The organism is Lyngbya sp. CCAP 1446/10, assembly GCF_026130175.1.
GTDB lineage: Bacteria > Cyanobacteriota > Cyanobacteriia > Cyanobacteriales > Microcoleaceae > Microcoleus.
In genome coordinates, this window is sequence record NZ_JAIGNI010000005.1 from 115,343 (window position 1) to 162,678 (window position 47,336).

At 44.7% G+C, this 47,336-nt stretch carries 42 protein-coding genes and 2 tRNA genes (1 of these 44 cut by a window edge); 28 read left to right on the forward strand and 16 right to left on the reverse strand.

What is annotated here, in order from left to right; translation table 11 throughout:
- Positions 1–193 carry the final stretch of a 7,8-didemethyl-8-hydroxy-5-deazariboflavin synthase subunit CofH gene (cofH, locus tag K4039_RS04030; protein ID WP_265233847.1) on the forward strand. Its footprint begins 953 nt before the window's first position, so 193 of the gene's 1,146 nt are visible here — the last part of the coding sequence; its start codon lies off the left edge, out of view; it ends in the stop codon at positions 191–193.
- 171 nt (positions 194–364) lie between these two features.
- Here the strand turns inward: cofH and K4039_RS04035 are convergent, their stop codons facing one another.
- The gene (locus K4039_RS04035) at positions 365–631 is read right to left on the reverse strand and encodes a hypothetical protein (RefSeq protein WP_106149473.1); all 267 of its coding nucleotides are present in this window, start codon (positions 629–631) and stop codon (positions 365–367) included.
- A 215-nt stretch (positions 632–846) separates the two neighbouring features.
- Here K4039_RS04035 and K4039_RS04040 point away from each other — a divergent pair, with 215 nt between their 5' ends.
- Positions 847–1,089, forward strand: coding sequence for a helix-turn-helix transcriptional regulator (locus K4039_RS04040; protein ID WP_265233848.1), 243 nt, complete (start codon positions 847–849; stop codon positions 1,087–1,089).
- 28 nt (positions 1,090–1,117) lie between these two features.
- Here K4039_RS04040 and K4039_RS04045 read toward each other — a convergent pair whose 3' ends face one another.
- From K4039_RS04045 to K4039_RS04055, 3 genes are all read right to left on the reverse strand, one after another.
- Positions 1,118–1,918 (reverse strand): hypothetical protein, encoded by an 801-nt coding sequence (locus K4039_RS04045; RefSeq protein ID WP_265233849.1) that lies wholly within the window; start codon positions 1,916–1,918, stop codon positions 1,118–1,120.
- A 149-nt stretch (positions 1,919–2,067) separates the two neighbouring features.
- A complete protein-coding gene (locus tag K4039_RS04050) occupies positions 2,068–3,405 on the reverse strand; it encodes an ATP-binding protein (RefSeq protein ID WP_265233850.1) in 1,338 nt (445 codons plus the stop codon).
- 292 nt (positions 3,406–3,697) lie between these two features.
- Positions 3,698–4,936 carry an LL-diaminopimelate aminotransferase gene (locus tag K4039_RS04055; RefSeq protein ID WP_265233851.1) on the reverse strand — a complete coding sequence of 413 codons (1,239 nt, stop codon included), beginning with the start codon at positions 4,934–4,936 and terminating at the stop codon, positions 3,698–3,700.
- A gap of 183 nt (positions 4,937–5,119) precedes the next feature.
- Here K4039_RS04055 and K4039_RS04060 point away from each other — a divergent pair, with 183 nt between their 5' ends.
- Both K4039_RS04060 and K4039_RS04065 read left to right on the forward strand, forming a co-directional pair.
- Complete coding sequence (locus tag K4039_RS04060) at positions 5,120–6,211, forward strand: hypothetical protein (RefSeq protein WP_265233852.1); 1,092 nt, start codon at positions 5,120–5,122, stop codon at positions 6,209–6,211.
- A gap of 299 nt (positions 6,212–6,510) precedes the next feature.
- Positions 6,511–8,265 carry a DUF3352 domain-containing protein gene (locus tag K4039_RS04065; RefSeq protein ID WP_265233853.1) on the forward strand — a complete coding sequence of 585 codons (1,755 nt, stop codon included), beginning with the start codon at positions 6,511–6,513 and terminating at the stop codon, positions 8,263–8,265.
- Positions 8,266–8,600: 335 nt separating this feature from the next.
- Here the strand turns inward: K4039_RS04065 and K4039_RS04070 are convergent, their stop codons facing one another.
- Positions 8,601–9,035, reverse strand: coding sequence for a hypothetical protein (locus tag K4039_RS04070; protein WP_265233854.1), 435 nt, complete (start codon positions 9,033–9,035; stop codon positions 8,601–8,603).
- Positions 9,036–9,202: 167 nt separating this feature from the next.
- Complete coding sequence (locus K4039_RS04075) at positions 9,203–10,021, reverse strand: helix-turn-helix transcriptional regulator (protein ID WP_265233855.1); 819 nt, start codon at positions 10,019–10,021, stop codon at positions 9,203–9,205.
- A gap of 587 nt (positions 10,022–10,608) precedes the next feature.
- On the opposite strand from K4039_RS04075, the gene K4039_RS04080 reads away from it, so the two are divergent.
- The 5 genes from K4039_RS04080 to K4039_RS04100 all read left to right on the forward strand — a co-directional run bounded on the left by K4039_RS04080 (position 10,609) and on the right by K4039_RS04100 (position 15,370).
- Positions 10,609–11,931 (forward strand): 3-isopropylmalate dehydratase large subunit, encoded by a 1,323-nt coding sequence (locus K4039_RS04080; protein ID WP_321161519.1) that lies wholly within the window; start codon positions 10,609–10,611, stop codon positions 11,929–11,931.
- A gap of 34 nt (positions 11,932–11,965) precedes the next feature.
- Positions 11,966–12,874: a hypothetical protein gene (locus K4039_RS04085; RefSeq protein WP_265233857.1), complete on the forward strand. Its 909-nt coding sequence runs from the start codon at positions 11,966–11,968 to the stop codon at positions 12,872–12,874.
- Positions 12,871–13,650: an HIRAN domain-containing protein gene (locus tag K4039_RS04090; RefSeq protein WP_265233858.1), complete on the forward strand. Its 780-nt coding sequence runs from the start codon at positions 12,871–12,873 to the stop codon at positions 13,648–13,650. The genes K4039_RS04085 and K4039_RS04090 overlap by 4 nt, the downstream gene beginning before the upstream one ends.
- 405 nt (positions 13,651–14,055) lie before the next feature.
- Complete coding sequence (gene aqpZ, locus K4039_RS04095) at positions 14,056–14,754, forward strand: aquaporin Z (protein ID WP_265233859.1); 699 nt, start codon at positions 14,056–14,058, stop codon at positions 14,752–14,754.
- 127 nt (positions 14,755–14,881) lie between these two features.
- On the forward strand, positions 14,882–15,370 hold the full coding sequence (locus K4039_RS04100) for a gluconokinase (protein ID WP_265233860.1): 489 nt from the start codon (positions 14,882–14,884) through the stop codon (positions 15,368–15,370).
- Between the two features lie 74 nt (positions 15,371–15,444).
- On the opposite strand, the gene K4039_RS04105 is transcribed toward K4039_RS04100, so the two are convergent.
- Positions 15,445–16,440 (reverse strand): carbohydrate kinase, encoded by a 996-nt coding sequence (locus K4039_RS04105; protein WP_265233861.1) that lies wholly within the window; start codon positions 16,438–16,440, stop codon positions 15,445–15,447.
- Between the two features lie 481 nt (positions 16,441–16,921).
- On the opposite strand from K4039_RS04105, the gene K4039_RS04110 reads away from it, so the two are divergent.
- From K4039_RS04110 to K4039_RS04135, 6 genes are all read left to right on the forward strand, one after another.
- Positions 16,922–17,197: a helix-turn-helix transcriptional regulator gene (locus K4039_RS04110; protein WP_265233862.1), complete on the forward strand. Its 276-nt coding sequence runs from the start codon at positions 16,922–16,924 to the stop codon at positions 17,195–17,197.
- 34 nt (positions 17,198–17,231) lie between these two features.
- Entirely contained in the window at positions 17,232–17,525 is a 294-nt protein-coding gene (locus K4039_RS04115; protein ID WP_265233891.1) for a hypothetical protein, read from the forward strand.
- Between the two features lie 146 nt (positions 17,526–17,671).
- Entirely contained in the window at positions 17,672–18,946 is a 1,275-nt protein-coding gene (gene hisS / locus K4039_RS04120) for a histidine--tRNA ligase (protein WP_265233863.1), read from the forward strand.
- 398 nt (positions 18,947–19,344) lie between these two features.
- Positions 19,345–20,001 (forward strand): Uma2 family endonuclease, encoded by a 657-nt coding sequence (locus K4039_RS04125; RefSeq protein ID WP_265233864.1) that lies wholly within the window; start codon positions 19,345–19,347, stop codon positions 19,999–20,001.
- 118 nt (positions 20,002–20,119) lie between these two features.
- Positions 20,120–21,229, forward strand: a complete 1,110-nt coding sequence (locus K4039_RS04130) for a DNA cytosine methyltransferase (protein ID WP_265233865.1) — start codon at positions 20,120–20,122, stop codon at positions 21,227–21,229.
- 260 nt (positions 21,230–21,489) lie between these two features.
- A complete protein-coding gene (locus K4039_RS04135; RefSeq protein WP_265233866.1) occupies positions 21,490–22,137 on the forward strand; it encodes a hypothetical protein in 648 nt (215 codons plus the stop codon).
- Positions 22,138–22,163: 26 nt separating this feature from the next.
- Here K4039_RS04135 and K4039_RS04140 read toward each other — a convergent pair whose 3' ends face one another.
- The 4 genes from K4039_RS04140 to K4039_RS04155 all read right to left on the reverse strand — a co-directional run bounded on the left by K4039_RS04140 (position 22,164) and on the right by K4039_RS04155 (position 25,457).
- Positions 22,164–23,378 carry a class I SAM-dependent methyltransferase gene (locus K4039_RS04140; protein WP_265233868.1) on the reverse strand — a complete coding sequence of 405 codons (1,215 nt, stop codon included), beginning with the start codon at positions 23,376–23,378 and terminating at the stop codon, positions 22,164–22,166.
- 122 nt (positions 23,379–23,500) lie between these two features.
- Positions 23,501–23,854: a DNA-binding protein gene (locus K4039_RS04145; RefSeq protein WP_265233869.1), complete on the reverse strand. Its 354-nt coding sequence runs from the start codon at positions 23,852–23,854 to the stop codon at positions 23,501–23,503.
- Positions 23,847–24,185: a type II toxin-antitoxin system RelE/ParE family toxin gene (locus K4039_RS04150; protein WP_265233870.1), complete on the reverse strand. Its 339-nt coding sequence runs from the start codon at positions 24,183–24,185 to the stop codon at positions 23,847–23,849. Before K4039_RS04150 ends, K4039_RS04145 begins: the two co-directional genes overlap by 8 nt.
- Positions 24,186–24,272: 87 nt before the next feature.
- Entirely contained in the window at positions 24,273–25,457 is a 1,185-nt protein-coding gene (locus K4039_RS04155; protein WP_265233871.1) for an NAD(P)H-quinone oxidoreductase subunit H, read from the reverse strand.
- A gap of 65 nt (positions 25,458–25,522) precedes the next feature.
- Between K4039_RS04155 and rsmH the strand changes: the two genes are divergently transcribed.
- From rsmH to K4039_RS04170, 3 genes are all read left to right on the forward strand, one after another.
- The gene (gene rsmH / locus K4039_RS04160; RefSeq protein WP_265233872.1) at positions 25,523–26,425 is read left to right on the forward strand and encodes a 16S rRNA (cytosine(1402)-N(4))-methyltransferase RsmH; all 903 of its coding nucleotides are present in this window, start codon (positions 25,523–25,525) and stop codon (positions 26,423–26,425) included.
- A 220-nt stretch (positions 26,426–26,645) separates the two neighbouring features.
- Entirely contained in the window at positions 26,646–28,319 is a 1,674-nt protein-coding gene (locus K4039_RS04165; protein ID WP_265233873.1) for a SpoIIE family protein phosphatase, read from the forward strand.
- Between the two features lie 346 nt (positions 28,320–28,665).
- Positions 28,666–29,091 (forward strand): anti-sigma regulatory factor, encoded by a 426-nt coding sequence (locus tag K4039_RS04170; protein WP_265233874.1) that lies wholly within the window; start codon positions 28,666–28,668, stop codon positions 29,089–29,091.
- A gap of 392 nt (positions 29,092–29,483) precedes the next feature.
- Here K4039_RS04170 and K4039_RS04175 read toward each other — a convergent pair whose 3' ends face one another.
- Together K4039_RS04175 and K4039_RS04180 are read right to left on the reverse strand one after the other, a co-directional pair.
- Positions 29,484–29,915, reverse strand: coding sequence for a nuclear transport factor 2 family protein (locus tag K4039_RS04175; RefSeq protein WP_265233875.1), 432 nt, complete (start codon positions 29,913–29,915; stop codon positions 29,484–29,486).
- A gap of 329 nt (positions 29,916–30,244) precedes the next feature.
- Positions 30,245–31,207, reverse strand: coding sequence for an orange carotenoid-binding protein (locus tag K4039_RS04180; RefSeq protein ID WP_265233876.1), 963 nt, complete (start codon positions 31,205–31,207; stop codon positions 30,245–30,247).
- A gap of 210 nt (positions 31,208–31,417) precedes the next feature.
- On the opposite strand from K4039_RS04180, the gene queG reads away from it, so the two are divergent.
- The 7 genes from queG to K4039_RS04215 all read left to right on the forward strand — a co-directional run bounded on the left by queG (position 31,418) and on the right by K4039_RS04215 (position 35,988).
- Positions 31,418–32,386: a tRNA epoxyqueuosine(34) reductase QueG gene (gene queG, locus K4039_RS04185; RefSeq protein ID WP_265233877.1), complete on the forward strand. Its 969-nt coding sequence runs from the start codon at positions 31,418–31,420 to the stop codon at positions 32,384–32,386.
- Positions 32,387–32,516: 130 nt separating this feature from the next.
- The gene (locus K4039_RS04190) at positions 32,517–33,644 is read left to right on the forward strand and encodes a pentapeptide repeat-containing protein (RefSeq protein WP_265233878.1); all 1,128 of its coding nucleotides are present in this window, start codon (positions 32,517–32,519) and stop codon (positions 33,642–33,644) included.
- Between the two features lie 36 nt (positions 33,645–33,680).
- Positions 33,681–34,856, forward strand: a complete 1,176-nt coding sequence (locus K4039_RS04195; protein WP_265233879.1) for an SDR family NAD(P)-dependent oxidoreductase — start codon at positions 33,681–33,683, stop codon at positions 34,854–34,856.
- Positions 34,816–35,040, forward strand: a complete 225-nt coding sequence (locus tag K4039_RS04200) for a hypothetical protein (protein WP_265233880.1) — start codon at positions 34,816–34,818, stop codon at positions 35,038–35,040. The genes K4039_RS04195 and K4039_RS04200 overlap by 41 nt, the downstream gene beginning before the upstream one ends.
- Before the next feature lie 87 nt (positions 35,041–35,127).
- Positions 35,128–35,203 (forward strand) — tRNA-Val (locus K4039_RS04205).
- A tRNA-OTHER gene (locus K4039_RS04210) sits at positions 35,203–35,274 on the forward strand. The genes K4039_RS04205 and K4039_RS04210 overlap by 1 nt, the downstream gene beginning before the upstream one ends.
- A gap of 75 nt (positions 35,275–35,349) precedes the next feature.
- Entirely contained in the window at positions 35,350–35,988 is a 639-nt protein-coding gene (locus K4039_RS04215) for an HAD-IA family hydrolase (RefSeq protein WP_265233881.1), read from the forward strand.
- Between the two features lie 385 nt (positions 35,989–36,373).
- Here K4039_RS04215 and K4039_RS04220 read toward each other — a convergent pair whose 3' ends face one another.
- Positions 36,374–37,201, reverse strand: coding sequence for an SWIM zinc finger family protein (locus tag K4039_RS04220; RefSeq protein ID WP_265233882.1), 828 nt, complete (start codon positions 37,199–37,201; stop codon positions 36,374–36,376).
- Here K4039_RS04220 and K4039_RS04225 point away from each other — a divergent pair.
- Positions 37,175–37,309, forward strand: a complete 135-nt coding sequence (locus K4039_RS04225; protein ID WP_265233883.1) for a hypothetical protein — start codon at positions 37,175–37,177, stop codon at positions 37,307–37,309. The genes K4039_RS04220 and K4039_RS04225 overlap by 27 nt on opposite strands.
- 87 nt (positions 37,310–37,396) lie before the next feature.
- Here the strand turns inward: K4039_RS04225 and K4039_RS04230 are convergent, their stop codons facing one another.
- Entirely contained in the window at positions 37,397–42,193 is a 4,797-nt protein-coding gene (locus K4039_RS04230) for an SNF2-related protein (RefSeq protein WP_265233884.1), read from the reverse strand.
- A gap of 400 nt (positions 42,194–42,593) precedes the next feature.
- Between K4039_RS04230 and K4039_RS04235 the strand changes: the two genes are divergently transcribed.
- Positions 42,594–44,747, forward strand: coding sequence for a polyribonucleotide nucleotidyltransferase (locus tag K4039_RS04235; RefSeq protein WP_265233885.1), 2,154 nt, complete (start codon positions 42,594–42,596; stop codon positions 44,745–44,747).
- 396 nt (positions 44,748–45,143) lie between these two features.
- Complete coding sequence (locus K4039_RS04240; RefSeq protein ID WP_265233886.1) at positions 45,144–45,521, forward strand: hypothetical protein; 378 nt, start codon at positions 45,144–45,146, stop codon at positions 45,519–45,521.
- 108 nt (positions 45,522–45,629) lie between these two features.
- On the opposite strand, the gene K4039_RS29745 is transcribed toward K4039_RS04240, so the two are convergent.
- The gene (locus K4039_RS29745) at positions 45,630–46,880 is read right to left on the reverse strand and encodes a Rid family detoxifying hydrolase (protein ID WP_321161521.1); all 1,251 of its coding nucleotides are present in this window, start codon (positions 46,878–46,880) and stop codon (positions 45,630–45,632) included.
- Positions 46,881–47,336 lie beyond the last annotated feature (456 nt).

Consider the following 47,336-nt stretch of genomic DNA (forward strand, 5'->3'; position numbering starts at 1 on the left):
AAAATGGGGCTGCAACGACATCGGCGGCACTTTGATGGAAGAGCACATTACCACGATGGCCGGTGCGGTTGGCGGCAGTTGTCAGTCTGTGGAAGATTTGCAGAATGCGATTCGTTCTTTGGGGCGGGATTATCAGCAAAGAGATACAATTTATCGACCTTTGGGGGTTGACAATTTGGCTGTAATAAGTTGAAAATTTGGCAATAAATCGGCGGTTGAAACCGCTGCTATACAAACAATGTCCGCCTGCGCGGACTAAGAAATAATTAAGTAAAAATCCCGGATTTAGTACGGGTGAGGAGCAGAGATTTGCGATCGCACTTTCGACTACAATGCTCGAAAGGGCGATCGCACATTTGACACTTCAATCTAACCGAATTAACTTAACCAACAAACTCATGATTTCTCCCTGTTCCGGCGTAATAATGATGCGATTGTCGGGAATGGCGATGGGATGCGTCCAACGAGCAACTTCCGCGTAGCGCAAGGCGTGGAGTTGGTGGATAGTGCGCCGTACTCCCAGCGGCGAACCGATGATGACGTGACGGATGGATTCGCGATTATCAGCCTCAAAGCTTTGGTTGGTTAAAACTTGGGGCGATACTTGGTTCGATGCGGAATCTTGCAGCATAGTTTTGACAAACAATTTGGGATAGGTTTGATGCTTTGTAACGGTAAAACCGCGTACAATAGCAAGTTGAAGAAAAGACAGCAATTCCCCTACAGCACAAGTTGCGGTTCTGGTGCTGTCTGATCTTGATTGTCTAATCGTAAATCAATTAACGGTTATCGTCAATAAATTTAAGTATATAGTAAATAAATTTAATATAAGTTAACAAATAGCCTATGGGAATCTCAGAAAGAGCCGATCGATCGCCCTTAATGCGATTGAGAACTCAGCGGTTTATGACTCAAAAGCAGCTAGCAGAAGCACTTGGCGTTACGGAAGCGACGGTAAGAAACTGGGAATCGGGGCGATCTGTACCGAAGCTAACGCCTGTTCAATACAAGAAGTTGCTAGAGATTCTGCAAATTACCTCTGCTGAATTACCAGACCAATTTGGTTATCCCAGCGATGCTGATGGATAGAAAATGGAATATAATTGAGGCGTTTTATTTAAACAAACTCATGCAATGTGTTGAAAAAAAAAGGAAGATGAGACTTAACATCGCTACTTTGCTCTGAATAAAATCTGCCAATCTCTAACGATAGTTGCTCTCTAAATACGCGATCATTACCGCTCCAGTCAACGGGTGGCTTAATTTTTACCCAAGAATCCTTAGCTTTTTCAATTGTGAGCAAAGCCATAATTAATTGCTGCTTGCACATTTCATCGGACGTATTTTTAAACTCAGTTTTCCATAAATCTTGTAATTTATCTAAATCTGTACAATTTAAACAATGATTTATGCGATCGAGCGCTCTCTGTATGTTAAGGTTATTTTTCAAGTCTGGATCGCTACTAATTTTATCAGCAATATCCATATAAATACTATTCAGTTCAACAGGATTATCCTGATACATCGGAGGATGAGGATAATCATCAAATATTGATTGAAGTTCAGGTGTGATAAAATATGCTTCTTTATGAATCAAACCTGTAATCCATATCCGGTGTAGTGCTGCATTTTGCGATCGCACCTCCGATTTTTCGTAAAGATTGCAAAAAATTGCTTCTGTATCTGGAAAAATGTAATCATCAATCTTTTGCAGGTGCAAGTCCAAATCTATCATTGCAAAAAGTCGATCGGGATCTAAATACGAATTAGTGGTATCATGATTGTGTAATCTTAAAAGATTAAAATAAGTATTTATTACACTTGCGCGATCGCCACAGTTGAAAAATTCCGGTCGCTTCTGTCTCCACCATGTAGGAACGCAAGCCTTATAAAAGTTGGCATCCGGCATTTTATCCATGTTTTTATAAGCTTGAGGCGATCGTCTACCCTCGATATCGGGAATAGGGCCTTCGCATAACACTACAATTTTGTTCTTAATTCTGGGAGATTGAAGAATCATCTCGCAGTGTTGTTTTAGCTGTTCTGGATTCAGACTCATTTCTAGTATTAGGATTTTTGTTTGATCAGTTTTGGCTCAATTTCTTTAACGTGAGCTGGTGTCAGAGCTTCACACAATGCGTAGGAGTGAGTTGCCAGTATATATTGATTGCTGGGAGCCCACTCTTGAAGGTCTGATATAATTTGATATTGCCAATCTGGATGAAAAGCAATTTCAACTTCATCCATCAAAACGATAGCATCTTTTATGTTGCGGGACTTGAGCCATATATAAATGCTAAGTCTTTTGAGTTCGCCGTGACTTAAATCTTCTGGATATAGTTCTATAGTTTCACCATTATTATACAGTTGAAAGTTGACACCCGAAAAATCTTCATTTAAGTTTATCCTTTTATTGCCCAATAGCAGATTTAAGTCATTAATTAGAGATTGATAGCTGTTCCCGTAGCTACCTGTTTTTATTGCTTCCCTGAAATCGCGATCGCGAGCATCTTTAAATGATTTAATAAGTAGCTTTACAGCAAGGAAATCATAGGTGAATAAACCTTTTAATTCAAATCTTGCAGATGCGAGTATCCCGTAATAATTCTTATCTGCCTTACTTGAATTGCTAAATAATAGTCTTCTAGAATCCGGCGGAAGAAACAGAAAAACTTGTGTTGAAGGAGCTGCCAAAAATATTTTATTTGACAGTTTAGTTAAAAAATCTCCTACTTCTTTGCCATTTATATTATTGATATGACAGAGTAAAGCTTCATCTTGATGATAATCTGAATTTCTGTCACTTGAATAATTACAGATATATTTCATATTTTGGGATTTTAAATATTCAATACTTCCCCTATAAATTACCTCAAGATCTTCAAATTTCTGACAAGCTTTTATTATTTCATCGTAACTGTCCATATCTTGAGATTCAAGATAATCAATATTATTTCGAAGTATTTCTAATTGTTTTAACCCCGAAAAACAGAGAGTATCAATAGTTTCATTTTTAATATCTAAGGGCAATAATTCTTTTATAAAAAAATCTTTGTGAGAGATAAATTGAAGTTTGACATTTTTTTGTCCATCCCAAATATCAATGATCGCTAAGACTCTTTTGTCTTCCTCATCAGAAATTTTAAATCCATGAAGCAGGTTTTCTAAAAATATTTTTTTATTATAATCGCCGGAACAGTGCAGCAACACAAAAATCAACTGCAACAGCGTACTTTTCCCACCACCATTTTGACTCCCAAGCGGAAAAATCTTAGGAACAAAATCCTTTTCAAAAGTGATGTCTATATTTTTCAAACCGCGAAAATCAGGAACTTGAACTCGTAGCAAGTGCATAAAAAACTCCTGGTGTTGGGTTGCATTTTTTATTGAAACGCTGAGCCACAATCATTTTAGATTATAACTCACATTTTTTACTATTTTCATGAACAGGCTTTCCGGCCTGTTCCACAACATATTAAATTAATGCTTTTTCGCGCTGAGTCCAGCAGTCCGCCAGGGGTTGAAACCCCTGTCTCAAAGCTAAAGTCCTCTGAAGAGGACTAATGAGTTTTTCAGTCCTCTTCAGAGGACTTTCGCTATTAGCCAGGGAATTCATTCCCTGGCGGACTTTCGCTATTAGCCAGGGAATTCATTCCCTGGCGGACTGGCGGCCTTTCGGTTTAAGCGGGAGATGAGATTAAACCTTAAACTCTTCCCCAATCCGTCGCATCGCTTCCTCGACATTTTCCCGACTGTTAAATGCCGAAATGCGGAAATAACCCTCACCCGCAGCGCCGAAACCAGAACCCGGTGTTCCCACCACATTTACAGTTTGCAGCAACTTATCAAAAAACTCCCAACTCGTCAAACCTTGAGGCGTTTTCACCCATACATAAGGCGCATTCTCGCCACCGTAAACCTCGATTCCCGCCGCTGTCAATTTCTCGCGAATTATCTTCGCATTTTCCATGTAAAAATTGACTAATGCCTTAATTTGTGCTTTGCCTTCCTCAGAATAAACGGCTTCTGCACCGCGCTGCACGATGTAAGAAACGCCATTAAATTTAGTAGATTGGCGGCGGTTCCACAACTTCCAAATTTCGACATCGGAACCGTCGGCGGCTTTTCCGGTTAAAGTCTTCGGTACTACTGTAAAGGCGCAGCGAGTACCGGTGAAACCAGCATTCTTTGAGAACGAACGAAATTCGATCGCACAATCGCGCGCACCTTCAATTTCGTAGATAGAATGCGGTAAACTCGGATCGGTAATATACGCTTCGTAGGCCGCATCGAAGAAAATAATCGAACCGTTCGCCTTAGCATAATTTACCCAAGCTTGCAAGTGCTCCTTCGTTGCAGTTGCGCCCGTCGGATTGTTGGGGAAACACAGGTAAATTAAATCAACTTTTTTGTCTGTGGGAATTTGGGCGGTAAAGTTGTTTTCTGCTGTAATTGGCAGGTAAACAAAGCCTTCGTACTCGCCTTTGTCGTTAGCATCTCCCGTATGTCCCGCCATTACGTTAGTGTCTACATAGACGGGGTAGACTGGATCTGTAACTGCGATCGTGTTATTGTTGCCAAAGATATCGAGAATGTTGCCGCAGTCGCACTTAGAACCGTCAGAAATAAAGATTTCCGAAGCATCAATATCGCATCCCCGCGATTGGAAATCGTGCTGGGCAATTTTCTCGCGCAGCCATTCATAACCTTGTTCCGGGCCGTATCCTTTGAAGGTATCCCGCGAACCCATGTCTGCTACCGCCGCCACCATCGCCTCGCGACAAGCAGCAGGTAGCGGTTCCGTCACGTCGCCAATCCCCAGCCGGATGATGGGCGCTTGGGGATTCGCATCTGCGTATGCTTTGACTCTGCGGCCAATTTCGGGAAACAGGTAGCCGGCTTTGAGTTTGAGGTAGTTGTCGTTGATAGTTGCCATTTTTGCGATCGCGTGTTTGTTGTAAAATAGCTTACTGCTAATTGGCAGCTAGCTGTTGACTGTTGACTAAAAAATCCCTGGATTCATCGGTTATAGTAATTCTAAAATCTAAAATTGGTAGAAGATTGACAAAAAAATCAACCAGCTTGTATAATCAGAATAGTGTGCAGCGCAGAAACTATTATGGACGAGATCGAATATGCCAAACTCTATCAAGAACTGGCCGCAATTCTGAATGAGTTTAACTTGGGTTGGGTAGTTCAACAAGTTGCGGATACTGTAGAGATAGGTAAAGTAATTCAAGAGCGATCGCTCAAAAGAAAAACACCTCTGCTCAAGATAGAAGATTATACCGCAAAAGAACAACTTTTGCTGTTAATTGCTGCTGTCGAACAAGTGACGGTGAACACTTCCGAAATGGAAGACGAAATTGCTTATTTCTTGAAAGTAGAATCGGAAACCTCTCCTCTGGGCACAAAAATTATCTTTGCCAATTCAGGTGCAGAAACAGCCAAAACAATCGAGTTCACCTCCAGCGTGACAGCCCCACGCCACAAACAGGCGATCGCTCTCCAGCAATTACTCGAAAAACTGCCATCCGCGCCGAGCAACTGCGCCGTCAATTCCGAAATTAAGAGCAAATTAAAAAGCTCGATCGATCCAGATTTCAACGGAGTGCTAGAACAAGCAAGAATTTTTGATGCTTACCTTTTTACCATCCTGCTCAAAGCAGTTGCCAATGAAAGTGGCAATATCTATTATAACAATGTTTTAGACGACGAAACACCGAAAAATTTAACATTTAGAAAAACAGCGGGAACAATCCACGGAACCGCACATCCATACACTCATGCTGTGGTGGAATTTCCCGACAAACCAGCCCTAGAAATTCACCTCGGAGTCAAAGTCCAAGGTAGAGCCGGAGTTCTGCACAATTGCAACGTTTTAATCTTGTACCAAAAAGAAGCAAATATTTGTCGCTTGCTCAACCGCGAGCCTCGACACTCCCAGGTGATTTTAGCAGTAAAAGCTGAACATAGTACCTCGGAACTTCAACTAGAAATGGCTGGTGCTTTTATTGGATTAGCGTCAGATATTCGCTACGAAGGCGGCAGCTATTTCATTTCTAATAGTTACTCACAACCCGTGGCAAAACTGCTAACTACGGCTCGCAAAAAATGGGAACTCAATATTTTTCCTAGAGCCACAAATGATGTCCATCGGTTGATGTACTCGTTTCAAACTATCTTTAAAGACTTTAAGGCTAGAAACTAACATTAGGGCATTGGGCATTGGGCATTGGGCATTGGGAATAGTTAGTGTAGGAATTCGCGTAAATACGAAATAAACCGGGTTTTTCACCAGTATTAAAGGCGAAAATGCACTATTGAGTAAAAAAACGGTTTCCGTATCTAGGACTATAGTGATTAGTGGTTAGTGGTTACTTGTTAGTAGTTTTTCTAATAAAAAATAAAAAATAACAAATTACCAATGCCCGATGCCCGATGCCCGATGCCCGATGCCCGATGCCCGATATAATTTATGATGTTGCGAGCACTCGAACCTTACGAATAATGTTTAAGAAAGATAAATCTTCCCTGCTGTTTACGATCGGAGCCGCCACACTTCTGATCGGTTTAGGTATCCTCGCTTACTCGATCGTCATTTCCCGTGGCCCCGCCAAAGATTTGCCAGCGGGAGCAACGGTTGTTCCACAAGATGCGATGATGGCTCTATCCATCACTACCGATGAATCGCAGTGGAATAGACTGCGAGAATTTGGCACGCCGGAGTCCAAAGCTTCGTTTGAAAGGTTTTTAAGCGAATTGCGCGATCGCCTCCTGACAAGCAACGGTTACGCCTATCAGCAAGACATTCAGCCTTGGGTGGGTAACACCGCAATGGTAGCCTTTCTGCGCAACAAAACAGCCATACCAGTCCCCCCGCGCGCACCCAACGCGCCCCCGCCTCAGCCAATTCAGCAGTCAGTAGCAATTATCCTGCCCATCTCTAACCCGATCAAAGCCAAAGAATTATTAGCAAAACCCAGACCCCTCAACCAAGGAAAAATGGTGGAGCGCAATTATAAAGGGGTGCAAGTTACAGAAACTCAAGGTATACCCGATCGCAATTTCTCAGTCGCGGTACTCGGCACAAACTATCTAGTAGTCACCACAGATCCCACCGCCACAGACAGAATAATTGACACCTACAAAGGCGAACCATCCCTCGCCAAAACCCCCGGCTATGCAGACGCCATCCAACAAATCAAAGATGCCGGTGCCTTCGGTCAAATCTACGTGAATATGCCCGTTGCAGCAGCCTTTACAGCCGCCAACTCATCCCGCGAAATTTCGGCGGAAAACCTCGAAAAACTGCAACAAAATCAAGGATTTGCCACCACAGCGACGCTGGATACAGACGGAATTGGATTCAAATCAATCTCTTGGCTAAAACCTGATTCTACCATTCGTATAGCAGTAGAAAACAATGCTCTCAAAATGGCTAACCGCCTGCCAAACAATACAATCATGATGGTATCCGGCGGGAACTTGCAGCGTTTGTGGCAAGACTACGTATTGGGAGCCGATGCTAACCCGCTGGCCCCGATTAATCCCCAAGTTTTACGCACAGGTTTAAAATCGACTACCGGCCAGGATTTAGATAAAGACTTCATCAACTGGATGGCGGGAGAATTTTCTCTATCATTAATACCAGCCCCCACGCAGAATCCGAAAGACAAATTTGCTGCGGGATTTGTATTTATGGTGGAAACAAACAACCGCAGCGCCGCGAATAAATCCCTGAAACAGCTTGATGAAACGATGAAAACTAAAGGGTTTAGAGTTGAAGAAATTCAAGTGGGCGGGCAACCTGCGACTAAATGGACATCGGCGTTTGGAGGGATTACTGTAACTCGCGGCTGGATGAATGATGTGGCATTTATTACAGTAGGAGCTCCCGTGGTTGACGCGATTGTTCCGGCGCCGAAAAGTCCGCTTTTAAGTAGCGAATTGTTCCAAAAAACTGTACGATCGCAACTTAAGCCTCACAACGGCAATTTTTTCATCGACACCGAGAGTGCGTTTAACCCGAAAAACCTAGCTTTGCCGGAGTTTCCTCCCAGCCAAAAAATGTGGATAGATGCCACGCGGTCGATCGGCGTTACAGCGGCCGTCGTTGGCGATCGTACCACCCGCTACGACGCTTTTGTCGGACTCAAAAAATCCGACCCATCCACTCCTTCACCAAAGCTCTCACCGAGTGCATCTTCACCGAGTTCATCTTCACCGAGTCCCTCGCCCACCGTCCAAACTTCACCCAATTAACTCTTAAATCCTGCCAAAAATCCGCCATCACAATCCCTTAAACAGCAACGCCGTGCGATCGATTAAAACCGAAAAGCAGCAGGATGTCGCACGTCTGGGAATCTGCGATTAAAAAAGTCTTCTAGTCATCTAGAAGACTTCGATTACTTATTCTAACGATGAGTTTTAAGGTAGAGATCAGGGGGTAGCTTTTATCATTCTGGCTCAGTCTTAGGACAAAATAGCAGCTAGCATTTATAGCGCGCGATTTTTGTCCTCGGACTCAAACACAAAATAGTTTTTTTTAGCAGTTTCTCCTGACAATCCACGCCCAGAATTTACGTCAAAAAAGCTAGCTACACGCAGATAATCGTGCCGCTCTTAGAAACACACTTCCACGACGAAAAAGGAGTCGTCCGATAACAAGCATTTGCCTCATACTTCAGACACGTACCTTGCAAACATACTTTAATTGATGCCTTCGCTAAAAGTATATTGCCTTGAAGTGTCTGGCACTTATTGAGACCTATATTGGCGCAGGCAACTTCGAGTCCTGCTAGTTTCAAGCAGACTTTAAAGCCAGCGCCAACTTTGGTATAGCAAATTGCGATCGGCCCAACTATACTAAAGCAACCAGCCAGGGCTTCATGAAGCTCTAAAGTTGATGCCATCTGCTCATCTGCTGTCGCTACTTCCGCTCCACCTTCTGAACTAACCACGGTGGCTAGTTTTTCCCCATCTAGAAATTCCAATGGATCGTAGTCTAGTTCAATCATTTCATGGTTTGCCATAATCTTGTCTCCTGAATTTAAGTTTGAGTTTTTGTCAATTAAACACTTCACCAAAACAGCAACTACATTGAGGCTGTTTGCTTTGTGTATGCTCTAATTCTCTTCAACCTAAACTTGGGAAACAATACGACGATCCGCGTATATAATTGTAAAGAAAATGCAACAAATTACTCGGGTAGCAGCCCCAATTTTTCCAGAGCAACCATCACAGCAGCCGTTCTGGTTTGTACACCGAGTTTGCAGTGAATGTGCTCCAAATGTTTTCGCACTGTTCCTTCACTGCAACCGAGAACTTTAGCAATTTGGGCATTACTTTTATCTTTGGCAATCCAGAACAGAACCTCTGATTCGCGTTTGGTGAGTCCTAGCAATTCCAGACCAGAAATAGAGAATCTTTGCACTTCTTGTTCCTCCAACAACAAGAGATATTGCTCGCCAATCGGATCGGGAATCAGCCGGATGTTCAACTGTCTTCCTGCTTGCTGAATGTGCAAGGGTAAACAGCTAGATGGAACATTGCCGTTGAATGTGAGTCTCGAAATCTGTTGTTTGAACCAATGTTGTAAGAGTTCTGGCAATGAGTCTGGGGGGTGGGATAAAAAATACTGGCTCAACAGTTGTTCGGCGCGTTCAGCGATGAACTGGACCTGTCCGTCTACAGCCAAAACGATCGCCCCTAAGCGATCGAACATTTGCTGGAATTGTGCCAGTATTTCCTGAATTTTGCTGAATCCTGGGTGATTTACCTCTGCCTGAATCTGGTGCAGCATCCTCGGATTCAGGACACAATCATCGATCCAATCCTTGGACACCGCCGTTTTTAAAGTATCTGGATCTGAGTTTGTGCGATCGCCCCAGACTTCGATAGTATAATGTGTGTCAATATGTTCATAATTTTGAGATTCAGCTTTTGCTGCTGGGAGTTGATCAAGATTTTGAGATGTCAAAATAACGTCGCGCTGGCGACTTTGTTTCTGTGAATTCACTGGAAAATCTCCATTTGCATAAACGGTGAGAATGGCGAAACTAGATAGCCGTCACCTCCGGCTATCTCGCTCATTTCACTATCATTAATTTCTACAGCCGTAGAAATGCACTCTGAGATTTTTTTGACTGTGAACGATTTAAGTTTCTTTTTTAATTGATAACACTGGCTAGCTGTGAGTTACCAGTCACTCGATCGAGTGACTTGCAGTTTTTTGGTGTTTGTGTTAAGAGCATTCTCTAATTTGAGCAAGACTAACGCTCGACCTCAAAGGATTTACAATCAGGACAAAAATTGAATTTTATATAGATCGGGCTGCTTAAATTAATTGTTTTAATTTATGCTTTAAAAAATAATTTTCAAGTTGGTTGCTTGGTCGGCAAACTCGCGATTGAGTGGGTTGAATCGTTGGAAAAATTCAAAATAATTCACTTGAATTGATTTTAATTTAATCATTCTGCGATATGGCACGGACACCGACACTCAAACCGAAATTTTTCTATTTCTTTAACTTGTATCTTCGGTAACAGGGAATGTTTCGCTTACAATACAGTTATGTAGCATCTAAATTAAAAGAGCGATCGCACTATGGGAATGACCCTGACCGAAAAAATCTTAGCCAAAGCATCAGGCCGCACTAAAGTCGAGCCCGGAGAAAACATTTGGGTAGAAACAGACGTGTTGATGACCCACGATGTCTGCGGGCCCGGCACTATCGGCGTTTTCAAACGCGAATTCGGCGAAAATGCTAAAGTCTGGAATCCCGACAGCATCGTCTTAATTCCTGACCACTATATTTTCACCAACGATGAACGCGCTAACCGCAACGTCGATATTCTCCGCGATTTTGCCAAGGAACAAGGGATAAAATACTTTTACGACATCACAGATCGATCGGACTTTAAAGCAAATCCCGACTATAAAGGAGTTTGCCACATCGCCCTAGCACAAGAAGGCCACACGCGGCCCGGCGAAGTGCTTTTCGGCACAGATTCCCACACCTGCAATGCCGGCGCTTTCGGACAATTTGCCACCGGTATCGGCAATACGGACGCTGCTTTTATTATGGGAACCGGCAAACTGTTAATCAAAGTGCCGGCAACTATGCGCTTTGTGCTCAACGGGGAACTGCCGGATTATTTGTTAGCAAAAGACTTGATTTTGCAAATTATTGGCGATATCAGCGTGGCCGGTGCTAACTACCGCACAATGGAATTTGCGGGCGATACAGTCGATCGTTTGACGATGGAAGAACGGATGACGCTGTGCAATATGGTGATTGAAGCTGGCGGCAAAAACGGCACGGTGGCTGCGGACAAAACCACCTTTGATTACGTTAATCCTCGTACTAATGTGCCCTTTGAGGCATTTTACACCGATGCTGATGCTACGTTTTATAGCGATCGCACCTACGATGTCAGTAAATTAGAACCAGTCGTCGCCAAACCGCACTCCCCCGACAACCGCGAATTGGCCCGCAACTGTCGCGATGTCAAGATCGATCGAGTTTACATCGGTTCCTGCACCGGCGGCAAAACCTCCGACTTTTTGAATGCAGCCCGCATTCTCAAAGGAAATCAAGTCAAAGTTCCCACATATTTAGTACCAGCAACTCAGAAAGTTTACGAAGATTTGTTTGTGACAAAATATGACGGTCAAACGCTGTCGGAAATCTTCTTAGCCGCCGGCTGCATCGAACCCGCAGCGCCTTCTTGTGCCGCTTGTTTGGGCGGCCCGAAAGATACTTTTGGGCGGATGAATGAACCCGAAATTTGCGTATCTACAACTAATCGGAATTTCCCCGGCCGGATGGGTAACAAAGAAGCGCAAGTTTATCTAGCTTCGCCTTACACGGCGGCGGCTTCGGCGCTAACTGGGTATGTCACCGATCCGCGCGAATTCCTGCGTTAGAAAGTAGCTTTTAGCATTCTTTAAGGTTGACAAAATGGCTGAAAAGTTCCCTATTATTGTTGTTCCAGAATCTGATTACGATCTGTCTGAAGAAGAACAAATGGGAACTAAGAATAAATTCTGGTTCCATCACTCAGAATTTGGCCGCTGCTTGTACAAACAGTCTCGACCGAATACAGGTGAAGATTGGGCGGAAAAAATTGCAGCCGAGTTGTGCAAATTGCTCGGACTGCCCCATGCTCAATATGAACTGGCAACTTGGAGAAGTCAACGCGGAACTGTCTCACCATCATTTTTGCCCGATGGTGGCAGTTTCATTCCTGGGAATCAAGTTTTGTCTGCGAACGCACGGCACACAGTTAATATTGTGTTGAATGTGATCGCAGACAATTCTGTTAATTTGCCCCTCGATTGGCTTGGGCCAGTCGGGATAGAAACAGCAGTAGAAACTTTTATCGGATATTTGCTATTAGATGCCTGGATTGGCAATACAGACCGTCACTCAGAGAATTGGGGTGTATTAGATAAACCCGAAAGCGATCCTACTTTAAATATCGCCAGATATCTAGCACCAACTCACGACCATGCCTCTAGTTTGGGAGTGCGGATATTAGATAAAGAACGGCAAGATAGACTGATTACAAAAGATACTGGCTTTTCTGTCCAAGCTTATGCTAAAAGATGCTCTTCTCAGTTATATGCTAGCGATAATGAACGAAAGCCTCTCAAGACTTTTGAGGCATTCCGCTCCGCAGCGCTAGACTATCCCCAAGCAGCCAAAATTTGGCTCAATTGCCTTGCGAAGATTTCCCCTAATGAGCCTCTAGCCATTTTTAACCGGATACCGCGCGATCGCATTTCACAAATTACCATTGACTTTTCTCAACAAATACTTAAATATAATAGAGAAAGGCTACTTGAATTGACAGGAGATTTGCTTTGAAAACACTATTTTTGGCTTGGCAAGACCCGGGCAGCCGTTCTTGGTTTCCGATCGCAAAATTGACATTTAACGGTAAAGAATACCAGTTCAATTATACAAATGGTGTTCTAGAAGCTCAACATAAGTGCAGGTTTGAACCCTTGCCATCTTTCCCTGATTTTAATAAGGTTTACACTTCACAAAAACTGTTTCCCTTGTTTTCTAATCGAGTGCGGCCGCGATCGCGCCCTGACTACCCTGAATTTGTACAGTGGTTGAATATCCCTCAACACGAAGATGACCCAATTGCTTTATTGGCCCGCAGCGGAGGTAAACGGGTAACTGATAAATTTGAGGTATTCCCCTGTCCCGAACCGGATGAAAATGGACGTTACCGCATCCATTTTTTTGCACATGGACTGCGACACCTTCCCAAGCCGGCAATTGAACGGATTAATGAGCTTCAAGTGGGCGAACTTTTGTATTTAGCCCACGAATTTCAAAATCCGCACGATTCCTCTGCTTTGCTTCTGTGTACTAAAGATCGCTGGATTGTAGGCTATTGTCCGCGCTATCTTTTGGATGATATTTTTAATATTATCTCGCAGCATCGAGAATTGGTTCGCGTAGAAGTCGATCGCCTCAACCAACCCCCAACGCCGCTACAGTTCCGCTTGCTGTGCAAGATGACCGCCGATTGGCGAGACTTTCGCCCCTTCCAAGGTTGGAGGTACCAGCCGTTTGGCAGTGATGTTTTAGCTGCAAGTGCGATCGCCCTTACAGCCAACAATCAGTAAAATTGCGATCGTCAAGTTAGCCAAACACCCAAGTGAATTATTCTGAAATAAATTACTACTAGCTTGCCCAATTTCTACAAAAGATAGGCTAATTATTGACAATTTAATTCCACAATTATATAAAAATCAGTTAATTATTTGTGATTGATTCGCACAATTTATATTAAAAAATCGCTAATGCTTGACATTGTTTTCATATAAGAGTAAGCTTTTGGCTAATTGATTGATGCTAAATTCCGCAATTTCAGTTGAGAGAATACAATTTCTATAAATTAGAGTTACACATCTTTATAAAGTTTCCTTGAGTATTGTACTGGTGGCGAAAAAAAAAGGTAGCTCCAATTTTGAGAAGTTCAGATTTTTTCAGGGTGCATAGTTGACCTATCAAAAATAGAGAGTGTAAACATGAACAAAAAAATAAAAATAGGAGTTGCTGAAGCCTTCGGTACTTTTCTACTGGTATTAGGTGGATGCGGCAGTGCGGTTTTAGCAGGAGACAAAATCGGCTTTTTGGGAGTGGCGATCGCCTTTGGCTTATCCCTCTTAGTTATGGCTTATACGATCGGGCCGATCTCTGGATGCCACATCAATCCAGCGGTAAGCATCGGTTTAGTAGTTGCTAAACTGATCGATGCTGTTTTGCTTCCTTATTATATAGGAGGTCAGATTTTAGGCGGAATTTTAGGCGGTCTTGTTTTTTATCTGATAGCATCAGGAAAACCGGGTTTTGATGCGGCTGCTTCGGGATTTGCTTCCAACGGTTTTGGAGAACATTCTCCCACAGGTTACGGGCTTTTAGCAGCAGCTTTGACGGAAATTGTACTGACGGCTTTTCTGTTATTTACCATCATGGGTACTACCGATCCCCATTATCCCGTGGGTTTGGGCGGAATTCCCATCGGCTTGGTGCTGGTGTTGATTCACTTAGTCGGAATTCCCGTAACTAATACATCAGTTAACCCCGCTAGAAGTATCGGTGTGGCTATTTTTCAAGGCACCTGGGCAATCCAACAGTTGTGGGCGTTTATTATAGTCCCCATCATTGGTGGAATTATCGGGGTATTCGCTTATAATTTAATTAGAAACACGATGGAAGAAGTTTGATCGATAATTAGAAATAGACTGAGTTTCTTAACTTTTTTCTGGTGCAGGATTTATCATAAAATTTAAGAAACTCGGTTTGTCGATCGCCCAACTCGATCGAATTACAAATATTTGGTAAATAAGCCCAATGATTGTTATCGTGATGGGAGTCTCCGGTTCAGGAAAAACTACCGTTGGCAAGTTGCTGGCGCAATCTCTCAATTGGGATTTCAGCGATGCCGACGATTTTCACCCGCCAGCCAACATCGAGAAAATGAGTCGAGGAATTGCTTTAGAAGATGCCGATCGCCTGCCTTGGCTGTTGCACTTGCAAGCTACAATCGACAGGTGGCTGTTGGAAAATAAAAATGTCGTCTTAGCTTGTTCTGCCTTAAAAGCATCTTACCGCGAAATGCTCTGCCGAGACCAGCAGGAAATGAAAATAGTTTATCTCAAAGCTTCTTTTCAGCTATTAGCATCCAGGTTGAAAAATCGCGAAAATCACTACATGAAAGTAGACTTGCTATCAAGTCAGTGCACTACTCTCGAAGAACCAGAAAAGGCAATTATTATAGATGCTTCGCAACCGCTAGAGGTAATGGTACGTCAGATTGAAAATCATCTAATTTGCGGTTAATCTCCCACAAAAAAACAGGTTCGTAGTGAGGACTTTAGTCCGCATAAAGAAGGACTAAAGTCCTCACTACGAACCTATGGATGTTTGGCGGGATGATTTTTGTACAAATACAAGAAAGCTTCTACTTCAGTGGCGGTTGGTTGAGCTGCAATTGCCCCAGGCTTCATCGCTGTCATCGCACCCACCGCGCTTGCATAGGTAACAATTTTTTTTGCTATTTCTGAATCAGCTAAATTCTTAATTCCCTGCTTGCACAACTGTTGCACAAAACCAGCGACAAATCCGTCGCCCGCACCTGTTGTATCCTCAACATCTACTGCAAAGACGGGGATTTTTCCTTCATTTTCCGACAGACAGTAGGAGCAACCTTTATCGCCCGCTGTCACCAAAACGCCTTCTACAGAATCGAGGCGGTAGGTAATAGCTCCAGCATCGGTAGTTGCAAACAACCATTCGGCTTCTTCGTCAGATACTTTGAGAAAATCTACTTTTTTTAAGAGTTTTATGATGTGCGCTTTTGCTTCGTCGGGATTTGGCCAAAACATCGGACGCCAATTGATATCAACTATAATTTTAACGTCGTAACGTTCTGCTAGTTCGATCGCTCTTTCGATCGCCTCTCTACTTTCAGGATAAGCTAATTCTAAAGTGCCTAGCACTAAAAACTCCGCATTTTCAAACAGCACCTCGGGTATTTGGGCGGCCTGGAGGCGGGTGTCAGCAAACTCCGCAGTATCCAATTTACCAAAACCTGCAAAAGATCGATCGCCCGCTTCATTCCGCAACACATAAACTTGTCGCGTCGGCGCACTCGGATGGCGCTGCACTCCAGCGGTATCAACCCCTACTTCTTGCAACACCTGCACGAGGGAATTCCCCAACTCATCCCCCCCCACAGCACCGATAAATGCCGCCTCAGTCCCCAATTTAGCCACAGCACAGGCAACATTTGCAGGAGCGCCACCGGGATACGCCGTCCAAGATTCTACCTCTTCTAGAGATGCTCCTGGTTTGTCTGCTAAACAATCAAATAAAATTTCACCCAGACATAGAACGCGAGGATAAGTCATATTGATTTTAGATTTTAGATTTTAGATTTCGGTGTGAGCGCGAGCGTCGAACGATTTTAGATTTTAGAGCCGCAGCAGACAAGTCAATAATTATTTTTAACCCATCCCATAAAAATTGTCAGCTATTTTTTAATGGCTGCTCCCTATAATATCAGACTTGCTGATACCGGCAGTTACAGGCTCAACGCACAAGTGCAGTGCGGGCGTATCAGCAGTTTTACTTACCAACATCTCCGGGTTTGTGGGCCCGGATGTCAGGTGCATTCAGGGAAAGCTAGCATCCGCCACCCCATGCGCCTGCTGTGCTGCTGGTGCGTCTTGCGGTGTCCCCGACTTCTTTTCCACGAAGCGGCGATTATGCAAGCGAGTTGCTGCTTGCACTGCGAAAAAGCAGCCGCAGCAGATTTAATTTTCTCTTCATACTCGCTCCCTCATCCTCTAGAATTGTATATAGGTAAATATGCACACATAGGAAAAATTTATGAACGGGAGCGTCTCCAGCACCCCTGTCACCCTTTCGGACAGAGAATTGCAAGTGGTAGAGTTAGTAGCGGCGGGATTGACCAATGAGAAAATCGCTGAAAAGTTAGAGATTAGCAAGCGTACTGTTGACAACCACATTAGTAATATCTTGAACAAGACGCCCGCTGACAATCGAGTTTCGCTGGTACGTTGGGCGTTGCAGTGGGGGAAGGTATGTTTGGACGATATTAACTGTTGCGCTCTACCAGGGCCGATCAATAAAGAAGTATCTTAAATAGGGATTTTGGTTGGGGACAGGCAAAGAAATGATGCAAACGGCACAAGAAAAACAACTCCGCTATCAAATTCAATCCCCGGGATTGCCGCTGACGGTATATCGCGAAGTAGCAGCCCATTTGCGTCAAGTTGAAGGGGTGGAAATCGGTTTAATTCCGCAGCAGTCGCAGCGGTTTGATTACAGCGACAGCCAAATTGGAGGTTTGTGGATACAGTATCCTGAAGGCTTCGATTTGGTCGATCGCCAGCGGGTCGATCGCATTTTGGCTTATTATGGCGATCGTTACGGAGCTTGGGAATTATTAGTTATTGGGCATAGGGCATAGGGCATAGGGCATAGGGCATCGGGCATCGGGCATCGGGCATCGGGCATTGTTAACTGTTAACCGTTAGCTGTTAGCTGTTAACGAATAACAACCAACAAATAACAACCAACAAATAACAACCAACAAATGACTAATTACTAACATTCATGAGTACAATTAAAACTTTACCGGGAACGCGGGATATTTTGCCCGCAGAAATTCAATATTGGCAAAATATAGAAGAAGTCGCTAGAACAATTTTGAACAAAGCGGCTTATCGAGAAATTCGCACTCCTATATTTGAACAAACATCTTTATTTGAACGCGGTATCGGCGAAGCTACCGATGTTGTGGGCAAAGAAATGTACACTTTTAAAGATAAGGGCGATCGATCGACTACTTTGCGCCCAGAAGGAACCGCCGGAGTCGTGCGAGCTTTTATTCAAAACAGTTTGTACGCGGCCGGAGACGTGCAGCGTCTGTGGTATACTGGGCCGATGTTTCGCTACGAACGCGCCCAAGAAGGTAGACAGCGGCAATTCAATCAAATTGGCGTGGAAGTCTTGGGGAGTGCCAATCCACGGGCGGATGTGGAGGTAATTGCGATCGCCTGTGACATCCTGCAAGCGATCGGTTTAACCAATTTGCGCCTCGATATCAATTCAGTCGGAAACAAGCAAGACAGACAAAATTATCGGCAAGCATTGATCGATTATTTTACACCGCACAAAGAAGAATTAGACGCGGATTCCCAAGACCGTTTGACTCGCAATCCGCTGCGGATTTTGGATAGCAAAAATCAGCGCACTCAAGAAATTGTCGCTGGTGCTCCCAGTATTTTAGAATATTTGGGTGAAGAATCGCGATCCCACTTCGAGCGAGTGCAGGAAATGCTCACAAATTTAGGAATTAGCTATCAGTTAAATCCCCGATTAGTGCGCGGTTTAGATTACTATACCTACACCGCATTTGAAATTGTCTCCGACGATTTGGGAGCGCAAGCCACAGTTTGTGGAGGCGGCCGCTACGACGGTTTAGTCAAGGAATTGGGCGGCCCAGATACCGCGGCAGTCGGTTGGGCTATGGGTGTAGAACGGTTAATTATCCTGCTGCAAAAGTTGCAACCTTTGCCCGCGCCGAAGTTAGATTTCTATTTGGTATCTAGGGGCGATAAAGCCGAACAACAATCAATATTGTTAGCTCAAAAATTGCGGAGTGTTGGCTTTAGTGTAGAGATAGATTTGAGCGCTAGTGCTTTCGGGAAACAGTTTAAAAGAGCCGACAGAAGCGGTGCGGTTGCGTGTTTGGTTTTGGGTGATGCGGAAGCTGAAAATGAGACTGTACAATTGAAGTGGTTGGCCAGTGGTGAACAAAGTGCGATCGCCCAATCTGAACTGCTAGCCATGACAGACGAGCTAAAACAGAAGATAAAAGCTGTGTAGGGCGATCCCCCCTAACCCCCCTTAAGAAGGGGGGAATAGGAGCGTTCAAAGTCCCCCTTCTTAAGGGGGATTTAGGGGGATCGAGACTAAGCGATCAGCGAGAAATATCAATGCTTTTAGTCTTAAATTAACACTAATGGGGATGGCACCGTGTCCCTACCTACAAAAAGCGGCAATTAACATTAATCCCAAAAACCAAAAGATATAATAAAAAAATCAACCCCTACAACATCTGATAAACTATGTTAGTAGCTACTAAAAACCCTCCCGTCAAACTAATAGTAACCTGGCCATTACTACCAGACGACTTTCAACTACCGGACGACCCCGTGGAAGACGAAACCCAACCCTTAATAGCCGCCGCATTGCGCTAACCTCTAACCGCACTTCCTGAATTAATGCAGGATGCCTTAATAGTTTCTAATTTTGCCCTTTGTGCCGGAATTAGTTTCCCATCCTCCACCAGTGACGAACAGCGGACTATTTGCAAAGCACCCGATTGGATGTACGTAAAACCCGTCAATCCTCAAAATGTCTCGCAAGTCCGCCGCAGTTACACGCCGCACACCGAAGGAACTATCCCTCAAATTGTGATGGAATTCCTCTCGGAAACTTACGGGGAAGAATACTCCGTTGAGTTTAAGCAGCGAGTGGGTAAATGGTTCTTTTATGAGCAAATTATTAAAGTACCAAGATACGTTATTTTTCGAGCAACTACCGCTCATTTAGAAGTTTATGCTTTAGAATCGGAGCATTATGAAGCGGAAGAACCGGATAATAACGGACGTTTTTGGATACCTGGATTAAACTTGTTTTTGGGTATTTGGGAAGGAACGCACGAATCTAGAACTGGCTATTGGTTGAGGTGGTGGAATGCCCAAGGTGAGTTATTGTTATGGTCAGAGGAGCGGGCTGAGCAAGAACGGCTACGCGCTGAAGAGGAACGGCTACGCGCTGAAGAGGAACGGCTACGGGCCGATCGCGAAAGTCTCCGCGCTGAAAGACTAGCAGAAAAATTGCGTCAAGCGGGGATCGAGTTAGATGATGAAGAGTGAAAGATTAAAGGCGATCGAGTCTTAGTACGGTTTGCACAGCGCACCTGACGACTATTTGGTATAATCACACTCTTGTGTTGCAGGCATTCAGCCGGCTATTGTCCCACTGCGAACTAATATGTCACTCGAAGGCCTCAAAGACGTAAGCTGGAAAACCAAACCAAAACTGATATCCTTGTTTTCAGGCTGTGGTGGTATGGATTTGCCATTTCACAAAGCTGGGTTTGATGTGGTTTGGGCGATCGACTCCAATCAATACGCCTGCAAAACATTCAGCAGAAACATTGCTGATGTCATCGTCAACGACAGCATAGAAAATATAGACATTGCACAAGTTCCCGCAGCCGAAATATGTATAGGAGGCTTCCCCTGTCAAGACTTCTCCCTAATTTGGAAGCGCCCCGGACTTGAAGGAACCAGAGGCAATTTATATACATATTTTCTAGATTTTGTCAACACAAAAAAGCCCAAAGCTTTTGTCGCAGAAAATGTCAAAGGTTTATTAAGTGCGAACAATTATCAAGCAATTAAACAAATAATTTCCGACTTTGAAAGTATCGCACCCGGTTATTTAGTCAAACCTAAACTTTACAATTTTGCCGATTACGGAGTGCCGCAATTTCGCCAAAGAGTCTTGTTAGTTGGCATTCGGATGGATACAGGATTTGATTTCGTGCATCCTCAAGCAGAATACGGGCCCAATCGTCAATATCCTTATCGCACAGCGGGCGAAGCACTCCAAGATGTCGATCGAGTTATTGAAAATAACCAAAATCATCAAATTCGCGATCGCACCGTTGAAATTTTGAATCGAATTAAAGCCGGAGGCAATTTTTCTGATATTCCCAAAGACAGTCCCTATTATGTAAAAGGCATGATTAGTCACGTTTATAGGCGAATTCATCCCGATAAACCGTCATCTACAATCATTGCTGGCGGAGGCGGCGGAACCTGGGGTTATCATTATCCAGAACCCCGTGCACTGACAAATCGGGAGAGGGCGAGGCTGCAAACTTTCCCCGATGATTTTGTGTTTGAAGGTTCTGTTACCGAAGTGCGCCGCCAGATTGGAAATGCAGTACCGCCAGAGGGAATTGCTGCTGTTGTTGAATCTCTAATTCCGCTATTTAAGGGCGATTATGATAAAGTTGATTTATATGAAATGAGTGAAAAGTTGCAGGGAATGTCAATTCAGGATCGCTTAAAACACGCAGAATTAGAAATATAATTGTAGGGTGCGTCGCTATAAAAAATTCCAAAAAATATCGACAATCTCACGGCGACGCACCTGACAAAATAAACAAGATTGCATAAATCTTTGATAGAGCCAGTCAACCGCAGATTTAAGGCAGATCAAGGCAGATTAACGCAGATAATTTCAAGATAGTCTGGGAATGAGTGCAAAAATTCTAATAGTTCAAAAAACAACCTCAACACTTATTTTGTAGCAATATTTTTCATAAATGGTACTATAAGGAGGGAAAGTCAATGATAAAGTTTGCTCTAGGTCACTACACCGATTTTAAATTGCCCAGCAACTCAATTATTCCAGAGCAATTAAAGCAAACACTTCAGACGGTTTGGGACAGAAAATATGACGATTTATACGAACGAGGTGGAAAGTGCAATGTAGAAGAAGCTTTTGTAGAAGTAATGACGGCTTTTGGAATGCCTAATGATGCAATATCCCATCAGCGATATGTCTACATGGCTTATGGAATAGCATTAGCAGCTAAACCGACTATTAAACATTACTTTCCTGAAGAGCACAAGGCTGATATCGTTCAAGCAATTGTATCTTGTTGGCTTAAGGATGGCTGTGAAATTCCAGAAAGTTGGGCTGACACCTTGTTTCCTAATATCAACAAAATAGGAAAATATCAAGCTACTGACGAAGCTTATAATATTTTCTACGGCTTGCTGCAAACACTCAATACCAAAACAGCCTATAATGCCATCTTGGATATCCTGTATGATGCCATTACCGGAGATGCTATTTCTGGTTTTACTGAAGCCCGACGAGATATGTTTAATTGGTGGTTGATTGAGGTGATTCCTGCTGCCTATTGTTTAAAGTTGCCATCTACTTTATATTCAGGGAAATGGGATTTTCCGCCGCTGAGTAAGCTTGCGTAATTAATGTGCATAAATCAACCAAATAATCAATCAGGCACTCTCAAACCTTTGACTTTTTGGCTTTTCTCCTCCTCCTTCAACCCCTTACACTGCACCAAAACCCCAAATCCTCCCAAACCCATCGGATCGATCAATTGGTGCAGCGCTTCCCTGCGGCGCAAAAACGTTGTCAAATCCAATACTTCTGCATCATTTGCAGACAGAGAAGCAATTCTATCGCCCACACCCAATATCATCAAAAACAAAGCCTGTTGAGTAAAACCCATTACCTCCAAACCACACAATTCCCCTTGTTTTTCCAGCGCTGTAAAATCAGCATGGGCAGTTAAATCCTGCCGCCCGATATTAATATAAGGATTGCTGTGATAGCGGTGGCGGTAATAACATTGCAGCGTGCCATCTGTGCGTCTCGGATTGTAATATCGGTGCGCCGGATGGCCGTAATCAATTGTTAATAGATAACCGCGCTGCAATTTTTCAGCAACTTTTTTAATCCAGTCTAAAGCTGCTAAATTGACTTCGCTGCGATAACCATCTGCATAGACGGTCGCGGACAAATCTATTCCGACTAAATCAAAATATTCAGGAATTTTAGGGTTTGAAAGTTCTCCGGCTACTTCAATAAACTTGCTTCCAGATTCTTTGTTTTTTTCTTCGGCTGCGGCAACGTAAATCTCCCTAATTTGCCCTTTTTCTAAAATAAACTGATGCACGGGAAAAGCATCGACTAATTCGTTAGAAAAAAAGCAGCCGACGATAGAGTTATTAGCTATTTCATCCCAATTGCACCACTTTACTATTTTGAATTCGGCTAATTGTCGCTGCTGTTGTGCAAGCAAAACGGGCGAAATTTCAACAATAATGTATTCTAAGCTTTTAAATAAATCGGGATATTTTAGTTGCAAATATTGCAGCAAATGTGCGGCAAATGTTCCCCGCCCAGCGCCCATTTCTACGATCGCAAAAGTATCAGGTTTACCGAGAATTTGCCACATTTCCACAAATTGCTCGCCCAAAACTTCGGCAAAATCAGCACTCCAATGAGGTGAGGTGATAAAATCGCCTTGTTTGCCGATGTTTGGTCGATCGCCATTATAGTAACCATACTGCGGGTGATATAATGCTAAATCCATGTATTCCGCAAAGGTTATGCGCTGCTGCGGAGTGGCTGCAATTCTTTCGCTGATTAAAGCGCAGAGTTCTGGGTTACTGTCATTGATATTTGATTGCTGGACTGTCATAATTAAATTAAGGTTGATGTTATTTTATTTATGAAATAAAGATTTTTTTAACCGCAGAGGGCGCAGAGGACACAGAGGATGAGGGAAGAGAGAAATATTGATGTTCTGCAATTTTTTTTATCCTAGAGTAAGCTAGTTTGGACAACGTTATCGCTCTCACTTTTAAATATTGAACTATCAGACTTAACCCCTATTTTTAGCTGAAGTCCCAAAGCATCCAGCAACGCCACCAACAGATAAACTTCATCTCCTCCTGTTTTTGAGAGCAAATTTGTTAACTTTTCATAGTCCAACTTAGCTACATCTGAAAGATGAATTACACCCCCGCGAGCCTCAACCATATTGCTAAGTGCTAGTGACAAGAGTTCAGCTTCTACATTTTTTTCTTCCAAAATCGCCTCGATATAAGCAGCCGCCGCTTCAGGTTTTTTAAGGAATTCCATCAAGTCGTCTTGGTAATTTACACTTTTAAGCATTGTCTCGACTCCTGTAATCTATCCAATATTCAATAGCTTTACGAATATCTCGATCTTGAGTGCTTTTATCTCCACCGCAGAGTATGAGAACAATCGTTTGCTCTATTTGTCCAAAGTAGACGCGGTAGCCGGGGCCCCAGTCAATTTTTAATTCAAAAACACCGGCTCCAACTGAGCGAAAGTCTCCCAAATTTCCGAGCTTAATTCTGTCTAGTCTCCCGCGAATCTTGGCTTCAGCTTTGAGATCTCGAAGAGCTTTTAACCATTCTGTAAAAGGAATTTGGCCGTCTGGTGTGACGTAACGCTGAATTTCTTTTGGTTGAGCTTCCATAATTTATAATAGCCGATCGCCATCTGCAACAAAAAAGCGATCGCACTCATCAGCAAATAGCCAAAAAATACGATCGCCCTTTTTGTTCTATCGATCGACCGAACCCATGATAATATCGATACTACCCAGGATAGCCACCAAGTCCGCAATCTTTACACCGCGCACGATGTGGGGCAAAATCTGCAAATTATTGAAATCAGCAGCCCGAATCTTCCAGCGCCAAGGAAACACGCTGTCATCGCCGATAATATAGATTCCCAACTCACCCTTACCGCTTTCAACCCGCACGTAATGTTCGCCCTTGGGAATTTTGAAAGTTGGCGCTACTTTTTTGCCAATAAACTGATAGTCGAAACTATTCCACTCAGATTTTGGCCCGCTTTCTAAGCGCTTGGCTTCCAAGTTTTCGTAAGGGCCGCCGGGGAGTCCTTTCAAGGCTTGATAGAGGATTTTAACTGACTCGCGCATCTCCCGAATTCGGACTAAGTACCGGGCTAAACAATCGCCAGCAGCTTCGGTGCAAACATCCCACTCGAAGTCGTCATAACATTCGTAATGGTCAACTTTCCGCAAATCCCAATTGACGCCGGAACCGCGCAACATCGGGCCCGATAGTCCCCAGTTAATCGCTTCGGCGCGGGAAATTGTACCCAAACCTTCAATCCGGCGGCGGAAGATAGGATTGTTGGTGATTAAACGTTCGTATTCGTCAATTTTTGGCAGGAAGTAATCGCAGAAATCTTCGCATTTGTCTACCCAGCCGTAGGGTAAATCTGCTGCTACTCCGCCGATGCGGAAGTAGTTGTTGTTTACCATGCGGTAGCCGGTGGCTGCTTCCCACAAATCGAGAATTGGTTCGCGATCGCGCATAGTGTAGAAAAATGGAGTTTGCGCGCCCACGTCGGCCAAAAACGGCCCTACCCACATCAAGTGGTTCGCAATTCGGTTCAACTCCAGCATGATTACCCGAATGTAACTCGCCCGTTTGGGGACAGCAATATTGGCTAACTTTTCCGGTGCATTGACTGTCACTGCTTCGTTAAACATCCCCGCAGCGTAGTCCCAGCGGCTGACGTAGGGCACGTACATCACGTTGGTGCGGTTTTCGGCAATTTTTTCCATGCCGCGGTGTAGATAGCCTAAAACAGGCTCGCAGTCTACTACATCTTCGCCGTCCAGGGTGACAATTAACCGCAGTACCCCGTGCATGGATGGGTGGTGCGGGCCCATGTTGAGCACCATTGGTTCGGTTCTTGTCTCAATTCTTGACATAATTGATAATTAATGATTGGTAATTAGTCAGTCTATTGTTGATTTTTGTTTCGCTTGTATAGATTATGAAGGATATCGAGCCGTCTGAGAAGGAGACTCCTGAATCAGATGTGAGTATTGAGGCTTATCACGTTTCTGTTTTGGCCACCGAGTTAATTGCGGGTTTAGCGGTGCGTCCGGGTGGGCGCTATTTGGATGCGACGCTTGGGGGCGGCGGACACACGAGTTTGATTTTAGCGGCGGCGGCTGATGTGAGTGTGGTGGCGATCGATCGCGACGAAGAAGCCATCCGTTTTTGCAAAGCCCGATTTGCTAACGATCCCGTTGAGTTTTGGCACGGCAATTTTGCTGAATATCAGTCTCCTGATGCCGAATTTGATGGTATTATAGCAGACTTGGGCGTTAGCTCGGCTCAGTTCGATACACCGGAACGAGGCTTTAGTTTTCGCCACCCTGCTCAACTAGATATGCGTATGAACCAGCAGCAATCTTTGACCGCAGAAGAGATTATCAATCACTGGGAAGAAGTTAAACTGGCAGATATTATTTACAAGTACGGCGAGGAACGACTGTCGCGGCGCATCGCGAGGCGGATTGTCGCACAACGTCCTTTTGAAACTACTACAGAACTCGCAGGGGCGATCGCTAGCAGCTTCCCACCCAAGCAGCGCAACGGTAGAATCCATCCCGCCACCCGCACTTTCCAAGCTTTGAGGATAGCCGTCAACTCCGAACTCGCTTCTTTAGACACTTTTCTCAAGGAAGCGCCAAATTGGTTGAAACCCGGTGGGAGAATCGGAATTATTACTTTTCACAGCCTCGAAGACAGACCGGTTAAGCACCAATTGAGAGCAACAGACTGTTTGCAGGTACTGACAAAAAAGCCGATCGTGCCACAATCGGAAGAAGTAGCTAGAAATCCCCGCTCTCGTTCTGCTAAGCTCAGACTGGCAGAAAAATTAACTTGATTCGGCAGCAAGGAAAGTCAAGCACGAGCTCCAAACCAAGGCGAAGTCTGGTAAGACCGAGCCCGGATGCAAGTTCCGAACTTCCTTGTGGTATCACTAAACATGGCACTGACCTATAAAACCCGAAGCCCTCACGCAGATTCGGCTCCGCTGAATCAGAAGAGGGTATTTGACAAGCTAGTTTTAGACCTGATTAATTCGCCTAGGAGTAGGGAATAACATGAGTCGGGGAGATGGAAGCAAACTGAAACTAATGGTAGTCGATGACGAACCCGACAACTTGGATTTGCTGTACCGGACGTTTCGACGCGATTTTCAGGTTTACAAAGCAGATAGCGCTCTCAGCGCCCTGGAAGTTCTAGACGCACAGGGCGAGATGGCGGTGATTATATCTGACCAGCGGATGCCTGAAATGAATGGCACCGAGTTTTTGGGGAAAACAGTCGATCGCTTTCCTGATACGATTCGGATTCTGCTGACTGGATACACAGATGTTGAAGATTTGGTTGAGGCTATTAACGCTGGTCAAGTTTTCAAGTACATCACCAAACCGTGGAATCCTGAAGAACTGAAATCAGTTATCAATCAAGCGTCAGAAACTTACAAATACTACAAGCAGCGCAGCGTTTCACTGCGCCGCGCTTTACGCAAAGAATCTCTGTTTAATGAGGTGATGAGCGTGATTCGCGGGTCGCTAGATTACTCTAGTATGGTACAAACTATTGTTCAAACCGTAGGTCAAACTTTTGAGGCCAACTATTGTATGCTGCGGCCAGTAGATGGCGATCGACTATTACCGAGTACCTTTCCCTACCAAGCCCAAACCACCGAACCCAGCAGCTTTTCTTTTGATGAAAATTTGCTGGTTCAGGCCGTAGCTAGCCGCCAAACTCAAGTCAACGCCAACAGTGGGGGTGACGGTAACTCGGTTGAGATTGCTGTACCTCTGACTTATCAGCAAGATTTGCTGGGGATACTGGCTCTGTGTCAGCAAGGCGGGACTAATCCTTGGTCGGCAGAAGATATAGAGTTAATAGAAGGTGTGGCGGCTCAAGCGGCTCTCGCCCTCTCCCAAGCTAAGCTCTACCAGCGCACTCTGGATTTAGCCCAGCAGATGCAAAATGAGTTGGAAGTGGCTCGCCAAATCCAAACAAACTTGTTGCGCCAAAGTTGGCCGGATTTTGAAACTGTCAGGGTGCAAGCTTGTTGTTATCCTGCACGCGCAGTGGGTGGCGACTTTTTTGAAGTCTATGTCCACTCGCAAGGGGATATTTGGATAGCGGTGGGTGATGTTTCGGGTAAGGGCGTTCCGGCTGCTCTATTTATGGCTAGCGCGATTTCGGTGATGCGGCGAGAACTTTCTCAAGAAGTTTCTCCTGAACCCGATCGAGTTATGCAGAATATGAATAGCACTATGTCTGACGACCTGATCGGCAACAACCATTTTATTACAATGGTTGTAGCTCGTTACACTCCGTCAACGGGACACTTGGCTTTTGCTAATGCCGGTCACATTTACCCGATTGTTTGGTCGAATTCTGACGTGAAAGCTCAGACTGCTAGCGGTTTAACGCCAGCAGAGCCGAATTTCCTGAAAGCTCGCGGCATTCCCTTGGGGATACTGCCAGTTTGGAAAGGTAAAGCCGGTGCTATCGACTTAAAGTCAGGAGATGTTTTTCTGCTGACGAGTGACGGGATTACTGAAGCTAGCGTGACCACTGCGGCGATCGCAGGGGGCGAACCAACCCGTTCTATGCTACAACAAGAAGGGCTTTGGCAACTCTTGATTGAGGAGCCTGGTTCCATCAACTTGGACAATTTGTTGGCCTACATCCGAGCTGACAATCCCGTTCAGGAAGATGACCAAACCATACTCTCTCTGGAGGTTCTCTGAATCTGTCAGCAACTCCCGACTTTTAGTCGGGGCTTCGGGTCTCAAAAACCCAAAGCCTCAGTTGACAGCTTACAGATTACCAGATGGGACTGGGCGATCCTCTTCGTTGGCGTAGCTCCCGTAGGGCGGGCTTCGCTAACGGCAAAAGTTACAGAACTAGCGCCTCAAAGCCTAACTCTTAACTGATGCTTTTTGATCGATGCTTTCAAAAAAAGTCTATTGGATCGATCGCCCGGTATTGAGTACCCTCCATGTAGCGGCAAATATTAACGCCAAATAAATTCGGCGCATCGTATTTCATCCCTGGTCTGAAAACACAGGATTTCTAAACTTACAGGATTTTTTTATGAATACTGAGCTTCAGGTACCAAGCGACTTGCGGTTTTTAACAATTGTTGAAAATTGGTTGCTAAGCAGTTTGGAAGTTGAGCTAGGAGAGCACATCGATTGGCCGCGTCAGTCGAATCGTTTGCGCTTGGTGTTAGCAGAAGCCTATTCTAACGTGATCCGCCATGCTCACAAAGATCAACCCAACTTACCCGTGTTAATTCGCTTGAATTTAAAAAATCGGGATATTGGTTTAGAAATTTGGGATTACGGTAAAGGTTACGAAATGGATACTTACAGTCCTCCGAGACCGGAAGCTAAACAGGAAAGTGGCTATGGCTGGCTGATTATGAGCAGACTTATGGATCGCGTGGACTACAGTTTGCAACTAGACGGTCGCAACTGTCTGAAGTTGGAAGCTAGTTTGCCAGAAAAATCTTCTTAATTAGCTGTTAGTGATTAGTGATTAGTCATTAGTTATTAGTGATTAGTCATTAGTGATTGACAATGTTTTTTGATTTTAGTGGTTGTCTGTCGCACCGTGCGGTGACAGCCAATTTTTTGTGAAGTCTCGTCCCTCTCTAAGAGACTATAAATTTGTTAGCACACTCGTAGATGCAGAAATACCGAAGAAACCGGGTTTTTTTACCATTGGTGGCGCTTCAGCACAGATTTGGGTGAAAAACCCGGTTTCTGCCTGAATTGGCCACAAATACCAAAGAAACCGGGTTTTTATAATTTGATTGCGGTAGCATTCTTACCAATTACCAATTGCCAATTACCAATTGCCAATCACCAATTGCCAATCAGTCCCTCACTCCTTTGAACATTCCTATATTAAGGATCAAATTTCTTAGGCCGCAGACTGAGCAATTCTTGGGGAGACGCTAATAGTTTGACGGTGACAGAAAGGATTTCTTGCTGATGATTAAGTAGGAACACCCATCCGACATTAATCCCAAATGCGGCAGTTTGCACTCGGCCGCTGACCTGAATTTCAACTGTGTCATTTTCTAAAATTTTGCTTACACTTTGCTGGGGTTCGAGCTGCATTCCTCGCGCTTCTGTTTTTAGATAAGTGGCGATCGAGCTTTTACCGATAATTGGCTCTTCAAACGGCGCGTGCAGAACTCCGTCCTCAGCAAACAAATTAGTGGTCGCTGCAAAATCGCCCGCGTTGAAAGTTTCAAAATATCCCTGTACCGCAGGCTTTGTGAGGCCGGCCATATTTATAGAGCGAGTTAAAATAGGTCGAGTTGTGGCGGTCATAAAAGAAGTGATTGCAAATGAATGAATATACTCTAATCATTCTCTTTTGCCCAGCAAATCCCTCAAAAGATATAAGTAGGGTGAGGATAAATTATATTACAAAAGGAATAAGCCGCGATACCGATCGCAGCTAAAAGAGCGATCGACCGAAATTAATATTATTTTAAAAAAAGTATACAATTGTAGACCCGCGCTCCAAACCCTTATACAGTCAGTAATTGCCAATTATAAAATCTTCAACGCGAAAATCAAAAATAGTAAAAACCCAGACACCAGAAGGCATCTGGGTTTCTGCACCAGTCTGTTTTACTGAAGCCAACCAGAATATTCTATTTGCGCATCAGGTTGAGCAATTCTTTAGGAGATGCCAACAAGTCGATCGCCACAAAGAAAATTTGACCTTGAGGATCAAGCATAAACCGCCATGCGATGTTCATACCCACATTCGCGCCGAACCAAGGAGTTTCGACTTTGCCGGTAACTTTGACTTGGCGGTAGCCATCTTCTGCGGGCTCCGATACACCTTGTTCGGGCATCATTTTCAGTCCGATACACTCTTCCCGCATATAGTTGAGGATGGCTTCGCGACCGACGATCGGCTTTTGGAAAGGCGGTTGTAGGGCACCTTCTTCAGCAAATAAACCGACGGCTGGGGTGAAGTCGAAGGCGTTCATGTAGTCGATGTAGCTGAGCACTGTCAGCTCGCTGATACCCTCAATCTTGGTTTTCACCCGCTCTGCGGCCGCGGTGGGAGTGCTGCGAGGAGCCGAGCGTTTGCCGTATTCTTGGCTGAAATCGGGGTCGTAGCCCATGTGAACTACGGTGTTACGCAGTACAGTAATTTGCTGACCCGGATCGAGTTTCTTGATGGTTTCAAGAACTTTGGTGGCTTCGGCAGACATTTGATAGCCTGCGGGGATCGGAGCGACAGCGCCCTGTTTCATCAACTGTCCCAACTCGTACCAGAAACCGAGTTTGGTGTTGACGCGCAGGGATGTGTAAATCCGGCCGATGGTGGTGTCGGCGTTGCTGGCGAGGTCAAACATGGTTTTGCTTTGAGCATCCGGCGACATCTGCTTGATTTCGTTCAGGACGCCTTCGACAAGCGCCATGCTGGCTACTCCCGGAGCTGCTGCGGTGATGGAAATGCCCATTTCGGTGTAGGCATACCAGAGTAGTGCGAGTTGGTCTTCAACGCTGAGTTTGTAGAACGAGTCCGTGGTAGCCGGAACAGCGCTAGCAATCTCGGTGTTGGAGAAAATAGATTGAGCGGATTGAATACTAACTGCCATGTATATACTTTGGGATTCGCTGTGGGTTTTACTTGCGTATTTGAAATGTGCGAATCTAACTCTCCCTTAATTTAAATTATGTAACGTTTTTGACAAATTAGAGTTCAAATTTATAAATATAAAGATTTTGAAAGTATTATGAATGTTTAGATAAAATCATTCTAAATATTAATAGACTTATTACGCATTTTGTGATATGGTTCCTTACTTATGAAAATATCAATTAATAGCGATCTCATTAAGCAAAAAGCCCTAGAGTTGGGATTTCACAAAGTCGGGCTCGCCTCAGCACAGGAAGAAACGCAGGTAGATGCACAAAGATTGCAGGCTTGGTTGGACAAGGGTTATCAGGCAGACATGGCATGGATGGCAAACCCGAAACGGCTGGATATTCGATCGCTCATGCCAGATGTACAGTCAGTGATATGTGTAGCCATCAACTACTACACGCCTCACCAACGCCCCGATAATCCCCCGTTTGAGGGCGGGGACGATGCAGCGATCGAGTATGCTAAGATCTCTCGCTACGGCTGGGGACGGGATTATCACAAAATTCTTCACAAAAAACTGAAGCTTTTGGCAAATTGGGTGCGATCGCAAGCTGAGGGAATTGAAGCGCGGTATTATGCTGACACCGGGCCGATTCAGGATAAAATGTGGGCGCAGCGTGCAGGGATTGGCTGGATTGCTAAAAATGGTAATGTAATTTCGCGGGAATACGGTTCTTGGGTGTTTTTGGGCGAAATCTTGACTAATCTGGAGTTAGCGCCCGATGCGCCACACACTGAACATTGCGGTACTTGTACTCGCTGCATCGAGGCGTGTCCGACGGGAGCTATTACTGAGCCTTTTGTCGTGAATGCCGATCGGTGCATAGCTTATCATACGATCGAGAATCGAGCCAAAAAATTGCCCGACGAAATTGCATCTAATTTACAAGGTTGGGTAGCAGGTTGCGACGTTTGTCAGGATGTTTGTCCCTGGAATCAGCGATTTGCTAAACCAACAGATGTTGCAGAATTTGAGCCTTATCCTGAAAACATAGCACCGACACTTGCAGAATTAGAAGAAATTTCCGATGAGGAGTGGAACCGCAGATTTACAGCTTCGGCGCTGCGGCGAATTAAACCCGAAATGCTGCGGCGGAATGCCAAAGCCAGTCAAATTAATAGTCATTAGTCAGCAGTCAGTAGTCATTAGTCAGTAGTCATTAGTCATTAGTCAGTAGTTCCACTCTTTTTTCCTTCTTCCTGACATCCGTTACATCCGCGGAGCGAATCCGTTGCCGAACTTCCTTCTTCTAAAATCCATGTCTGCAAACGAACCCACAGAATACGATGCAATTTTGGGCGGTAAAAATCCACCTCCAATTAATGCTGCTTTATTGGGCGGCATAGCAGGAATCAAGCAGCGCTTAGCAAGCCCGCTAGCTGAAGCAAGGCTAGCAGCACTTTCAGAGGCTCTCAACTACGGAGAAGCAGGTTTAGAAGCAGCAATTACAGTTTTTGACGATGCTGACGAGCGGGTGCGAGCTACCGCAGCTGCGATATTTGGTCAGGAATCACAAATCATTTTGCTCAAAAAAGGTGCAGCAATCTGGAATAAATGGAGAGTGCAAAATCTACTTTTGTTGGGCGGTTTCGTAGACTTGAGTTGGGCAAATTTAAGCGGAGCTAATTTGAGCCGCGCTAACCTGAGAGAGTCAAATTTAGCAGGAGCAAATTTTGAAGGCAGCAATTTGCAAACAGCCAAAATTTTTCAGAGTAACTTGGAAGTAACTAATCTGAGAAATGCCGATTTGAGCGGCGCTAACCTGAGCCGCTCGAATCTCAGCGGGGCTGATTTGCAGGGAGCTAATCTCAGTCAAGCAAACCTTAGTTCAGTTAATTTTCGGGAAGTTAATTTATCTCAAAGCATCCTGAAAAAAGCTAAACTCGGTAGAGCTGATTTGACTGGTGCTAATTTGAGTAGTGCTGACTTGAGCGGGGCTGATTTGAGTCTGGCTGAGCTGGGCGGGGCAAATTTGACAGGAGCAAATCTGGCGGGGATTAAATTAATTCGCTCTAACTTGAATGGCTGGAATTTTAAAGGATTTGTTTTTGCAGGAGCTAATTTGCGGTGGAGTAAATTTGCAGGGGCTTGTTTTATGAGAGCTAATTTGCGCGGTGCTAATCTAGAGAGAACTGATTTGACAAATGCTGATTTTTATCAAGCTGATTTTACTGGAGCTAACCTGTGCGATGCGGATTTTAATAAAGCTACTTTGGCTGGTGCTAATCTCAGCGGTGCTGTTGTGAAAAGAGCAACTTTCCTGAAAGCAAATCTCAGCGGGGCTAATTTCAGCAATGCTAATCTGAGCGGTGCTAATTTGAAAAAAGCTAATATTGATGGGACAAATTTTACTGATGCTAATCTTTCGCGATGTGCCTGGACATGATAGTTAGTCTTGTTTGATTTCAATTATGGATTGAATATGGATAAACTGCCACGCTGTTTTGTCTGCAAGAATAATTTTAAACAGCCGCATTCTTTTTATCGCGGTTTGTGTTTGGATTGTGGTGAAGTTAATTATGCAAAACGCAACGAAACGGCTAATTTGCACGGGCTGTTTGCTTTGGTGACGGGAGCGAGGGTAAAAATTGGGTATGCTGTAACTTTGAGGTTGCTGAGGGCTGGTGCTTCGGTAATTGTTACTACTCGTTTTGCTCGCGATGCTGCTAAAAGGTATGCTGCTGAAACTGATTTTGGCGATTGGGGCGATCGCCTGCACGTTTACGAGTTAGATTTGCGATATATTGCCAAGGTTGAGCGTTTTGCAGAACACCTCACTTGTTGCTATCCCCGACTCGATATTATCGTCAACAATGCTGCTCAAACTGTTCGCCGCCCTCCGGCATTTTACCAGCATTTGAGGGATTTGGAAGCTCTGCCTTTCGAGGTTTTGCCTGCGGAAATTCAGCCGCTGTTAGCGCGATCGCACTTTTTGGCTCATAATCTTGGTGGGGATATGTCAAAAAAGTCGATCGCACCGGGAGATTCCGACAACCAAACTGCAAGTGCTTTAGCCTTGACTTTAGAGCAAGAGAACTTGATATCAGAGGAAGATAACTCTAGTTGGTTTCCGCTGGGGATGTACGATAGCGACGGACAGCAAGTGGATTTGCGTCCTTTCAACAGTTGGCTGATGAAGGACGATGAGGTGAGCATTTTGGAATTATTAGAAGTTCATGTAATTAATGCGATTGCTCCTTTTGCTATCAACAGCAGACTCAAAAGGCTCATGAATATTTTTCCTGAAAACAGCAAGTATATTGTCAATGTTTCCTCAAAAGAAGGGCTGTTTAACGGCGACAAATCTTGGCGTCACCCGCATACTAACATGGCCAAAGCATCACTTAACATGATGACTCGCACCTGCGCCAAAGAGTACGCAAAATACAAAATTTTTATGAATGCGGTCGATCCGGGATGGGTAAGTTTTCTACACCCTTATCCTCAAATTTTAACGATGCAAGCACGTGGCGTTCAACCTCCTTTTGATGCGATAGATGCGGCGGCGCGCATTTGTGACCCTATTTATGCAGGAATAAATGATAAACGCTATGTTTATGGCAAGTTATTTAAAGATTATACTGATTCGCCCTGGTGATAAGGAGAAGGAAGAAGGAAGAAGGAAGAAGGCAAAAGGAAGAAAGCAAAAGGGTTATTTATCGGTAAGGTGCGTCAGTTGGCAGAATTTTGATAGACATGAAATATCTCTTGCTGACGCACCATTTTTTTGCGGTGCGTCAGTTTTGAGGTTATTGGTTGGAAACAATAATTATCCAAACTGACACACCCTACTTGATGGTTATTTATCTGTAGAGTGCGTTATTTTTGAAATTATCAAATAGTTGCATTTAAAATGTATAATAAAATGGGGCAGTGTAGCTTAGTGGTAGAGCGATCGCCTCTACAAGGCGAGAGACAACCGTTTGATTCGGTTCGCTGCCACCAGCAACGTAGTTTAAGTGGTAGAATTCCCTGGAGTATACCGGGAGATGCGGGTGCGATTCCCGCCGTTGCTATCTTTTTTGCATTAACAATCAAGAGGTAATGGGTAATATAGAATAGATTCGCCGTTCCTTATTTGCTATTGTCCAATGACCAAAGTAATTATTTTTGATTTTGACGGCACTTTAGCAGATACAATCGACATTCTTCTGAGCATCACCAACCGTTTGTCAGAAGAATTCGGCTTTAAGTCTGCGACAAAAGAGGAAGTCGCTCAACTGAGTAATTTAACTTCTTGGCAAATCCTTAGGTATTCTGGCATTTCTATCTTCAAAGTCCCGCTGCTGATTAGAAAGTTGAAGGCAGAGTTGCGCAGTGAAATTCCCCACATTCAATTATTTCCGGGAATTAAAGAAGTTTTGCTGGAGTTAAAAAGCCTTGGGTTTCAACTGGGTATTATCACCTCTAATTCCAGAGAAAATGTCTTAGCATTGCTGGAAATTAACGGTTTGCAAGACAGTTTCACCTTTATTTACTCTGGTTCAACTTTTGGAAAAAATAAAGTTATTGATAGATGGCTAAAAAGAGAGCATATAAATCCTGAAGAAGTCATTTATGTGGGAGATGAAATCCGAGATATAGATGCTGCTAAAAAAACTGGAATTAAGATAATTGCTGTAGGTTGGGGTTTTAATTCTCAGGAGGCTTTGGCTGTACACAATCCCGATTTTTTGATTGAACGCCCCCAGGAATTGATCGAGATTATGAGTAATCTGAGGCAAGTGTAAATTTATGTAACAGAATATTGCCAAAGTTAAAGTAGTAAATACTTTATGTCCGGGCAGGTTGAAAAAATGGATTGAGGCTGATATAAAGATAAAGGAAAAGACTTGATCGATCGCTCAAATTAAGAGGAACAGCATTATGTCAGCCTTTGAAACTTTCTTGACGTTCGGCTTCGCTTCAGTTTTCGCGGTAGCGACTTTAGCAACTTGGTTGCGTTTCACCAATCCGCCTTCTGTTAAACGCAATTAGATCATCAGACTCGGCGGTTTCAATCGCGACTATACAAACGAAATCCGCCTCCGCGGATTGAAGAAAAAAAGTCGGCGGTTGAAACCGCGACTATACAAACGAAATCCGCCTCCGCGGATTGAAGAAAAGATAAATTTGTTAGTCTCCTTCGCCCCGTTTCAGTGCGGCTAAAACTGCTTGCTGGCTAACTGCTTGGTAGATTTTGCTAAAATGCTGCTTGAGTGCGTCTGATGCGGGGGAGGATTTGTTGGCTGTTCCTTTTCCGTCCGTTGCGAGGGGAATTGGGCCTAAAATATCTAAGACTGTTTCGCTGCTGGGCGGCGGCACAATTACTACTAAAGATGATTCTAGCTGCTGGTTGTATTCCCAAAAGCGATCGACCTTTGGCAATTTAGCATTCGCAGTGGGGGAATTTTCGCCGGAGTTGAGTTGGGAATTTTCGTCTCCTGGCGTACCTCGTCTTTGGCGGAGTGCGGTCAAAATTTGCTCTTTGGTTCTCCCGCGCAGTTGAAAGAGTACAAAAGGATCTTCTGTGAAGCGATCGCCCAACAAGTAGTATACTGCACTGATGTGCTTGCAAGGATTTTTGGGGTCAGGACAGCTACAGCGCGCGTGAATATCAGATAAACTTAATGGAAATAGCGTTTTTCCAGCCGCAGCAAATACATCCTCAATATTGTGCGGCATTTCTCCTGCTAATAATTTAGCCGAAAACACCGCTCTTTGCGACATATTTTCAATCACATAATCCCAATCTTCATCGGTTAATGTATCAAGTCCTAAAGAAACTTGATAGGGTTTGGGATCAGTGCCTTGAACTACGGCAATTACTTCTTGGTTGGGAAACTTAATGCTGAGAACTTTACCTTCCCGCGCATATTGCCACCCGCGTTCTAAACGCTTTTTGAAACGGTAGGTATTGATTAAATCGAGCCACTGTTGTGTCCACCATTCTCTGTCAATCATAAGGCGAAGGAAGAAGGAAGAAGGAAGAAGGAAGAAGGAAGAGGGAAGAAGGAAGAGGGAAGAGGGAAGAAGGTATATATTAGATTATGTCCGATAAATCAACTCTAATTATTGTAGGGGAGGGTTCACCAATATATATGATACAAACGATCGATCTAGTAAACCCGCCCCGCCCCGGCGACAAACCAATAAATATTATTCTTCTTCTGTTTCTATAATAGCATCGCGATCGAGAATCAGTAAATTGCGAAGTTGGTCAGTATCAAGTTCGGTAAGCCAGTTTTCCCCCGCGCTGACTACTTGTTCGGCGAGAGCTTTCTTACTTTCGATCATATCGTGTATTTTCTCCTCTAACGTACCCGTGCAGACAAATTTGTGGACTTGCACGTTGCGAGTTTGACCGATGCGAAATACGCGGTCAGTTGCCTGATTTTCTACTGCCGGATTCCACCATCTGTCATAATGGAAAACGTGGGTAGCCCTGGTTAAGTTCAAACCGGTGCCGCCAGCTTTTAACGATAATATCATAATCGGTGGGCCTTGGGGATCGTGCTGGAAGCGATCGATCATTTCTTCCCGCTGCTGTTGCTTAATTCCGCCGTACAAAAACAAAACTTCTCGCCCTAAATGCTTTTCTAAATGCGGTTTTAGGAGTTTTCCCCATTCGGCAAATTGAGTAAAAATCAAAGCCCGATCGCCCTCAGCGACAACCTCTTCCAACATTTCCACCAACCGCTGCAATTTCCCCGATTCTTGGCTGTTAACGCTCAATTCTTTCGGCTTAGCTGCTGCGTTCACAAGAGCGGGATGGTTGCAAAGTTGCTTGAGTTTTACCAGCAAAGCCAGAATCATTCCCCGGCGCTGAATGCCTTCGGCTGATTCCAAATTAGCGATCGACTCTTCGACTACTTTCTGATATAATGCGGCTTGTCCAGCAGCCAGACTGCAAAATACAGTCATTTCCTGTTTTTCCGGCAAATCTTGGATGATTTCCTTGTCCGTTTTCAGGCGGCGGAGGATGAAAGGCCGAACGAGCGATCGCAAAGTATGCAATGATTCTCTATCTCCATATTTCTCAATCGGAATAGCAAATCGGCGCTGAAAGAAATTGCGAGGCCCCAAATAGCCCGGATTCAGAAACTCCAAAATTGACCATAACTCTTGCAGTCTATTTTCCACCGGAGTTCCAGTCAGCGCGATTCTAAAAGATGCCTCGATTTGCCGCACCGCCTGCGACTGCTTAGCCTCGGAATTCTTAATATTTTGCGCTTCATCTAAAACCAATCCTTGCCACTTAACGCCTTGAATTTCCTTAGCATCGCGGAACACCAGCGCGTAACTGGTAACTATTAAATCTTTGCCCTTAATTGCGGCCGCAAATGCTTTACCTTTAGCCCGTTTGTCTCCGTGGTGAACTAACACTTTCAGCGTCGGCCCAAATTTCTTGACTTCGCGCTCCCAATTGCCTAATACTGATGTGGGACAAACCAGTAATGTCGGCGCTTCTAGGGCATTTTGTTCTTGTAAGTGTAGGAGGAAAGTAATTAGTTGAACAGTATTGTGGCACAAAATATTGTTGGCAACAAAATTGTGATGTTCGCTCACCTCAAAGTCGTAAACCCAGCCGCTGTAATCAAAATCCTCAATTTCCTCTATCCGACAATAAAATACTTCGCGATCGAGTATGAGTTGCAAATTTTCTCGAACATTATCTAGCTGCGGTACATTGAGATTTGCATAGGCATCCAGGGTCTGATTTGTCCATTTAGAAGGCTTTAGCTGGCGGTACTCTTGTTCTGCGGAACCAGCCAGCACATTTTCCATACCTGCTATCACCTTTCCTAGACTGGTGCGGGAAAACTGTTGGGAACCGTTAATATAAACAGGATTGTGCATCCCGAAATGCCGCAGCGGCAGTTTTGTCATCTCTACTGCATCAGCAACAAGATCCGAAACCGGAATTCCTTCGACATTTGTATTGGCAGTAACTTCGCAAATTTTCTCTAGTTTTTGCTGTTTTTCTGAATAACCAAAGCCTATTTCCTGCAAAAATATCCGCGCTGAGTTACCGCCGAAAGTGCCGATATAATAGGTGCGAAAAATTCCACTACCATTGGTAGCACGTTTCTGTCTGGCGGCGATTCGCAACCAAATTCCAAAACGGCGCAGGAGTGTAGAAAGTTGTTGGATAATTACAGGCGAAGCGGTACTAATTTCGACATTCCGCATTTGAGGAATAACAGAACCTTCAGCATCAAAGTAATTTTTTAGAAAAATCCGTATGCTATCCAGATTGGCTTGCATGATGAATTTTGGGAAACTTTTCTCGGCTGACAGTTTCCCCCACTGATAGCCTTTGGTTTCGAGAAAGTTTTGGTATGATCGACTGCATACAGTCAAATCTGCTGCTCTTGGATGATTCCGATTATGAAGAGCGGGATTATTGATTTTTATCCCATACTTTTCGCTAATTCGGTGGAGTGAGATACGTAAATCTTCCAGAACAGTCGCATCTTTTTGTGTTATTATGAGCCTTGCTTGATTGGGCAGTTCATGTCCCTCAGCAATCTGCCAAGCCATAAATTTGACTAAATTTGGATCTTCGGGTTTTCCTTCCCAATACAATTTGGCAGGTACACAAACATAATCTCCAACTTTAAACTCATTTGTCCAGCCATCGCGTCCTAACAATTTGTGGCGGCGGGTAATAGTGATGCTGCTACCGTCTTGCAGTTTGATGGTTCGCAATTTTTCTTGGACTTGCTGGCGGTAAAGTCGTCGAACATTTGCTTGTACAATCTTGCCCGTTTCCCGATGGATAGAATTTACAATTAATTGCTCGGTAGGTTCAGACCAAAAGCCCTCACCGTCGAATTCTATTTTGTTAGAATAAGCTTCCCAGATTTTTTCAGCTTCTTGTAAAAAACCATTGACAAAAAGCAAGCTCTGCGGTAAAATGCATTTTCCCAAACCCATATCGTCGGCGAGACAAGCACCTAAACCCCAGCGTTCTAAAAATGCTAACCAGCCCGCCCCTAGCGCTTGATAAGGCCGCAATTGTCCTCGGAAAGTAGCCGGAGTCGCGATCGCACTTACCGCCTGATTATCGCTTAAAGTATTCAACAATTCCTGAAGTTGACCAGTTGCTTCAAAATTCACCACAGGCAACTTTTCAATAGTCTGAGAATCGCCCGAAGCCAAACGCAAAGCATCCTCCAAAGAAAGAGTCATTTGGGAATTGCGACTAGCAAAAAAAGTTTTAGCAGCCTTCACATCGGTGGCGCGCAACTCCACCCACTCACCGTTAATTTCCACCAAAGGCGAATTAAGTTCTACCAGCCGATCGAATTCTGCCTTAGAAATGCGCTGTCCGCCGATCGTCAATTCCCACTTAAAACTTAGCAGACTTTGCAAACCCAGCCCACCCTTCGCCGGATTCGCCTTCGGAGTTTCCGCCTGAATGCTCAAACCCAAACGACTCGCCCAACCATCAGCCTTTGTCAAACTAGGCGGCAAAACAACGCCCAACCCGCTATCAGCAAACCGCCAAGCCACAGACTTAATAAACTCGTAAGCTTGCAGCGGATTTAATTGACAAAATTGCGGTCGTTGTGCTTGCAAACTCGGCTCAATTAAAGGATAAAGTTTCGATGCTAAACCCAACCCTCCCAGCAAAGTTTCTTGTGGTAATTCAATTGTCCGCCCCGCATAAGCCAAACGTTCAACAGAATTATTCCAAACAGTTGTCGCATCTACCAAAAAATCCGTTTCATCTACTGCTTGCAAACAATAATTTAAACTCCAATTAACTTTACCCGGAGACGGCGGGATTAGTTGAAAACAAGTGCGAAATTGGTTTTGTTGAGACAGTTGGTTTTGCAGCGGTGAAGTCCAAGCACTAAGCTTGTTTGCCAACTTTTCTAAAGCCCCTGATTCTGCTTGCACGACTCCAGATTCTTGTTGCAAAGCTTGCAGCCATTCGCGGGTAGGAGAAAGTGTTTTGATGTCTAAAGTGGAGCCAGCAGCCGATCGCACTTCACCATCTACAACACTACTCAAAAACCCCAAAACCAACTCCTGCGCCCCCACCGGCAAATCCACCGACAAAGCCCATACCTCCCTCGCCACCGAACTTTCTTTTCTTACACCTCTTCCATCCGCTAAATCCGCTACAAAATCCGCTGCCAATCTTCCATCCGCTAAATCCGCTACAAAATCCGCTGCCAATCTTACATCCGTTACATCCGCTACAAAATCCGCTGCCGAACCTTCTTCCTTCTGATACATTCGACAAGCCGTCGGCATTTGCTTAGAAAAAGTAGCGAGACGGAGAATATCTGTCGAACTGTCTAACAAAGGTTGCCACTTAGCAATAGCCGAACCATCAGATTGGGCCTCCAATGCCGGCAAGAACTTGCACCTCGCCAACAAATCCAAACTCCACCTAGCAAGATGCGACCAAAAACGCAAATCTGAGCCGACAAAAGAATCTGCTTCTGTGCTATTAAGCGGCAATGATTGCAAAAAAACAAAAGCGGCTTGAGGGTTGAGCAAATAACCCTCAACTTGCCAAGGATAAAGATAAATTTCATCGATTGGGCCTGGTTCCTCTAATGCTGCGGCCGAGTGCTGCGGCATAATAGTTGCGTTGGATTCCGAGATTTTGGTCGGAAGCGCGATCGCCCGAACTTGCCTCAGAACCGATAAAATTTCCGTGGGAAGGGCTGCCGCCGTCGTTTTGGACGAACTCCGAGTTTTCTTAGTTTTCTGCTTAATTTCTGCGGTTTCTGGTAATTGCCAGTGGAGTTTCCCCGACTGCTGCAAAGAATTTAGAAAAGTATTCAATTCCGCCTCAGTCATTGCCAAAGGATGCTGCGGACTAAACTCAGATTCAACAATATCGATCGCCCCAATCTTCCGCCAAGTTTCCCCCCAAACAAACAAGCCGCTTTTTTCGTGTTCTAATAACCAACTGCCGTGTAAAATAGCCATTTTTAAATCCTAATATTTTTATTTAATTGCGAGACTTGCTGCCTCAGTTTTGTCTAACTTGTGAATAATAGAACTATGGCAATGCAAAAATACGAAATATCTGAAATATCTGCGTTAATCTGTGTTTATCTGCCCGACATCTGCGGTTGACCCGATCGCTCCCAAGTCCCAATCGAAAACTCATCCTACCATTTAGAGCAGGCGTTTGGGGGGCGATCGCCCGGGCGAACCGACCCCAGAAGCCCCAATATCAAGAGTATAAATGCTTATACATCCAGCGCCACGACTTGATCGCCCGCACAAAAAATCTCTCTCTTTTGGCATTGGACTCTCAAACATCCTGTGGTAGTGTTACGATCCCGACAGAGAAAGAATGTGGTAGATAAGGAAGCAGTCCTACATGGTAGAGATAGACAAGTCAATATCCTTCGATGGAAGGGATATTAGACTGAAGATTGGTTTACTAGCGCCTCAAGCAGGCGGTGCAGTTTTGATTCAGTCGGGTGACACGGCGGTTTTAGTGACAGCGACTCGATCGCAGGGGAGAGAAGGAATTGATTTCCTGCCCCTGTTGGTGGATTACGAAGAGAGACTGTACGCAGGCGGTAAAATTCCCGGTGGATTTTTGCGCCGCGAAGGGCGTCCCCCAGAAAAAGTGACTTTGACTGGGCGTTTGATCGATCGCCCGTTGCGCCCGCTATTCCCAAGCTGGTTGCGAGATGACATCCAAGTCGTAGCAACAACGCTGTCGATGGACGAACAAGTACCCCCAGACGTTTTGGCGGTAACAGGCGCTTCCGTAGCGATTCTGCTGGCGAAAATGCCGTTTTACGGGCCAATGGCTGCCGTGCGAGTCGGTTTGGTAGGGGACGATTTCATCATCAACCCAACCTACAGCGAAATCAAAGAAGGCGAGTTGGATCTCGTGGTAGCCGGTTCTCCTGACGGAGTAATCATGGTGGAAGCCAGCGCCAACCAATTGCCCGAACAGGATATCATCGAGGCGATCGACTTCGGCTATGAAGCAGCCTGTGACTTGATTCAAGCCCAGCGCGAAATCATGGCAGAATTGGGTATCGATTTCGTGGTAGAGGAACGCCCACCGCAAGATTTCGCCCTCGAAAACTTCATTCGCGATCGCGCCCAAGAACCAATCCGCATCATTTTGTCAAGATTTGAAAAAGACAAAGCAATACGGAATGCAGCTTTGGATGAAGTGAAAGCCAATGAAGTCGAAGCTGCGATCGCCCAACTCGCCGAAGACGATCCGATCAAAGTAGCCGCCAGCGCCAACGGCAAAGTAATAGGCAACGTTTTCAAAGACGTTACCAAAAAAATGATGCGGAAGCAAATCATCGAAGATGGCGTCCGTGTAGACGGCCGCAAGCTAGACGAGGTGCGAGACGTTTCTTGTCGCGTAGGCGTGCTCCCGTCGCGAGTACACGGCTGTGCGTTGTTCAATCGCGGGTTAACCCAAGTCTTGTCCGCAGCTACCCTGGGAACCCCAGGCGATGCCCAAGATTTAGGAGACGACTTGCACCCGCAGCAAGACAAACGCTACCTGCATCACTACAATTTCCCGCCATTTTCCGTGGGAGAAACTAAGCCGATGCGATCGCCCGGCCGCCGAGAAATCGGTCACGGAGCCCTCGCAGAACGCGCTTTGCTGCCCGTTTTGCCATCCAAAGAAGATTTCCCCTACGTGATTCGCGTAGTTTCCGAAATCCTTTCTTCCGACGGTTCAACCTCAATGGGTTCAGTTTGCGCCTCAACGCTAGCATTAATGGATGCAGGCGTTCCCATTTCCCAACCCGTCAGCGGCGCGGCAATGGGCTTAATTAAAGAAGGCGATGAAGTCCGAATTTTGACTGACATTCAGGCAATTGAAGACTTCTTAGGCGACATGGACTTCAAAGTAGCCGGTACCGACACCGGAATTACTGCTTTGCAAATGGACATGAAAATCAAAGGTTTGCCCTTAGATGTGATAGCCACAGCCATCCGCCAAGCCAAACCCGCCAGACTGCACATTTTAGAAAGAATGCTGTCAACTATCGACACTCCCCGCAAGGAAATGTCGCAGTTTGCACCGCGTTTGCTAACGCTGAAAATCGATCCAGAATTCATCGGTTTGGTAATTGGGCCTGGTGGCAAAACGATCAAAGCCATCACCGAAGAAACTGGTGTCAAGATTGACATCGAAGACGACGGAACCGTGACAATTGCTGGTAACGACAGCGAAAAAGCTCAGCGGGCTTACAATATTGTCCAAGGCATGACGCGCAAGTTGAATGCTGGAGACGTGTATGTCGGCCGCGTAACTCGAATTATTCCGATCGGCGCTTTCGTCGAAATTCTGCCAGGAAAAGAAGGAATGATTCACATTTCCCAGTTAGCGGATTACCGTGTTGGGAAAGTGGAAGACGAGTTAGCTGTGAATGATGAAGTGATTGTCAAAGTGCGAGAAATTGACAATAAAGGTCGAATTAACTTGACCCGTTTGAACATTCATCCTGATGAAGCGGTAGCCGCCCGCGAAGCGCTGAATAAATAGTTTAGGGTTGGTAATTGGTAATTGCTTGTATGGTAATTGCTAATTGCTGATTTATCGGTGGTAATTAGTAATTGCTAGCAGGTAATTGCTAATTGCTAATTAAGATTCAATCCGGTTGTTGCGGGTTGATTTGGGAGTAGAGTGCGCGACAGCGACAGATCAATTGCGATCGGCTGTGGGAGTTAAGACAGTCGCGCACTTTACCCTTCGATTTCTAGGATATTGGTGCTAAGATTTTGACAGATATTGATTAATGGCGATCGATTTTACTCTTAGTCCGCGGAGGCGGACATTGTTTGTGTAGTCGCGGTTTCAACCGCCGAATCTTATTTTGAAGGGTTGACAGAGTTTCCACCGAGTCCATACGAACCCGAACATGAGAGGGAGGAATAATCAATGCCAAAACGGTTGATCGTGTTCAAGACAGAATCGCTATCTTCCCCTGGCTGGGAAGATCGATCGCTTTCCCATACAGGTGCTCTAACGAGTATCCTGGCAGAACATTATGATTACTCAACCAAACCTCTGCCTCAAACGGGCGATCGCCTGCGGCACTTTGCCCAATTTACGGAAAGTAAAGAGCCTAAATCCCCTGCTGTCAGCACTCATGTTCGCTGGGGGGACTGGGAAGTGTCGCACGTAGAGGAGTACAGTCCCAAGATGCCGAATGCTGAGTATGACTGTTTAGCGGTATGCTATTGTCGTTACTCACCGATAGAGTCTGAGTGGAAGGAATTACCGAAGATTCAGGTTCCCGAACTACAAGAGCATTGATGCGCCCGTTGCTCTAAAATATGCTTGTCGGGCGAGCGATTTTACTCTTAGTCCGCGGAGGCGGACATCGTTTGTGTAGACGCGGTTTCAACCGCCGAGTCCCTGAATTTAAATCACAGCAATACAATCAATCTCTACTAACACATCTTTCGGTAAGCGAGCAACCTCCACACAAGCGCGCGCCGGTGCAGTTTCCGCATCAAAATATTTCGCATAAACCGCATTTACGGCGGCAAAATCATTCATATCTTTGAGAAAAACCGTAGTTTTTACCACATCCAACCAAGTAGCGCCGGCTTCTGTGAGAATCGCTTCCAGATTTGCCATAACTTGTTCGGTTTGCTTGGCCACGTCGTCGGTGTAGACGATATCGTTGAGTCGAATGTCGATCGCAATTTGACCTGCTACAAACAGCATAGTGCCCGTTGCGGCGATCGCTTGATTGTATGGGCCCACAGGTGCCGGTGCTTTGTCAGTACGAATAATTTTGCGCGTCATAGAAGTCACTTTTTGGGATAATTTTTCGGAGGTTTCTGGCTGGTAGATTTCTCCGTCAGAGGTTTCGGGCTGATAGATTTCTCCATCGGGCATTATTGTACCAGTTAAGTCTGCATTTTTGATATTCCAGCCATAGATTTGAGCCTCAGTCAAGTCTGCCCTTTTTAAACTTGCTGTAGTTAGATTTGCTCTCATTAAGTTGGCTCCTCGCAGATTGGCTCTTTCTAGATTTGCATTAGTCAAATTCATTCTTGACAGATCAACACCGTGCAGAATAGCTTTCGGAAACTTAGCTTTTTGAAGTTTTACCTCAGTCAAATTTGTCTCATTCAAATTTGCCATAGTTAAGTCAGCTTCCCGCAAATCTGCCTCAGTCAAATCAGCCTTATTCAGATTCGCTTTACTTAGGTTGGCTTTATACAAAGAAGCTAGACGTATGTCCGTACTATCTAGACTTGCACCGCTCAAATTTGCTTCGTCTAAATTGGTGCGACCTAATTTAGCATTATTTAAGTTGGCTCCTATCAGAGTTGCCCGCTCTAAGTCAGCATAATTTAAAATAGCACTACTAAAGTTTGCCCTGGTCAAATCTGCACCGCTAAGGTCTGCCCAGTTGAGATTCGCTGAGCCAGCAATGGCGCAACTTAAATTAGCACCTCTCAGCGATGCTTTAGTGAGGTTTGTACTTTGAAGGTATGCACCTGTTAGAATTGCTTCACTCAAATCTGCCCCTGAAAGATTTGCATTGTCTAGGTTGATGCCACTCAAGTCAGCACCTTTAAGGTCTGCCCCACTTAACTGTGCACTCTTAAATGCACGTTCGCCTTTGGCGTATCTTTCTAAAAGTTCTTCAGCCGTCATTCATAACCTCCTCGTCGTCGCATCCCAAAAATCACTATACCATCCGCGCGAATCCGCGTGCACCTGCCATTTTGCGCGTCGATAATTATGAAATTCCACACCCGCGTCCAAGAAACCGGGTTTCTACGATCATTTAAGCATCGTAGCTAAAATTTACGCAGAAACCCGGTTTCTGAGCCCCCGCGCACATCCAAGAAACCGGGTTTCTAGGATAATTTAAGCATCCTCACCGAGATTTACGCAGAAACCCGGTTTCTTTGTCGCAGTGAAAGAACATCAGCCAGCAATAAACTTCATAGCAACACCATTCATGCAGTAACGTTTCCCAGTATAGCAATCCTAAATCATTTTCTATGTATAGGTGTATTGATGGATTTTGGGGAAATCAAATTTATGTTCGTTTGTGAAAAACTCAAACAAAAATTTAATTATCTTAAAAGACTTACATAAATACCA

Coding starts and splice junctions, on each gene's coding strand:
- K4039_RS04035 (WP_106149473.1), bottom strand. CDS start 631: ATGCTGCAAGATTCCGCATCGAACCAAGTATCGCCCCAAGTTTTAACC.
- K4039_RS04040 (WP_265233848.1), top strand. CDS start 847: ATGGGAATCTCAGAAAGAGCCGATCGATCGCCCTTAATGCGATTGAGA.
- K4039_RS04045 (WP_265233849.1), bottom strand. CDS start 1,918: ATGGATAAAATGCCGGATGCCAACTTTTATAAGGCTTGCGTTCCTACA.
- K4039_RS04055 (WP_265233851.1), bottom strand. CDS start 4,936: ATGGCAACTATCAACGACAACTACCTCAAACTCAAAGCCGGCTACCTG.
- K4039_RS04060 (WP_265233852.1), top strand. CDS start 5,120: ATGGACGAGATCGAATATGCCAAACTCTATCAAGAACTGGCCGCAATT.
- K4039_RS04065 (WP_265233853.1), top strand. CDS start 6,511: ATGTTTAAGAAAGATAAATCTTCCCTGCTGTTTACGATCGGAGCCGCC.
- K4039_RS04070 (WP_265233854.1), bottom strand. CDS start 9,035: ATGGCAAACCATGAAATGATTGAACTAGACTACGATCCATTGGAATTT.
- K4039_RS04080 (WP_321161519.1), top strand. CDS start 10,609: ATGGGAATGACCCTGACCGAAAAAATCTTAGCCAAAGCATCAGGCCGC.
- K4039_RS04085 (WP_265233857.1), top strand. CDS start 11,966: ATGGCTGAAAAGTTCCCTATTATTGTTGTTCCAGAATCTGATTACGAT.
- aqpZ (WP_265233859.1), top strand. CDS start 14,056: ATGAACAAAAAAATAAAAATAGGAGTTGCTGAAGCCTTCGGTACTTTT.
- K4039_RS04100 (WP_265233860.1), top strand. CDS start 14,882: ATGATTGTTATCGTGATGGGAGTCTCCGGTTCAGGAAAAACTACCGTT.
- K4039_RS04105 (WP_265233861.1), bottom strand. CDS start 16,440: ATGACTTATCCTCGCGTTCTATGTCTGGGTGAAATTTTATTTGATTGT.
- K4039_RS04110 (WP_265233862.1), top strand. CDS start 16,922: ATGAACGGGAGCGTCTCCAGCACCCCTGTCACCCTTTCGGACAGAGAA.
- K4039_RS04115 (WP_265233891.1), top strand. CDS start 17,232: ATGCAAACGGCACAAGAAAAACAACTCCGCTATCAAATTCAATCCCCG.
- hisS (WP_265233863.1), top strand. CDS start 17,672: ATGAGTACAATTAAAACTTTACCGGGAACGCGGGATATTTTGCCCGCA.
- K4039_RS04125 (WP_265233864.1), top strand. CDS start 19,345: ATGCAGGATGCCTTAATAGTTTCTAATTTTGCCCTTTGTGCCGGAATT.
- K4039_RS04130 (WP_265233865.1), top strand. CDS start 20,120: ATGTCACTCGAAGGCCTCAAAGACGTAAGCTGGAAAACCAAACCAAAA.
- K4039_RS04135 (WP_265233866.1), top strand. CDS start 21,490: ATGATAAAGTTTGCTCTAGGTCACTACACCGATTTTAAATTGCCCAGC.
- K4039_RS04140 (WP_265233868.1), bottom strand. CDS start 23,378: ATGACAGTCCAGCAATCAAATATCAATGACAGTAACCCAGAACTCTGC.
- K4039_RS04145 (WP_265233869.1), bottom strand. CDS start 23,854: ATGCTTAAAAGTGTAAATTACCAAGACGACTTGATGGAATTCCTTAAA.
- K4039_RS04150 (WP_265233870.1), bottom strand. CDS start 24,185: ATGGAAGCTCAACCAAAAGAAATTCAGCGTTACGTCACACCAGACGGC.
- K4039_RS04155 (WP_265233871.1), bottom strand. CDS start 25,457: ATGTCAAGAATTGAGACAAGAACCGAACCAATGGTGCTCAACATGGGC.
- rsmH (WP_265233872.1), top strand. CDS start 25,523: ATGAAGGATATCGAGCCGTCTGAGAAGGAGACTCCTGAATCAGATGTG.
- K4039_RS04165 (WP_265233873.1), top strand. CDS start 26,646: ATGAGTCGGGGAGATGGAAGCAAACTGAAACTAATGGTAGTCGATGAC.
- K4039_RS04170 (WP_265233874.1), top strand. CDS start 28,666: ATGAATACTGAGCTTCAGGTACCAAGCGACTTGCGGTTTTTAACAATT.
- K4039_RS04175 (WP_265233875.1), bottom strand. CDS start 29,915: ATGACCGCCACAACTCGACCTATTTTAACTCGCTCTATAAATATGGCC.
- K4039_RS04180 (WP_265233876.1), bottom strand. CDS start 31,207: ATGGCAGTTAGTATTCAATCCGCTCAATCTATTTTCTCCAACACCGAG.
- queG (WP_265233877.1), top strand. CDS start 31,418: ATGAAAATATCAATTAATAGCGATCTCATTAAGCAAAAAGCCCTAGAG.
- K4039_RS04190 (WP_265233878.1), top strand. CDS start 32,517: ATGTCTGCAAACGAACCCACAGAATACGATGCAATTTTGGGCGGTAAA.
- K4039_RS04195 (WP_265233879.1), top strand. CDS start 33,681: ATGGATAAACTGCCACGCTGTTTTGTCTGCAAGAATAATTTTAAACAG.
- K4039_RS04200 (WP_265233880.1), top strand. CDS start 34,816: ATGGCAAGTTATTTAAAGATTATACTGATTCGCCCTGGTGATAAGGAG.
- K4039_RS04215 (WP_265233881.1), top strand. CDS start 35,350: ATGACCAAAGTAATTATTTTTGATTTTGACGGCACTTTAGCAGATACA.
- K4039_RS04220 (WP_265233882.1), bottom strand. CDS start 37,201: ATGATTGACAGAGAATGGTGGACACAACAGTGGCTCGATTTAATCAAT.
- K4039_RS04230 (WP_265233884.1), bottom strand. CDS start 42,193: ATGGCTATTTTACACGGCAGTTGGTTATTAGAACACGAAAAAAGCGGC.
- K4039_RS04235 (WP_265233885.1), top strand. CDS start 42,594: ATGGTAGAGATAGACAAGTCAATATCCTTCGATGGAAGGGATATTAGA.
- K4039_RS04240 (WP_265233886.1), top strand. CDS start 45,144: ATGCCAAAACGGTTGATCGTGTTCAAGACAGAATCGCTATCTTCCCCT.
- K4039_RS29745 (WP_321161521.1), bottom strand. CDS start 46,880: ATGACGGCTGAAGAACTTTTAGAAAGATACGCCAAAGGCGAACGTGCA.